Annotated in this window: 42 protein-coding genes, 1 tRNA gene, 1 rRNA gene and 1 riboswitch (1 of these 45 running past the window's edge); of the genes, 19 read left to right on the forward strand and 25 right to left on the reverse strand. The window is 56.2% G+C overall.

Translation table 11 applies throughout. From position 1 onward, the window contains the following. Positions 1-83 precede the first annotated feature (83 nt). From AC1RKG_RS11040 to aceK, 6 genes are all read left to right on the forward strand, one after another. Positions 84-159 (forward strand) — tRNA-Thr (locus tag AC1RKG_RS11040). 52 nt (positions 160-211) lie between these two features. Then, positions 212-327 (forward strand): 5S ribosomal RNA (gene rrf, locus AC1RKG_RS11045). Positions 328-702: 375 nt separating this feature from the next. Then, a complete protein-coding gene (gene metA / locus AC1RKG_RS11050; protein ID WP_041415044.1) occupies positions 703-1,632 on the forward strand; it encodes a homoserine O-acetyltransferase MetA in 930 nt (309 codons plus the stop codon). 387 nt (positions 1,633-2,019) lie between these two features. Continuing rightward, entirely contained in the window at positions 2,020-3,618 is a 1,599-nt protein-coding gene (aceB, locus tag AC1RKG_RS11055) for a malate synthase A (protein ID WP_129941604.1), read from the forward strand. A gap of 47 nt (positions 3,619-3,665) precedes the next feature. After that, on the forward strand, positions 3,666-4,973 hold the full coding sequence (aceA, locus tag AC1RKG_RS11060; RefSeq protein ID WP_020837214.1) for an isocitrate lyase: 1,308 nt from the start codon (positions 3,666-3,668) through the stop codon (positions 4,971-4,973). 70 nt (positions 4,974-5,043) lie between these two features. Then, positions 5,044-6,798: a bifunctional isocitrate dehydrogenase kinase/phosphatase gene (gene aceK, locus AC1RKG_RS11065; RefSeq protein WP_020837213.1), complete on the forward strand. Its 1,755-nt coding sequence runs from the start codon at positions 5,044-5,046 to the stop codon at positions 6,796-6,798. Between the two features lie 27 nt (positions 6,799-6,825). On the opposite strand, the gene AC1RKG_RS11070 is transcribed toward aceK, so the two are convergent. The 14 genes from AC1RKG_RS11070 to iclR all read right to left on the reverse strand — a co-directional run bounded on the left by AC1RKG_RS11070 (position 6,826) and on the right by iclR (position 20,959). Further along, positions 6,826-7,467 carry a bifunctional 4-hydroxy-2-oxoglutarate aldolase/2-dehydro-3-deoxy-phosphogluconate aldolase gene (locus AC1RKG_RS11070; RefSeq protein WP_046372506.1) on the reverse strand — a complete coding sequence of 214 codons (642 nt, stop codon included), beginning with the start codon at positions 7,465-7,467 and terminating at the stop codon, positions 6,826-6,828. A gap of 56 nt (positions 7,468-7,523) precedes the next feature. Then, positions 7,524-9,338, reverse strand: a complete 1,815-nt coding sequence (gene edd, locus AC1RKG_RS11075) for a phosphogluconate dehydratase (RefSeq protein ID WP_493183029.1) — start codon at positions 9,336-9,338, stop codon at positions 7,524-7,526. 111 nt (positions 9,339-9,449) lie between these two features. After that, a complete protein-coding gene (gene gntU / locus AC1RKG_RS11080; RefSeq protein WP_020837210.1) occupies positions 9,450-10,787 on the reverse strand; it encodes a gluconate transporter in 1,338 nt (445 codons plus the stop codon). Then, positions 10,784-11,323, reverse strand: a complete 540-nt coding sequence (gene gntK / locus AC1RKG_RS11085) for a gluconokinase (protein WP_020837209.1) — start codon at positions 11,321-11,323, stop codon at positions 10,784-10,786. Before gntK ends, gntU begins: the two co-directional genes overlap by 4 nt. Positions 11,324-11,638: 315 nt before the next feature. Continuing rightward, complete coding sequence (locus AC1RKG_RS11090; RefSeq protein WP_020837208.1) at positions 11,639-12,511, reverse strand: acid phosphatase; 873 nt, start codon at positions 12,509-12,511, stop codon at positions 11,639-11,641. A gap of 59 nt (positions 12,512-12,570) precedes the next feature. After that, complete coding sequence (locus AC1RKG_RS11095; protein WP_493183031.1) at positions 12,571-13,872, reverse strand: YhfT family protein; 1,302 nt, start codon at positions 13,870-13,872, stop codon at positions 12,571-12,573. 10 nt (positions 13,873-13,882) lie between these two features. Then, on the reverse strand, positions 13,883-14,236 hold the full coding sequence (locus AC1RKG_RS11100; RefSeq protein WP_020837206.1) for a DUF2620 domain-containing protein: 354 nt from the start codon (positions 14,234-14,236) through the stop codon (positions 13,883-13,885). Continuing rightward, positions 14,236-15,135, reverse strand: coding sequence for a phosphotriesterase-related protein (locus AC1RKG_RS11105; protein ID WP_130015880.1), 900 nt, complete (start codon positions 15,133-15,135; stop codon positions 14,236-14,238). Before AC1RKG_RS11105 ends, AC1RKG_RS11100 begins: the two co-directional genes overlap by 1 nt. After that, on the reverse strand, positions 15,132-16,361 hold the full coding sequence (locus AC1RKG_RS11110) for a phosphopentomutase (RefSeq protein WP_493183033.1): 1,230 nt from the start codon (positions 16,359-16,361) through the stop codon (positions 15,132-15,134). Before AC1RKG_RS11110 ends, AC1RKG_RS11105 begins: the two co-directional genes overlap by 4 nt. Continuing rightward, entirely contained in the window at positions 16,358-17,533 is a 1,176-nt protein-coding gene (locus AC1RKG_RS11115; RefSeq protein WP_020837203.1) for a YhfX family PLP-dependent enzyme, read from the reverse strand. Before AC1RKG_RS11115 ends, AC1RKG_RS11110 begins: the two co-directional genes overlap by 4 nt. 80 nt (positions 17,534-17,613) lie before the next feature. Further along, a complete protein-coding gene (locus AC1RKG_RS11120; protein WP_493183036.1) occupies positions 17,614-17,964 on the reverse strand; it encodes a hypothetical protein in 351 nt (116 codons plus the stop codon). 144 nt (positions 17,965-18,108) lie between these two features. Further along, the gene (locus AC1RKG_RS11125) at positions 18,109-18,993 is read right to left on the reverse strand and encodes a hypothetical protein (protein ID WP_020837201.1); all 885 of its coding nucleotides are present in this window, start codon (positions 18,991-18,993) and stop codon (positions 18,109-18,111) included. 160 nt (positions 18,994-19,153) lie between these two features. Beyond that, positions 19,154-20,053, reverse strand: a complete 900-nt coding sequence (yhfZ, locus tag AC1RKG_RS11130) for a GntR family transcriptional regulator YhfZ (protein WP_142816277.1) — start codon at positions 20,051-20,053, stop codon at positions 19,154-19,156. Positions 20,054-20,128: 75 nt separating this feature from the next. After that, complete coding sequence (iclR, locus tag AC1RKG_RS11135) at positions 20,129-20,959, reverse strand: glyoxylate bypass operon transcriptional repressor IclR (RefSeq protein WP_020837199.1); 831 nt, start codon at positions 20,957-20,959, stop codon at positions 20,129-20,131. A gap of 363 nt (positions 20,960-21,322) precedes the next feature. Here iclR and metH point away from each other — a divergent pair, with 363 nt between their 5' ends. Continuing rightward, positions 21,323-25,003, forward strand: a complete 3,681-nt coding sequence (gene metH / locus AC1RKG_RS11140) for a methionine synthase (RefSeq protein WP_493183039.1) — start codon at positions 21,323-21,325, stop codon at positions 25,001-25,003. Positions 25,004-25,040: 37 nt separating this feature from the next. On the opposite strand, the gene AC1RKG_RS11145 is transcribed toward metH, so the two are convergent. Beyond that, a complete protein-coding gene (locus AC1RKG_RS11145; protein ID WP_046372510.1) occupies positions 25,041-25,751 on the reverse strand; it encodes a UTRA domain-containing protein in 711 nt (236 codons plus the stop codon). A gap of 193 nt (positions 25,752-25,944) precedes the next feature. Between AC1RKG_RS11145 and AC1RKG_RS11150 the strand changes: the two genes are divergently transcribed. From AC1RKG_RS11150 to AC1RKG_RS11175, 6 genes are all read left to right on the forward strand, one after another. Then, on the forward strand, positions 25,945-27,006 hold the full coding sequence (locus AC1RKG_RS11150; RefSeq protein WP_020837196.1) for an ABC transporter substrate-binding protein: 1,062 nt from the start codon (positions 25,945-25,947) through the stop codon (positions 27,004-27,006). A gap of 11 nt (positions 27,007-27,017) precedes the next feature. After that, positions 27,018-27,815 (forward strand): alkaline phosphatase family protein, encoded by a 798-nt coding sequence (locus tag AC1RKG_RS11155; protein ID WP_020837195.1) that lies wholly within the window; start codon positions 27,018-27,020, stop codon positions 27,813-27,815. 9 nt (positions 27,816-27,824) lie between these two features. Continuing rightward, on the forward strand, positions 27,825-28,664 hold the full coding sequence (locus tag AC1RKG_RS11160) for an ABC transporter permease (protein ID WP_020837194.1): 840 nt from the start codon (positions 27,825-27,827) through the stop codon (positions 28,662-28,664). A gap of 17 nt (positions 28,665-28,681) precedes the next feature. Then, positions 28,682-29,467: an ABC transporter permease gene (locus tag AC1RKG_RS11165; RefSeq protein WP_020837193.1), complete on the forward strand. Its 786-nt coding sequence runs from the start codon at positions 28,682-28,684 to the stop codon at positions 29,465-29,467. 4 nt (positions 29,468-29,471) lie between these two features. Then, on the forward strand, positions 29,472-30,464 hold the full coding sequence (locus AC1RKG_RS11170) for an ABC transporter ATP-binding protein (RefSeq protein ID WP_046372511.1): 993 nt from the start codon (positions 29,472-29,474) through the stop codon (positions 30,462-30,464). A 161-nt stretch (positions 30,465-30,625) separates the two neighbouring features. After that, the gene (locus tag AC1RKG_RS11175) at positions 30,626-32,275 is read left to right on the forward strand and encodes a Na/Pi cotransporter family protein (protein ID WP_041415041.1); all 1,650 of its coding nucleotides are present in this window, start codon (positions 30,626-30,628) and stop codon (positions 32,273-32,275) included. Positions 32,276-32,311: 36 nt separating this feature from the next. Here AC1RKG_RS11175 and AC1RKG_RS11180 read toward each other — a convergent pair whose 3' ends face one another. The 5 genes from AC1RKG_RS11180 to AC1RKG_RS11200 form a co-directional block, all read right to left on the reverse strand. Next, a complete protein-coding gene (locus AC1RKG_RS11180; RefSeq protein WP_493183042.1) occupies positions 32,312-37,159 on the reverse strand; it encodes a hemagglutinin repeat-containing protein in 4,848 nt (1,615 codons plus the stop codon). 45 nt (positions 37,160-37,204) lie between these two features. Further along, positions 37,205-38,881 (reverse strand): ShlB/FhaC/HecB family hemolysin secretion/activation protein, encoded by a 1,677-nt coding sequence (locus tag AC1RKG_RS11185; protein ID WP_493183044.1) that lies wholly within the window; start codon positions 38,879-38,881, stop codon positions 37,205-37,207. 416 nt (positions 38,882-39,297) lie between these two features. After that, positions 39,298-40,215, reverse strand: a complete 918-nt coding sequence (gene panS, locus AC1RKG_RS11190; protein ID WP_020837188.1) for a ketopantoate/pantoate/pantothenate transporter PanS — start codon at positions 40,213-40,215, stop codon at positions 39,298-39,300. A gap of 143 nt (positions 40,216-40,358) precedes the next feature. Further along, a complete protein-coding gene (gene lysC / locus AC1RKG_RS11195) occupies positions 40,359-41,726 on the reverse strand; it encodes a lysine-sensitive aspartokinase 3 (RefSeq protein WP_020837187.1) in 1,368 nt (455 codons plus the stop codon). Positions 41,727-41,834: 108 nt separating this feature from the next. Then, positions 41,835-42,027: riboswitch (Lysine riboswitch) on the reverse strand. A 52-nt stretch (positions 42,028-42,079) separates the two neighbouring features. Next, positions 42,080-43,888 (reverse strand): cation:proton antiporter, encoded by a 1,809-nt coding sequence (locus AC1RKG_RS11200; protein ID WP_046372515.1) that lies wholly within the window; start codon positions 43,886-43,888, stop codon positions 42,080-42,082. Between the two features lie 273 nt (positions 43,889-44,161). Between AC1RKG_RS11200 and pgi the strand changes: the two genes are divergently transcribed. Continuing rightward, positions 44,162-45,808 carry a glucose-6-phosphate isomerase gene (gene pgi, locus AC1RKG_RS11205; RefSeq protein ID WP_122080346.1) on the forward strand — a complete coding sequence of 549 codons (1,647 nt, stop codon included), beginning with the start codon at positions 44,162-44,164 and terminating at the stop codon, positions 45,806-45,808. A gap of 63 nt (positions 45,809-45,871) precedes the next feature. Here the strand turns inward: pgi and AC1RKG_RS11210 are convergent, their stop codons facing one another. Next, entirely contained in the window at positions 45,872-47,305 is a 1,434-nt protein-coding gene (locus tag AC1RKG_RS11210; protein WP_182824851.1) for a capsule assembly Wzi family protein, read from the reverse strand. A gap of 221 nt (positions 47,306-47,526) precedes the next feature. Here AC1RKG_RS11210 and psiE point away from each other — a divergent pair, with 221 nt between their 5' ends. After that, positions 47,527-47,934, forward strand: a complete 408-nt coding sequence (gene psiE, locus AC1RKG_RS11215) for a phosphate-starvation-inducible protein PsiE (RefSeq protein WP_020837183.1) — start codon at positions 47,527-47,529, stop codon at positions 47,932-47,934. A 114-nt stretch (positions 47,935-48,048) separates the two neighbouring features. On the opposite strand, the gene malG is transcribed toward psiE, so the two are convergent. From malG to malE, 3 genes are all read right to left on the reverse strand, one after another. Continuing rightward, positions 48,049-48,939 (reverse strand): maltose ABC transporter permease MalG, encoded by an 891-nt coding sequence (gene malG / locus AC1RKG_RS11220; protein ID WP_020837182.1) that lies wholly within the window; start codon positions 48,937-48,939, stop codon positions 48,049-48,051. 11 nt (positions 48,940-48,950) lie between these two features. Then, entirely contained in the window at positions 48,951-50,528 is a 1,578-nt protein-coding gene (gene malF / locus AC1RKG_RS11225; RefSeq protein ID WP_493183047.1) for a maltose ABC transporter permease MalF, read from the reverse strand. A gap of 186 nt (positions 50,529-50,714) precedes the next feature. Continuing rightward, a complete protein-coding gene (gene malE / locus AC1RKG_RS11230; protein ID WP_020837180.1) occupies positions 50,715-51,908 on the reverse strand; it encodes a maltose/maltodextrin ABC transporter substrate-binding protein MalE in 1,194 nt (397 codons plus the stop codon). A gap of 358 nt (positions 51,909-52,266) precedes the next feature. Between malE and AC1RKG_RS11235 the strand changes: the two genes are divergently transcribed. From AC1RKG_RS11235 to malM, 4 genes are all read left to right on the forward strand, one after another. After that, complete coding sequence (locus AC1RKG_RS11235; RefSeq protein ID WP_020837179.1) at positions 52,267-53,238, forward strand: alpha-amylase family glycosyl hydrolase; 972 nt, start codon at positions 52,267-52,269, stop codon at positions 53,236-53,238. Continuing rightward, entirely contained in the window at positions 53,231-54,340 is a 1,110-nt protein-coding gene (gene malK / locus AC1RKG_RS11240) for a maltose/maltodextrin ABC transporter ATP-binding protein MalK (RefSeq protein WP_493183049.1), read from the forward strand. The genes AC1RKG_RS11235 and malK overlap by 8 nt, the downstream gene beginning before the upstream one ends. Positions 54,341-54,372: 32 nt before the next feature. Further along, positions 54,373-55,665 carry a maltoporin gene (locus tag AC1RKG_RS11245; RefSeq protein ID WP_046372520.1) on the forward strand — a complete coding sequence of 431 codons (1,293 nt, stop codon included), beginning with the start codon at positions 54,373-54,375 and terminating at the stop codon, positions 55,663-55,665. Positions 55,666-55,760: 95 nt separating this feature from the next. Continuing rightward, entirely contained in the window at positions 55,761-56,663 is a 903-nt protein-coding gene (malM, locus tag AC1RKG_RS11250) for a maltose operon protein MalM (protein WP_493183051.1), read from the forward strand. A gap of 55 nt (positions 56,664-56,718) precedes the next feature. Here malM and AC1RKG_RS11255 read toward each other — a convergent pair whose 3' ends face one another. Further along, positions 56,719-57,671: the 3' portion of a nucleoside hydrolase gene (locus AC1RKG_RS11255; RefSeq protein ID WP_116691094.1), read on the reverse strand. Its footprint extends 31 nt past the window's final position; the window shows 953 of its 984 coding nt (coding positions 32-984); its start codon lies beyond the right edge, outside the window — the gene reads right to left on this strand; it ends in the stop codon at positions 56,719-56,721.

Raw genomic sequence — 57,671 nt, forward strand, 5'->3', positions numbered from 1 at the left:
CAGAAGTGAAACGCCGTAGCGCCGATGGTAGTGTGGGGTCTCCCCATGCGAGAGTAGGACACTGCCAGGCATCAAATTAGTGTGCTGATATGGCTCAGTTGGTAGAGCGCACCCTTGGTAAGGGTGAGGTCCCCAGTTCGACTCTGGGTATCAGCACCACTTTATTTAAAGTGGGTTTAGAAGTTCGGCAAAAAAGAATTAAAAGAATTTGCCTGGCGGCAATAGCGCGGTGGTCCCACCTGACCCCATGCCGAACTCAGAAGTGAAACGCCGTAGCGCCGATGGTAGTGTGGGGTCTCCCCATGCGAGAGTAGGACACTGCCAGGCATCAAATAAAGCAACAAGCCCTACGTGAAAGCGTAGGGCTTTTTGTTTTATCTGCTGTGGGTCGTTCTGCTCGAGCATGGGCATGCGAAAAGCCCGTCGGGAACGGGCTTTAACGCCGCTTGCGGCGGCCCCGAAGGGGTGAGTCTCAGGATGAGACGAATCGTGTAGGACACTGCCAGGCATCAATTAAGCCAGAGGCCATCCGCAAGGATGGCCTTTTTGCTTTTTAGCGTCCAAAAATACGTTCAACCTCCCGTCATCGCCGCGATGAAACATTTTCACCTTTCCGTTGAACACTCGACATTACGGTAAAAAACCGCTATCTTCGGGCATCTAGAAGTCTAAACGTTTAAACGGATGTGTGGGGATTAAGCAATGCCGATTCGTGTTCCTGATGAGTTACCTGCAGTAAGTTTCTTGCGCAATGAGAATGTCTTTGTGATGACATCCTCACGGGCAAAAACACAGGAAATCAGGCCGTTGAAAGTGCTGATCCTTAACCTGATGCCAAAGAAGATCGAGACGGAAAATCAGTTTTTACGTCTGCTTTCTAACTCGTCTTTGCAAATCGATATCCAGTTGCTGCGTATCGACAGCCGCGAGTCAAAGAACACGCCGGCGGAGCATCTGAACAACTTTTACTGTGATTTTGAAGACATCCAGGATCAGAACTTTGATGGTCTGATCGTGACGGGGGCCCCGCTAGGGTTGGTTGATTTCTGCGACGTTGCTTACTGGCCGCAGATTGAACGCGTAATAGATTGGGCCAAGAATCACGTGACCTCCACGCTATTTGTCTGTTGGGCCGTGCAGGCCGCTTTGAATATTCTGTATGGCATCCCGAAGATGACGCGTGAAGTGAAACTCTCTGGCGTTTACCAGCATCAAACCTTGCAGCAGCATGCCTTGCTGACGCGTGGTTTTGATGAGACTTTCCTGGCCCCCCATTCGCGCTATGCGGATTTCCCTACCGAGATTATTCGGCAGTACACGGATCTGGATATCCTGGCCGAGTCGGAGCAAACCGGGGCCTATTTGTTCGCCAGCAAGGATAAACGGCTGGCGTTCGTGACTGGGCACCCAGAGTATGATGCGCTGACGCTCGCCGGTGAGTACTGTCGCGATAACGAAGCAGGTCTCAACCCGGTAGTGCCGCTCAATTACTTCCCCGACGATAACCCCGAACTTACCCCCAAAGCGACGTGGCGCAGCCATGGCCACCTGTTGTTCGCCAACTGGCTTAACTACTACGTTTACCAGATCACACCTTACGATCTGCGTCATATGAACCCGACCCTGGAATAACATTTTTTGCTTTAACCGGCGGCTGAATCGAGGCCGCCGGCACTCCTCTCCCAGCGCTTTTCCCCTTATTTATCTGCCATTCTTACTAAAACTCATTATCTAACAAACACTTGATACAACCATCGACAGGAAATGGAACCGCTTTCCTTACCCTCTGGTATTGTTATTTTTAATAACCAATTGATAATAAAAGGTTAATAAAATATTTAATAATAAAATGGAAATCGTTTTTGATTTTTATTTTTAGTTGAGTATTCTTAGATCCAGCGAGATGAGATCTGACCAGTTGAGGATCATTTTATTCATCCTGATCCGCACTGATTTCTGATGAAGATGTGCCCGCCTGACTTGCAGCTGCGGTGCACAATGATGCGAAGGAGCAAGACAATGACGCAACAGATAGCAGGCACGGAGTTAACGTTTACGCAGGGTTTTACCGCTGCTGAACGGCAGGTGTTGACGGATGACGCGGTCGAATTCCTGGCGGATCTGGTGAGTAACTTTACTCCGCAGCGCAATAAGCTTTTGGCTGCGCGTGCCTGTTGGCAGCAGAAGATCGATCAGGGCGAACTCCCAGACTTTATTTCGGAAACTGATTCCATTCGAAATGGAGAGTGGAAGATCCGCGGCATACCCGAGGATCTGCGCGACCGTCGGGTCGAAATCACCGGGCCGGTTGAACGCAAAATGGTGATCAATGCCTTGAATGCCAATGTGAAGGTGTTTATGGCGGATTTCGAAGATTCACTGGCGCCGAGCTGGGACAAAGTGATCGATGGGCAAATCAACCTGCATGATGCAGTGAATGGCACCATTTCTTACACCAATGAAGCCGGCAAGATTTATCAGTTGAAGCCTAATCCAGCGGTATTGATAGCGCGCGTACGTGGCCTGCATTTGCCGGAGAAACACGTGCAGTGGCAGGGCGAAGCGATCCCTGGCGGTCTGTTCGATTTCGCACTGTATTTCTTCCACAACTACCGTCAATTGCTGGCAAAAGGCAGCGGCCCTTATTTCTACCTGCCGAAAACCCAATCCTGGCAGGAAGCCGCCTGGTGGAGTGAGGTATTCAGCTTTGCCGAGGATCGTTTCTCCCTGCCGCGCGGCACCATCAAGGCCACGGTATTGATCGAAACGCTGCCGGCGGTATTCCAGATGGACGAGATCCTTTACCACCTGCGCGATCATATCGTCGGGTTGAACTGCGGCCGTTGGGATTACATCTTCAGCTATATCAAAACGCTGAAAAACCACGCTGACCGGGTCCTGCCGGATCGCCAGTCGGTCACGATGGACAAGTCGTTCCTCAGTGCTTACTCCCGCTTGCTGATCAAGACCTGCCACAAGCGAGGTGCTTTTGCCATGGGGGGCATGGCCGCGTTTATCCCTAGCAAAGACGCCGAGAAAAATGCCTGGGTATTGAACAAGGTACGGGCGGATAAAGAGCTGGAGGCCAATAACGGCCATGACGGCACCTGGGTGGCGCATCCGGGGTTGGCAGATACCGTCATGGAAGTGTTCAGCAAAGTGCTCGGCGAACGCCGTAATCAGTTGGAAGTCCTGCGTGAAAACGATGCGCCGATCAGCGCCGCGCAACTGCTGGAACCCTGTGATGGCGAACGGACCGAAGCCGGCATGCGCGCCAATATTCGCGTGGCGGTGCAATACATCGAGGCCTGGATCTCCGGCAATGGCTGCGTACCGATTTACGGCCTGATGGAAGATGCGGCGACGGCGGAAATATCCCGTACCTCAATCTGGCAGTGGATCCATCACCAAAAGAGCCTGAGCGATGGCCAGTTGGTCACCAAGGCGCTGTTCCGCCAGATGCTGAAAGAAGAGATGTTGGTGGTACGTGAAGAATTGGGTGAGGCGCGCTTTAACGCTGGCCGTTTCGAAGAAGCTGCGCGCCTGATGGAACGTATCACTACGCAAGACGAATTAATCGATTTTCTGACCTTACCCGGCTATGAGCTTCTGGCCTGAACCTGTTCCTGACCATTAACCCTACATTATTGAAAAGGATAAAAATTATGTCTACCTCTCGTGCTCAACAGATTCAACAACTGGAACAGGAATGGAAATCGGCTCGCTGGGAAGGCATCACGCGCCCATACAGCGCTGAAGACGTGATTAATTTGCGCGGCTCGGTCAATCCGGTCTGCACGCTGGCACAAAACGGTGCCGCCAAGCTGTGGGAACTGCTGCACGGTAAATCACGCAAAGGCTATGTCAACAGCCTGGGTGCGCTGACTGGCGGGCAGGCATTGCAGCAGGCCAAAGCAGGTATTGAGGCGATTTATCTGTCTGGCTGGCAGGTCGCTGCGGATGCCAACACCGCGTCTGCCATGTATCCGGACCAGTCGCTGTACCCGGTTGATTCCGTGCCGGCGGTGGTTAAACGTATCAACAATACTTTCCGCCGTGCCGATCAGATCCAGTGGGCCAATAAAATTGAACCGGGCAGTAAGGGTTACACCGACTACTTCCTGCCGATTGTCGCCGATGCCGAAGCCGGTTTTGGCGGCGTGCTGAATGCCTTTGAGCTGATGAAAGCCATGATTGAGGCCGGCGCTGCCGGGGTGCATTTCGAAGACCAATTGGCGGCGGTGAAAAAGTGCGGCCATATGGGCGGAAAAGTGCTGGTGCCAACTCAGGAAGCGATTCAGAAGCTGGTAGCAGCCCGTTTGGCTGCAGACGTGCTCGGTGTGCCAACGCTGGTCATCGCACGTACCGACGCCGATGCGGCCGATTTGCTGACGTCAGACTGCGATCCATACGACAGCGAGTTTGTCTCCGGCGAACGTACAGCGGAAGGTTTCTTCCGTACCCATGCCGGCATTGAGCAAGCGATCAGCCGTGGCCTGGCGTATTGCCCTTACGCCGACCTGGTGTGGTGCGAAACCTCCACGCCGGATCTGCAGGCAGCCAAGCGTTTCGCTGATGCCATTCACGCCAAATTCCCAGGCAAACTGCTGGCATACAACTGTTCACCGTCGTTCAACTGGAAAAAGAACCTGGACGATCAGACGATTGCCCGCTTCCAGGAGGAACTGTCGGCGATGGGATACAAGTACCAGTTCATCACGCTGGCGGGCATCCACAGCATGTGGTTCAACATGTTTGACCTGGCGCACGCTTATGCACAGGGCGAGGGCATGAAGCACTACGTCGAGAAGGTACAGAAACCGGAATTCGATGCCGTTTCACGCGGTTACACCTTCGCATCGCACCAGCAGGAAGTGGGTACCGGCTATTTCGACAAGGTTACTACCATCATTCAGGGCGGTGCTTCTTCGGTAACGGCGCTGACCGGTTCGACGGAAGAACAGCAGTTCTGAGGCGGCAACGCTGAAAAAACCTAACCCAGAGCCTGCATATGCGGGCTCTATTTTCTGGCGGGAGGTAAGGATGGCGGCGAAACTGGAGCTGTTGATCGCACAGACGATACTGCAGGGTTTTGATGCGCAATATGGCCGCTTCCTTGAGGTGACTGCCGGTGCGCAGCAGCGTTTTGAGCGAGCAGACTGGCCGGCGGTGCAACAGGCGATGAAAAAGCGTATTCACCTGTATGACCATCACGTCGGTTTGGTGGTGGAGCAACTGAAGTGCATCACGGGGCAAAAGTCCTTTGATGCGGATTTCCCCAGCCGGGTGAAGGCGGTGTACACCGACCTGTTGCCGGAGTACCCACGCTTTGAGATCGCCGAAAGCTTCTTCAATTCGGTTTACTGCCGCCTGTTCAAACACCGGGATTTAACGCCGGAAAAGCTGTTTGTTTTCAGCTCCCAGCCCGAGGGACGCTTTCGCGATATCCCGCGTCCGCTGTCGCGCAATTTCACTGCTGGCGGTGATGTATCGGCGATGCTGTACAACCTGTTGACCGATTTACCTCTGCGGCTACCTTGGGAAAACTTGTCGCGTGATATTGATTACATCACGCTGGCGTTGCAACAGAGCTTTAGCGCGCAGCAGCTGGCTGGAGCGACGTTCCAGATTGCCAATGAGCTCTTTTACCGTAACAAGGCTGCCTGGCTGGTCGGTAAGTTGCGGGTGGCGGATACGGTCTATCCTTTCCTGCTGCCGATCCATCACAGCGATTCCGGTGCCTTGTTTATCGATACCTGCCTGACCAGTAAGGCCGAGGCCAGTATCGTCTTCGGTTTCGCACGTTCTTACTTTATGGTTTACGCACCGCTTCCGGCAGCGATGGTCGAGTGGCTGCGAGAAATACTGCCGGGCAAAACCACCGCCGAACTGTATATGGCGATTGGCTGCCAGAAGCACGGTAAAACGGAATGTTACCGTGAATACCTGACGTTTATGGCTGGCTCGCAGGAGCAGTTCATCATCGCGCCGGGGGTGAAAGGCATGGTGATGCTGGTGTTTACCCTGCCGTCGTTCGATCGGGTGTTCAAGGTGATCAAAGACGAGTTCGCACCGCAAAAAGAGGTGACGCAGGCGCAGGTGATGGCCTGTTACCAGTTGGTGAAAGAACACGACCGCGTGGGGCGCATGGCGGATACCCAAGAGTACGAGAATTTTGTCGTCGACAAGGCGCGCCTCAGCCCGGAGCTTTTGGCTGAATTGCAGCGTGAAGTGCCGGACAAGCTGGAGGATCTGGGCGATCGCATCGTGATCAAGCACCTGTATATGGAACGGCGCATGACGCCGCTGAACCTGTATCTGGAGCAGGCCAATGAGCAGCAGATGCGCGACGCTATCGAAGAGTATGGCAATGCGATCAAACAACTGGCCGCCGCCAATATTTTCCCCGGCGACATGCTATTCAAGAACTTCGGCGTGACCCGGCACGGGCGGGTGGTGTTCTACGATTACGATGAAATTTGCTATATGACCGAGGTGAACTTCCGCGATATTCCGCCGCCGCGTTACCCGGAAGATGAACTGGCCAGCGAGCCGTGGTACAGCGTGTCGGCGAACGATGTATTCCCGGAGGAGTTCAGGCATTTTCTGTGTGGCGATCGGCGCATTCGGCAGGTGTTTGAAGAGTTGCACAGTGACCTGTTCGAAGCCGATTACTGGCGCGGGCTGCAGCAGCGCATTCGCGACGGGCATGTGGAGGATGTCTTCGCTTACCGCAAGAAACGGCGTTTTAGCCAGCGCAGCGGGGTGGCACTGCCTGCTACCTCGGCAGCGACGTAAGGGCGCGGCACGCCGCGCCCGATAGCATTAAGCTTTTGCACCCGCAACGGCGGCACGCGCCAATTCGGTGATGCGTGCGTAGTCGCCGCTTTCCAGCGCATCCGCCGGCACCAGCCAGGAGCCGCCGATGCACAGCACGCTTTTCAGCGCCAGATAGTCACGGTAGTTGCTCGGTGAAATACCGCCGGTCGGGCAGAAACGTACCTGCGGGAACGGGCCGCCGATCGCCTGCAGTGCTTTCACGCCGCCGTTGGCTTCCGCCGGGAAGAATTTAAACTCACGCAGCCCATGATCCATGCCCAACATCAGTTCAGACACGGTGCTGATACCCGGAATTAACGGGATTGAACCGGCCGTGGCCGCTTGCAGCAGATCGGCAGTCAGGCCCGGGCTGATGGCGAATTGCGCCCCGGCATCGGTCACTTCCTGCAGCTGCTGCGGGTTGATGACGGTACCGGCGCCGATGATGGCATCAGGCACTTCTTTGGCAATAGCACGGATCGCGTCCATTGCGCAGGCGGTGCGCAGGGTGACTTCCAATACCCGGACGCCACCGGCCACCAGGGCTTTCGCCAGCGGGATCGCGTGTTCCAATTTGTTGATGACGATCACCGGGACTACCGGGCCGGCCATCAGGATCTGCTCTGCGCTGGTTTTCCAATTGTTCATTAAGGGTTCTCTCCAGTTATAGCCGTCGCCTTCGGGCTGCCCGGCCATGCTATCGGTTAAAATTTAATGCAGCAGGCGCCCTGTTCGGCACCGGAAAGCTGGCTGCGTAATGCGCCGAACAGTTCACGGCCGCAGCCGATATGTTCGGCGCTCAGGTCCGGTTGGTAAGGCGCTCGCTGGGCCAGAATGTCGGCATCGACCAGTAATGCCAATTCACCGGTGCGGCCGTTTACGCGGATCACATCGCCGTCCTGCACCTTGGCCAGCATGCCGCCGGTATAGGCTTCCGGGGTCACGTGGATAGCGGAAGGGACCTTGCCGGAGGCGCCTGACAGGCGGCCATCGGTGACCAGCGCGACTTTAAATCCGCGGTCCATCAGCACGCCCAGCGGTGGCATCAGCTTGTGCAGTTCGGGCATGCCATTGGCCTGCGGCCCCTGGAAGCGAACCACCACCACGCAATCGCGATCCAGCTTGCCGGCTTCAAATGCCGGCACGATGTCATGCTGGCTGTCAAATATCACCGCCGGCGCTTCGATAATCTGATTGTCGGCCGGCACCGCCGAGGTTTTCATCACCGCGCGACCGAGGTTGCCTGCCAAAACCTTGGTGCCGCCGTGATGTTCGAAAGGCTCCGCCACGCTGGCGATAACCTGGGTATCGAGCGAGCTTTCCGCGCCCTCGCGCCAGGCCAACTGACCGTTATCCAGCCACGGCTCCTGGGTATAACGCGTCAGGCCAAAACCGGCCACGGTGTGCACGTCTTCGTGCAGCAGGCCGTGCTTTAGCAGTTCGCGCACCACCAGGGCGACGCCGCCAGATGCCTGGAACTGATTGATGTCCGCCGGGCCGTTCGGGTAGATACGGCACAGCAGCGGTACGGCGTCCGACAGTTCGGAGAAGTCGTCCCAGTTGATGATGATGCCGGCGGCGCGCGCCATCGCCACCATATGCATGGTCAGATTGGTGGAGCCGCCGGTGGCCAGCAGCGCAACGATGCCGTTAACCACCACCTTTTCATCCACCAGTTTGCCGATTGGCAGATAGTTGCCGGCGGTTTCGGTCAGGCGAGTGACCTGGCGTGCGGCAGCGTCGGTCAACGCATCGCGCAAAGGGGTGTCCGGGTGAACGAAGGAGGATCCCGGCAGGTGCAACCCCATCACTTCCATTACCATCTGGTTGGTGTTGGCGGTGCCGTAGAAGGTGCAGGTGCCGATGCCGTGATACGAAGCGGCTTCGGCCTCCAACAGCGCCAGTCGATCGGCCTTGCCTTCGGCGTACAGCTGACGCACGCGCACTTTCTCTTTGTTCGGTAAGCCGCTGCTCATCGGGCCGGCAGGAACAAACAGCGACGGCAGATGGCCAAAGGACAGGGCGGACATCACCAGACCCGGCACGATTTTGTCGCAGATGCCGAGGAACAGCGCGCCGTCGAACATATTGTGTGACAGACCGATAGCTGAGGACATGGCGATCACGTCGCGGCTCATCAGCGATAGCTCCATACCATCCTGCCCCTGGGTCACGCCGTCACACATCGCCGGTACGCCACCGGCTACCTGACCGACCGCGCCCACGGCATGCAACGCCTGTTTCAGCCGTTGGGGATAGTTTTCGTAGGGCTGGTGGGCAGACAACATATCGTTATAAGCGGTGATGATGGCGATATCACTGCGCACCATGTTTTTCAGTGCGGTTTTGTCGTCCGGCTGACAGGCGGCAAAACCGTGCGCCAGGTTGCCGCAGGCCAGCTGTGCGCGGTGCACGGTTTGGGAACGCGCCGCTTCAATGCGTGCCAGATAGGCGGCGCGGCTCTGTTTGGAACGGTCGATGATGTGTTGCGTGACACGGGATAGGGTGGGATTAAGCATACCTTCCTCACATGGCTATTGTTATAGACGCCGCCTGTGGCGGTGCCCCCGGTGGAATATTGCAGCCCTGATGTGCAAAGGCCGGGGGCGGTGTTATGTCGTTATCGTGATTTAAAACAGGGTGAAAGCGATCATGCCGATGATGCCACCCACGCTGCCAAGGATGGTTTCCATCACCGTCCAGGTTTTTAGCGTTTGCAGCTCATTGGCGCCGGTAAACTTGCCGAACAGCCAGAAACCGGCATCGTTGACGTGGCTGAGCACGATAGACCCCCCGGCAATACAGATAGCCAGCGCGGCCAGCTGCCCACCGCCGAGCCCCAACTGGCTGGTCACCGGCAGCACCAGGCCAACGGTGGTCAGGCAGGCAACGGTGGCGGAGCCTTGGATCACGCGTACCATAGCGGATAATGCAAAGGCGGCTACGGCGATCGGCAAGCCGGTGCCAATCATGGCGTCACCCAGTGCCGGACCTACGCCGGAATCCACCAGGATTTGTTTGAACACGCCGCCGGCACCGGTCATCAGCAGGATGATCCCGGCGGGCTGCACTGCAGCCGAACAGATGGCCAGCGTTTGTTCGTTGGTCATGCCGCGCGGTTTTGCCAGCCCATAAATCACGATTAGACAGGCGATTAAAATGGCGGTGAACGGATGGCCAATAAACTCCAGCCACTGCTGCAACTGAGAACCTGGCGTGACCAGACGTGCACCAATGGTTTTCATGCCGACCAGCACCAGTGGGCAGAGTACCAGCGCCAGGCTAAAGCCAAATGACGGCAGGTTGCCTTTGTTGAGTGTCGGTTCGTTTTCGTCTGCCGGCATTGGCCAGTTAACGAAGCGGCTAATAAAGCTGCCGTACAATGGGCCTGCAATCAGCATGCCGAGGACGGCGGCGACCAGGCCGATGGCGATCATCCAGCCGAAGTCGGCTTTCATTTGCGCCGCAAGCAGCATTGGGACCGGCCCCGGCAGCAGGAAGGAAGCCGCAGCGGCGACGCCGGCGAACAAGGGAATGGCCAGCTTGACGATATTGCCGTCGGTGCGACGTGCGACGGCAAACACGATGCCGATCAGCAGTACCACCGCCACGTCAAAGAACAGCGGCAGGGCGCAGATCAACCCGGCGATACCGAGCGCGTAATGGGCTTTACTTTGGCCGAAACGTTTCAGCAAATGTGCCGCAATTTGATCGAGTGCGCCGACCTCATGCAGTATCTTGCCGAACATGGCGCCCAGCGCCACGACGATCGCCAGGAAACCCAGCGTATCGCCCATGCCTTTTTGCATGGTATCGGCGATGCGGTCCAACGGCATGCCGGAAAAAATACCGGCAGCGATAGACACCAACATTAACGCGACGAAGGCATGCATGCGTGCCTTCATCACCAGAAACAGCAGTAATAGAACCGAGCCGACTGCGGTACCGACCAGCGTTACAGTATTCACGCGCACACGTCCTGTGGCAGGAAACTCTGGATATGTCGTACGGTATCGGCGATGACGGCTTCCAGCGGCTGGTTGATATCTACGGACATAACGTCGCTTTCGTCCGCGCCCGGTTGCTCCAGCGCCGCGAACTGCGTTACCAACATCTGTGGCTTGAAGAAGTGGCCGTTACGCGCAGCCAGGCGGGCTTCGATCACCGGAAAATCGCCGTGCAGGTAGATGAACGACAGGTTGCCGTTACCGGCGCGCAGGCGATCGCGGTAGTGCTTTTTCAGCGCCGAACAGACAATGACCGAAACAGTATTGGTGCGTTGCATCGCAAAGGCAGCATCGTTGAGGGCGGCCAGCCATGGGGCGCGATCGTCATCGTTCAGCGGTTCACCGGCGGCCATTTTCAGGATATTGCTGCGCGGGTGCAGAAAGTCACCGTCAAGGAACCCGGCAGACAGTTGGCGGGCCGCTGCGGCGGCCACGGCAGACTTGCCGCTGCCGGAAACGCCCATAATGACGTAAATACGGTTTTGATTATTGGTCATGGCTTAGCTCCAAAACGACAAGTGGCGTTACCTTGCATTATTTGTTACCGGTAACATGTTATCGGTAACATTGTCGAAGGAAGTTTCGCCGGTTGCAATCGGCTTCCGTTGGCAAAGTCATTATTTGTGATCGGCTTCAACTATTTCAGGCTGTCATCCAGACATGAAACCTCGTTGAAGTTGAGCAGTGAGCATGCGTCACGATGGGGATAATCGTCATGGAGAAAGGCTTGCGCAGCGACACTCTCTGCGCAAACCTGGGCATTTTTACGATGATGATTTTCGTCTGATGCGCCGGGTAATCAGCGCTGACGTTTATTTACTGCCTTGTTTTTGCGCTAACAGACGATCGACTTCCAGCTTGGCTTCGCGGAATTGTTTTTGATATTCGGGGCTGGCCTGGAGGCGAGCGAAAGCGCCGGCAGCAAGGAAACGACCCGCGTTGACATCACTTTCCCAATGTACGCCGCAGATCAGGCGACTACGACCAAACTCATAGCCTTTTTTCATTAACGGGGTTGCCAGTTGTGGCTCCATGGCGGTTAACGTCATGGCCCACATCATCCCGGTGACGGCATGACCGGAGGGATAAGAGCCGCCGTCGTTACTTAACGCGCTATGTTCTTTGGGCGTGCAACTGTCGATACGTAATGCCGAGTAGGGCCGAATCCGGCTAAACGCTTTTTTGGTGTCATTGGAGGCGTAACCTGCATCGGTAAAAACACGGCTGAGGAGCAGGTGCAAATGAGGCGTATTTTTACGTGAAATAGTGATGCCCAGCGCCGGTGAAAATGCGCTGCCAATATGGTTGAAGGAGAGTTTGGCATCTTCGATCGCCAACTGGCCGCGTGGCGTATCGCGCAGCTGTCGTAATTCATGGAACGTTTCAATATCGCTTTTTGCTGCTGCGGAATGCTCTTTTGGCGGCGGCGGCAGAATTTTTGCGCCGTCAGGATAATCTGCCGGTGTCAGATAACCATTAATCCAACCTTTGATATAAGGGGAAAAACCCACGTTCGGGTAACCGATATCGCTATAATCGGTGCGCCAGGTTTCAGCAGGATCGTTATTGGGTGCGGTATCGTTGTTTGCGTGGGCCGCCGATAAAAATGCCGTAGAACCCAACAGTAATGCTAATACTGCAAAGCACTTTGAGCGGGTTGTGTTTTGATTATTCTCTATTTTCATTATTATTTCCCTGTGTTTTTATTGCGACTTTAGTCAGACATTCCGTTTAAAACATTCGGTTAATTAACGACGAACAACCCTAAAAAATACAAAATGTTCAGTAAAATACCGCATATTATGGTCGCCACTACCGGGGCGGCAATTTTCAATATAGGACGCCCCAGCGCTTCATTAAGGAAGTACAGGGCAGCGGTGATGCTAAAGCCGGTATAGCCCGCCATCTTGATAGAGGCGAAAATAGCGCCGATCAGCAAAGCAAATTCCATCAGCATGTTCATCGCATTGCGGATACTGTCTGAGGCATTACGAACCGAGGGATAGTTGCTTAACCAACGGCCGATAGTCCGCAACAACAGCACTTCCAACGTGATGGTCAGGGCACCTAAAATGGCCGCTAACCAGGGCGAGGGGGCCAGATAACCGACGGTAAAGACGAAGGTAAAACCGGCGACGGCGTACACCCCAGTGGCTAGCGCGGTGGTGGCGATGAGCGGAATAAAGCCCAAACCACGCATAAACTCAGCCAGCGCAGCTTGATTGACCAACGCAGCGGATTCTTCCGGAGATACGCCGGGGGCCCAGGCTTTTGCCAGCGTATAGATCGAAACCTCAGACCCTCCAAACAGCTTAAGGCTGGCAACCGTCGAGATTAGCGCACCGGTAATGGCGAGCAGCGGCAGATTCTTGATAATGCGAGAGGTTCTCTCCTCGAAAACAGAGGTGCCATGGTTTACTTCATGATGCTTGCGCTGTGAGATATCACGAAATATCGCAATCCCCAGCAGCATCACCATACCGACGAATATCTCAATCGACTCTGGAAAGAGTGAAGGATAAAAGCGCACGACAATGACGCGCGACATCAGTACGGCGACGGCGGCCAGCAGGCTATGGCGCCAGCCGAATTGATAGAAAATAGCCACCAGTGGGAACAGCGCGAAGGCCGAAATCACCGGGCTGGAAAGCTCGCCCAGTGAACCGAGGATATCCACGGGAAGCGCGGTCAGCAGGGTATTGATCGGCACCAAACTGGTTAGCACCAATGCTCCCCAGGCCATGCCCAAAGCGAAAGCCAGGTAGCTGTTAAAGGCCAGTACGCCGATGATGTCGGTGGGTAAAAACAGCAACCAACTGTTCAACAGCCCGGTTGAGAGGGTAAAGGAGATCCCGACGGATGCGACGAAGCCGATGCTCAAACCAAATGCAATGCTGCCGGCTTCACGGCGATTCATATTCCCTTCGACCAATTGCGGCAGAATCGGACGAATACCGTCGTGAAATACGGCAACGGAACGATGAGAAAGCAGCGAGGTCATTCCCGTTAGCAAAGCGACAATAACAATATGCAAATACTGCTCCATGGATACCCCCTTAATTCAAATGACCCATCAGCATCGGGATGGCATGTTCAACATGTTCCACCGAAAGGCCAAAGGCCACTTTGCCTTCGTTGACCCATTTTATTATTTGTTCTTCTTTTGCCTGTATTCCCGGTTTGGCAATGGTGCAGCAGCGGTTATAACCGATAATCGCAATAGCGATGGATAACGCTGCACCGGCGCCGGTATTACAGGCGCCAATAAAGTAATCCAGTTCGCCACTTTTGACTTTACTGGCCGCTTCCATGTCATTTTGAATAAAGCACTCAAATTTACCGGGGGCGGCTGATTCGATAGCTTGTTTAATTTGCTCGCGTTGTAAACCTGCAATACCGATCTTTTTCATTATTCTTGTCCTCTGAAGAAAGTGTTTGGATTGGTGCACAGCATATGGTCAATATCTTGTTGTGGTATCCCAGCTTGCAGCAGCATGGGGACGAATCTATCAATGAGATAACTGAATCCCAGACCGCCATTTGCGGCCAGGTGGGAACGTCGGGTGATATCCATGGAAAGCATTACCTGGCTCAATAGTCCGCGTTGAGAAAGTGCCAGCAATGTCGCCACGCGCTTTTCGTCCGGGTAGTAATCGTTTTTGCCGATAGTGTCGAATTGAATAAAAGCGCCGGTTTCAGTAATCCTCAGCAAGGTGTCCAACTGATCGCGTAAATCGCAGTGGCCAATAACAATACGTTCGGCGGATACACCATGGCGCATTAATAGCTGCAACTGCTCCAATCCCATGGTGCTGAAACTGGTATGCGTAGAGATGGGTTTTCCGGTGGCTAAATGTGCCAGGGCAGCAGCATGGAATACTTTCTCTTCCGTTGGGGTAATGGTGCCTTCGCTGCTGCCAATTTCTGCAATTACGCTGGCGCGCAGCGTTGTGCCGTCAATGCCGTGCTCAATCTCGTCGATCATTTCTTGCGCCAACTGCTGCGCGCTGCGCTGAGCAACATGTGGCGGATAGAAATCCTGTTGGTAGTAACCGGTTGATGCCAGGATGTTTATGCCGGTTTCTTGCATCAAATCCAGCATAAATTGAGGATTACGCCCCATATAGCGGTTCGTGACCTCAACCAGGTTCAATACGCCTTTATTGACCAGCGTTTTCATTTCATCCACGAGGAGTGCGTAACAATCCAATCGGCAATCAATATTCTGTTTGAACGGCGACAGATCAATATGCAGATGTTCGTGTGCATAGGTATAGCCACGTCGATCAAATTGCGATGAAGGATTCATGGTTGTCCCTTATTCATTTGCGGGAAGAACGAATGGCCGTTTTGAGGTGCCGGAGCGCCAAATGCGTCGCAGACCGTAGCCCCGACATCAGCCAGGGTTGAGCGTTCGCCCAAATAGACGCCTTGAACGCCGGGGCGCCAGAAGAGTAATGGCACTTTTTCTCGGGTATGGCGCGAGTGACCAATCGTCGGGTCATTTCCATGGTCGGCCATCACCACCAGGGCGTCGTCTTGACCGAGTCGAGCCAGTAATTGCGCCAGGTAACCGTCAACGACTTGTAATCGCTCAGCGTAGCGATCGCTGTTTTCGGCATGGCCGGCCAGATCTGTTTCCTGGATATTGGTGCAGATAAAGGCCTGTCCCGGCAGTTCGACCGCCTGCAAGGTCAATTGCATGATCTCTTCCGAATCTGAAATGCCCTGATAATTTGTTCCGTGAGGATTGATGACGATATCTGCGACTTTGCCGATTAACACCGTGGGCACGCCTGATGAGTGCAAACTGGCGGCGGTTTGCTGGCTTGCATCGACGCCATAACCGAGATGGACAACGGTAAAGCCATGGTCATAGACGCCTGACTTGGGGGCATTGATCCCGACATAGCGCTTTGCGCGGGTTTCGGCGGCATTGTGCAAAGCGGCATTACTGCCAATGTTGCCGCCAAAGACAATCACCCGGCCGACGTGAACCTGGCTGCGAACGATGTCACCAATGGTGCGAACGGTGGCGAAATCAATGGCATCCAAATTGGCAGTCACATTATAAACCTGGCCGGGATCGGTCTCGAGGTTATCGCCGATGGCGACGCATCCGTTAATTCGCAGGTAGCATAAACCATCCTCGACCGCGACACGTTCAACCTGGTACCCGGCCTTATTGAGCGCCGAAGCCACCTGTTCCCTGACCTGAGAAAAGGGCATCAATAACGGGATGTCAGGGCGAGTGCCCATGATTTCCTGATGCCCCATAAAGGAGTCGGCCCCCTGATGCTGCAAATTTGCGTTGCCGTAGTTTGCCGCCGGATTGGGGTGCATGACATTGTCTGGCTGATATCCCAAAGCGTTAATCAGGCCCAGCTTCTCTAATGTCGGCAGCCGTAGCAGGCCGTATTTTTGCAAGATGTGGCCGCAGGTATTGGCCCCAATATCAAGAGGGCGCTGGTGGGCGACATCGTCCATGGCGCCGATACCGAAGCCATCTAAAACAATAACCACAAATTTTTTCACCGGGCATCTCCTGAATGGCTGAGTCTGTTACCTTGGCTGTCGAATACCCCGGCAAGCTGCGGGGCACCCCGCGAAATACCGCACACCATGGCGACGTCGCTGCGGGTAACGAAAATTTGTGTGCGAAAACACATGATGACTACGCTACCAATAGGGAAGGTCCCGCGTAGCCCCAGGTAATAATCAATACTGTGGTCCTCCGGCGGCACCACTTCGGTTTGGCTCATCTGACCATCAGGGGTGAACACCAGCGCGTGTTGGACGTGGCTGCGGCGATAGTGCCCGCCGCCATAACAAAAACTGAGCTCTTTATAATGATGAGATATTTCAGTCAGATATAGCATTGCCAGGCGTTCTGGCTCAGTACCAAAAACGTTCGCCGGGAAGGTTCCTGTGAATGCGTGCCCCGGCTCAATGTGGGTCACGCCAAGCTGTGCGAGCATCGGCAACGACGAGCAGCTATTGGCGGAGGGGGCATTGATTTGGCATATCTGGAAGCCGGCCTGACGCAGGCGAGCCACAGCTTCAATCAGGGTGGCAAAGTTGGGGGTTGTCTGTGGGATATCGCCGGCCTTGTGGCTAAGCAGGCAAGGGAAATGGGTGACGCCGACCACCTGTACATGCCCCAGCTGTGCTATTTGTCTGGCGGCGGCCACGACATCATCAAGCAGAAAGCCGCCCTCTTGCCCAGGGTAGAGGAGGTCGCCTTCCTGATAGACTTTCAGCAATAAAGATTGCGTGATGCCTATTTTTTTTGCCTGTTCAGCGACGCTGCGGGCTTTTTCAACCGAAAAGACGGTGATCGCTTCTGGCCGCTGCTTCAGAATGGCGGCGATCTCACCGTCAGGGATCTGGACAAGATGCCCTGCGTGGCACAAGGGAACGCGATGCTGCATTAGCTGCTGCGCTTCTTTGAAATCGACAGCGGCGGCGCCCGGAAAACCCTGATTGATAATGCGTTGGCATAACCAAGGGTTACGGCCAAATTGTTTGCTCATGACATAAGGCGTCAGGTGATGCTGCTGAGCGATTTGCAATATGTGTCGGGCGTTTTCCTCTACGGTATCAACATCGATCACGTAGCTATCCGGGCGAAGGATTCTCTGTTGCCACAGTGATACGGCAGTGCCGATCAGCGCAGGATTCTGACGTTGTAATGCAGTAATAAACATCGTTCCCTTTACTCCTGGTTTGTCATCCTTGTGGAAAATATTCATTTATTTGAATATTTAAGAGAAATTATTCATGGCGATTATGCTTTGCTCAAGCTGTACCAATTGACCAGCAGGTAGCCTTCTTCATCGGGGTGGAGTTCGAGGGTAAAGTTTTTCATCAGGGCATTATTGAGCTCGCGCAACACTTCCAATTTCCCTGCTTCCGCTATTTCCGCCAATATTTCGTTGTCCAACGGTGAGACGGTTTGCTGCTGCCGGCAACGCATTAGTGCATTGGCCATGTGTGCGATCGCCAACCAGCCTTGCTCTGCGGGTAAGGGGCATTGGCAATGCTGTTGCAGTTGTTCGACGACGGCCAGCATTCCCTGATAAATGTCTTCATCAATCACTTTGGCTTGTCGCAGCGTGTTCAGGCCCTGGCGTATCATTTTATATCCTCATTTTTTTGAATATATAAATGAAATGGTAAGTGAGCGCATAACGGACGACAACGGGGAAGCGATTATTACTTGAACAAGATCACAAATTATAATGAGGCGCCATACCCGACGCCTGCCAATCTCATACCGGATTTACTGGTCATAAGGCGTACTGTAGCCGCCAAAATCATAGACATACTGCAATATGGCCGTTTTGTTCTCATCAGCATGATTTTCATGCTTGACCAACAGGGCGACAACGCCTTCCGCCCCACGTAAATGAGCGCCGGCCAGTAAGCCGGATAAAGTGAGGGTTACCTCATCAGGACGGCCACCGGGTGGGGCTAATTTGGGCTGGCATTCACTCCAGCGTAGCGTACTCCCCAGATAATCATTCAGGGTTTTGCCATGGTCGGCTAACTGCAAAACAATATTTTGGTATTTATTGTCGAAATGGTCGAGGGCAATAAATTCTTGCTTATCCGGATCGATAACATCGGCGAAAGAATTGATGCCATGTTTGCCGGTAAATGTCCCCTTCCAGGTATTCACGTCGGTAACATGGATTTTCCCGTCCGGAAGATCCATTATTTTTTCTCGCACTCCATTGGACCAATTGCTGACGTCGACATCTGAATAGTACATGGGGAGCTGTTCATTATCATAATGGGAGTAATAACCAAGATCCCAAAGGTCATGCTCACTGAATTGATAACCGACAAAACCCAGATAATTCATCACAGCATACTGCATCTGGCGAAACATCTCAGGATCGCTGGAGCCACGCGTATAGAGTTTATCAATGCCAAGCTTAATGAAATAGCCTTTTATTGACGTGGTGCTGTGCAGGGGAACGCCATTTTTATCGCGAATTACGCGACCTGGATACTCAACTTGTTGATAGGTTACTGCTTTGTCATCTTCGTAATGCTTGTCATAATAGTCGGCATCTTTAGGATCAATAGAGCATTCAAAGGTTCTTATTGCCGTTAGAAAATCAGTGTAGTCACCGTGATTATATTTATCTTCGCGTTTCATTTTCACATTCCTTATCTCTATTCCTGACACATTGGATATGATTCCGGAACAAACTAACGCGGTTATTTTATACCTCTTTAAAGGCATTAATATGGCATGAAGGGTTTTATTATCGGAAAACTGTAAATAACGGCTGGCATTAATTATATACAAAGCCTAATCAGTAAAAAGGTTCTTCCTTTCCCGAAACGACATTTTTCTGGTGTTGCAGCAGTTGCTTCTTGTCAACCTGACGTGCCACAAGACGCTGAATGAGAGCGTCATCGCTGCGAATAAGCAGCACGGCTTCAGAGGCTTGAATATAGGAAGGGTGACCTTGCAAGGGGATCGCGCCCAGGGTGTCACTGGCAAAGTTCTGCACCAGGTTCCAGATAGCTGAATCAATATTGCCTTTTTCTATTTGGTTTAAACAGTCGTGATAAGGCGTATCGACATATTCGATCTCTTGCCCCTGGAAATAGAGTTCGGACAATTGACGTTGATCTGGCGAGCGAGGATCCAGGCCCACACGACGGATGCTGTTTTCTTCGCCACGGCGGTAAACCATCTGGTGGCCTGAAACATAGGATCCCGCGCCTAACTCCAGCGCAATACGGGCTTTGCCCTCCTGTAAGACCTGTCTGGCGGCCAGATGGGATACGACGGCCATATCGTAGATACCATCCAGCAGGCATTCGATACGTACGCTGGCTCCGCGCATATGCGCGTAGTAAAGCGGTATTTGCCCAAACTGTATTTTCAGACCGCTGGCTAAGCCCTCATAAAGTTTGGTGTAGGGCAGTGGCATCGCACAAACAATATTGCCAATATCGGCCTGGGTAAGGAGCGCCTGATAGTTTAACTGTTTTAATTGCGTCCCGTTGCGGCCGCGCCGTTCCAACTGAATGCAGCCACTGCTTTCCAGCGATTTAAGTGCGTTTTGCACAATGCCGACGGAAAGGCCAAAACTTTCAGAGAGTTCATCGATAGTGCGTAACCGGTTCATCGGCTTCTCATCCAGCAAATATCTGGCGAGTTGGATAAGCGCAATACCTTCTTTCTTAATGAATTTATCTCTCATTGGCGGCTCGTTGGGGGCGATAAAACGTCTAATATTCGATTATTTGAAGGTTTAATGCAACGGCATTGCTCCACTTTAACGTACGCCACCGTATTCCAGGCTGATCTCTTTTGCGGCATGGATCACCAAGGCGCCCAGCTCAATCACGCGGTTGTCGGTGATGCGCGATACGGGGCCGGAAATCGAAATGGCAGCGAAGGCTTCGCGGTGCTCGTCAAAAATGCAGGCCGCCACGCAGCGCAGACCCAGCGCATGCTCTTCATCGTCAAACGAGAAACCCTGCTTGCGGATCTGCGCCAGCCCTTCCTTCAGGTTGTGCGGCGTTAGCGTATGCTGGGTATAGGTTTGCATGCCCTTTTTATGCAGCAATTTGGTGACCTGATCGTCCGGCAGGGTGGACAGAAAGGCTTTACCGGCACCGGAGGCGTGCATCGGCAGTTTGCCGCCGATGGGCGCAGACATGCGCATCAGCGCGGTGCATTGCACCTGGTCGATAATAATCGCCTGGTACTCGCTGGTATCCAGCACCGCCAGGTTAACCGTTTCGCCAGACTCTTCCATCAGGCGACGCAGCGTGGGGTGCACCATCGCCAACAGATTACGGCTTTGCAGAAAACTGCTGCCCACCACAAAGGCGTGTGAACCTATAGTCCACAGACCCAGATCGCCGACCTGACGCACGAACCCTTGCTGTTGCATGGTGGAAAGCAGACGGTGAGTGGTGGAGTTCGGTAACCCCGCCTGTTGGGCCAGGTCGGTCAGCGCCACGTTGCCCTGGGCTTCGGCAATGTATTCCAATAATTTCAGGCCACGGGTCAGCGACTGTACCTGACCGGTTGCCGCACTGGCGCTTGGAGATGCAGCGCGGGGCTTCTTGCCACGTTTGGCGGGAACGGGGGTGACCATGATTCACATTCCTTTTTCCGTATGATGGAATTCATTTTCGTTTTTTACGTGTGAAATGCAAGCCGTCAATCAGCTCATCGGATGTGTTGCCAGACAACCTGAAAAACTCTCAATAACCGCTCGCCCCTTTAGCGGCACAACCTGTGCTAGGATGACCGATACCCGTCGTCTTTCAAGCCGCAGCGTTGTTGCCTGCACGTGTTCACCCCAGTCACTTACTTTAGTAAGCTCCTGAGGATGAACAGGCTGGGCGCCTAGCCGCAACTTGAAATCCCTAGGGTATGGGTGATGGTGACATAGTGACCCGATAATTTTACATAGGGGTCAATATAGCAGTGGCTTGAAAGATAAAGGGGATAAGGGGTGGTGAATCGAGTAGAACAACTGCGCCGTCAGTTAGCGCAGCGAATTTTAGTGTTGGACGGCGGCATGGGCACCATGATCCAAAGCTACCGTCTGGAAGAGAGCGACTTTCGCGGTGAGCGTTTTGCCGACTGGCAAAGCGATCTGAAAGGCAATAACGACCTGCTGGTGCTGACCAAGCCCGAGGTCATTACCGCCATTCACTACGGCTATCTGGAAGCGGGAGCCGACATCCTCGAAACCAATACCTTCAACTCCACCTCCATCGCCATGGCCGACTACCATATGGAGTCGCTGTCCGCCGAGATTAACTATCAGGCCGCCTGCCTGGCACGTGCCTGCGCAGACGAATGGACTGCGCGTACCCCAGAGCAGCCGCGCTACGTGGCCGGGGTGCTGGGGCCGACCAACCGCACCGCCTCTATTTCGCCGAACGTCAACGATCCGGCTTTTCGTAACGTTTCTTTCGACGAACTGGTGGAAGCCTACCGCGAGTCGACGCGTGCGCTGGTGGAGGGCGGTGTCGATCTGATCATGATCGAAACCATCTTCGATACCCTGAACGCCAAGGCCGCCGCCTTCGCGGTGGAAACCGAATTCGAAGCCTTGGGCGTTTCGCTGCCGATCATGATTTCCGGCACCATCACCGATGCTTCCGGCCGAACCCTGTCCGGTCAAACCACCGAAGCCTTCTATAACTCGATGCGCCACGTCAAACCGCTGAGCTTTGGCCTGAACTGTGCGCTGGGGCCGGATGAACTGCGTCAATACGTTGCCGAACTGTCGCGTATATCGGAAAGCTACGTCACTGCACACCCCAATGCCGGTTTACCTAATGCGTTCGGTGAATACGATCTGGATGCGCAAGAGATGGCGAGGCAGGTTGGGGAGTGGGCGCAAGCCGGCTTCCTGAATATCATCGGTGGCTGCTGCGGTACCACGCCGGAGCACATTGCCGCCATGGCCAAGGCCGTGGCGGGCGTGCCACCGCGCCAATTGCCGGCGATCCCGGTGGCCTGCCGTCTGGCGGGGCTGGAGCCGCTAAACATCGATGCCAAAACGTTGTTCGTCAACGTGGGTGAGCGTACCAACGTGACCGGCTCGGCACGCTTTAAGCGGCTGATCAAAGAAGAGAAATACAGCGAAGCGTTGGCGGTTGCTCGCCAGCAGGTGGAAAGCGGCGCCCAGATTATCGACATCAACATGGATGAGGGGATGCTCGACGCGGAAGCGGCGATGGTGCGTTTTCTCAACCTGATCGCCGGTGAGCCGGATATCGCCCGGGTGCCGATCATGATCGACTCCTCCAAATGGTCGGTGATCGAAAAAGGCCTGAAGTGCATTCAGGGCAAAGGCATCGTTAACTCCATCTCGATGAAAGAAGGCGAAGAGGCCTTTATTCATCATGCCAAGCTGGTGCGTCGTTACGGTGCCGCGGTGGTGGTGATGGCGTTTGACGAAGTGGGCCAGGCCGACACGCGCGAGCGCAAATTCGAGATTTGCCGCCGTGCCTATAAAATTCTGACCGAGCGCGTCGGCTTCCCGCCGGAAGACATTATTTTCGACCCGAATATTTTCGCCGTTGCTACCGGTATTGAAGAGCATAACAACTACGCCGTCGACTTTATCGAAGCCTGTGCCGACATCAAAACTCACCTGCCGCACGCGATGATTTCCGGCGGCGTGTCCAACGTGTCGTTTTCATTCCGCGGCAACGATCCTGTACGCGAAGCGATCCACGCGGTGTTCCTGTATCACGCGATCCGCAACGGCATGGACATGGGGATCGTTAACGCCGGGCAGTTGGCGATCTACGACGATCTGACGGCTGAGCTGCGCGATGCGGTGGAAGACGTGATCCTCAACCGTCGTGACGACGGGACCGAACGGCTGCTGGAACTGGCGGAGAAATACCGCGGCAGCAAAGACAATGAAGTAGCAGTGCAGCAGGCGGAATGGCGCGGCTGGCCGGTCGAAAAACGGCTGGAATACTCGCTGGTAAAAGGCATCACCGAGTTTATCGAGCTCGATACCGAAGAGGCCCGACAGAGGGCGGATCGCCCGATCGAAGTGATCGAAGGGCCACTGATGGCGGGCATGAACGTCGTCGGCGATCTGTTCGGCGAAGGCAAGATGTTCCTGCCGCAGGTGGTGAAATCCGCCCGCGTGATGAAACAGGCGGTGGCCTATCTGGAGCCGTACATTGAGGCCAGCAAGCAAAAGGGCTCAACGGCAGGCAAAATCCTGCTGGCGACGGTGAAGGGCGACGTGCACGACATTGGCAAGAATATCGTTGGCGTGGTACTGCAGTGCAACAACTATGAAATTGTCGATCTGGGCGTGATGGTGCCGACAGAGAAAATCCTGAAAACCGCGCGCGAGCAAAATGTGGATATTATCGGCCTGTCCGGACTGATCACCCCGTCGTTGGACGAGATGGTCAACGTGGCGAAAGAGATGGAGCGTCAGGGCTTTACCCTGCCGCTGCTGATCGGCGGCGCTACCACCTCCAAGGCCCATACTGCGGTGAAGATTGAGCAGAATTACAGCGGCTCAACCACCTACGTACAAAATGCCTCGCGTACCGTGGGCGTGGTGTCGGCATTGCTTTCCAGCGCTCAGCGCGACGATTTTGTGGCGCGAACCCGTAAAGAATACGAAACCGTCCGCATTCAGCACGCACGTAAGAAACCGCGAACTCCGCCGGTTGACCTGCAGAAAGCGCGCGCGAATGCCATGGTGCTGGATTGGGAAAATTATCAGCCACCGGTACCGAAGCAACTGGGCGTTTACCCGGTCGAAGCCAGTATCGAGACGCTGCGGCATTACATCGACTGGACGCCGTTCTTTATGACCTGGTCGCTGGCGGGCAAATACCCGCGCATTCTGGAAGATGAAGTGGTGGGGGAAGAAGCCAAGCGGCTGTTTGCTGACGCCAACCAGATGCTGGATATGCTGGCCGCTAACGGCAGCCTCAACCCGCGCGGCGTTTATGGCCTGTTCCCGGCTAACCGGGTCGGTGACGATGTCGAAGTTTATCGCGACGAAAATCGCGATGAGGTGCTGGTGGTCAGTCGCCATCTGCGCCAGCAGACCGAAAAAACCGACTTCCCGAACTACTGCCTGGCCGACTTCGTCGCGCCGAAAAGCAGCGGCAAGGCCGACTACTTCGGGGCTTTCGCAGTGACCGGTGGGTTGGAAGAGGATGAACTGGCGGCGGCCTATGACGCGCAGCACGATGATTACAATAAAATCATGGTGAAGGCGCTGTCCGACCGTTTGGCGGAGGCTTTCGCCGAGTACCTGCATGAACAGGTGCGCAAGGTGCACTGGGGCTTTGCCAGCGACGAGAACCTGAGTAACGAAGAGCTGAGCCGCGAAAATTACCAGGGCATTCGTCCGGCGCCGGGGTATCCGGCCTGTCCGGAGCACACCGAGAAAGCGGAGATCTGGCGACTGCTGGACGTTAATCATCATACCGGCATGGAATTGACTGAGTCCTTCGCCATGTGGCCGGGGGCGGCGGTATCCGGTTGGTACTTCAGCCACCCGCAAAGCAAATATTTCGCGGTGGCGCAGATCCAGCGCGATCAGGTTGAAGATTATGCGGCGCGCAAAGGCATGAGCGTCGGCGAGGTTGAACGCTGGTTAGCGCCTAACCTTGGTTACGACGCCGACTGATCCTCTCCTAGATGGGCGCAGCAATGCGCCCATGTCATTACAACGCTTCGACGTCAATGTGCAGCGCGTCGTATCGCCAGTATTCCAAATCGCAGTCAATCACCCGATCGTGCTGATCGCGGTTAACCCGGGTAATAAATAACGCCGGGCTGCCGTAGGTGACCTTCAGCATGGCTGCCGCTTCCTGCGACAGCAGGGTTGGCAGCATATCGAAACGTACCCGCCCGTAGCGAATGCCGTAGCGTTCGGCATACAACCCGGTCAGCGACTGGGTTAAATCTTCCTCCAGAATGCCGGCAAAGTAGGCCGGGTTGAGGTAGTGCTCGCAATACAGCACCGCGCGGCCATCGATGTAGCGCAACCGACGAATGCGATAGACCTCGCTACCGGACGGTAAAGCCAGTTTTTGGCTCAGATCTTCGCGCAGCGGCACGGTGGCGCTGTCGATCACTTCGGTATGGGCATCACGCCCTTGCTGTTGCGCCATGGCGTGGAAGTGGCTGCGCTGCAGAGGGTTGTAGATCAGCCGCGGCGGCGAGATAAACCAGCCGCGCCTCACCTGACGGTAGATCACACCCTGCGCCTCCAACTGACCGAGCGCTTCCTGCAGCGTAATACGGGTGGTGGAAAACTGTTCGCTCAGAGCACGTTCCGAAGGCAATTTGCCGTCGGCGCTGAACTCCCCCACGGCGATCCGGGCGTTCAGCGTCTGGCAGATGGTCGCCACGGTTGTCGATACTTCACTCATGCAACAGATGCCCCATTTTAGTGCGTTTATCCCCGCTAAAGGTAGACCAGCGAAGGGCTGACGAACACGCCAAATGCGATAAAACCGCTGCTTTTTTAGACTGACATATAATTATCACATTCGTCCGTTAGATTGGCTTGGTTCTTGCTGGACTAGTCCAGCCACTCCCACACTACCACCCGGAGCATCAGTTATGAAACGTTTGTGCGCTTCTGTGTTAACCAGTGCCATTGTCCTGACCAGTCAAATGAGCTGGGCAGCCGATTCCGATCTGGCGGCGCTGGAACAGGCTGCCAAGAAGGAAGGGGAAGTCAACAGCGTCGGCATGCCGGACAGCTGGGCTAACTGGAAAGATACCTGGCAGGATCTGCTGAGCAAGTACGGCCTGAAGCATGTCGATACCGACATGAGCTCGGCGCAGGAAATTGCCAAGTTTGATGCGGAAAAGAGCAATGCTACGGCGGATATTGGTGACGTGGGCGCGGCATTCGGCCCTATCGCGGTACAAAAAGGGGTGACCCAGCCGTATAAACCTTCCACCTGGGAACAGGTACCTGACTGGGCCAAAGACAAGGACGGCCACTGGGCACTGGCCTATACCGGCACCATCGCCTTCATTATCAATAAAAAACAGGTGAAAGAGATCCCCCACAGCTGGGCAGATCTGTTGAAGGGCACTTATCAGGTCACTATTGGTGACGTCGGCACCGCTTCACAGGCGGCCAGCGGCGTGCTGGCGGCAACCTACGCGATGGGCGGGAACGAAAAGAACCTGAAGCCGGGCCTGGAATTCTTCGGCAAGCTGGCCAAGGCCGGGCGCCTGAGCCTGAGCAACCCGGTGATCGCCTCGCTGGAAAAGGGCGAAGTGCAGGTGGGGGTGGTTTGGGACTTTAACGGTTTGAACTACCGCGATCAGATCGACAAAACCCGCTTTGAAGTGCTGATCCCCTCTGACGGATCTATCACTTCCGGTTACACCACCATTATCAACAAATACGCCAAACACCCGAATGCCGCCAAGCTGGCACGCGAATACATTTTCTCAGACGCAGGCCAAATCAACCTGGCGCGCGGCTATGCGCGTCCAATCCGAGCGGAACACCTGACGTTGCCAGACGATGTCAAAGCCAAGCTGCTGCCGGCCGAACAGTATAAGAATGCTCACCCGATCGCCGACCCGGCGGCCTGGGAGCAAAGTGCCAAAACGCTGCCGCGCCAGTGGCAGGAAAACGTCATTATGTTTATGCAGCAGTGAGTTAAACCATCATGAAAACTATCCTCGTGCTGCTGGACGGTCTGAACTATCAGGTGGCACACGACGCCATGGGCTATCTGCAGGCCGAATGTGCGGCAGGGCGCGGACGGTTGTATCAGTTGGAGAGCGAGTTGCCCTCGCTCTCCAGACCGCTGTACGAATGCATCCTCACCGGTGTGCCGCCGGTGGAGAGTGGCGTGGTGCATAACCAGGTGTCACGCCTCTCGCATCAGCAAAGCGTGTTTCACTACGCTCGTGCCGCGGGCTTGACTACCGCGGCAGCGGCCTATCATTGGTTCAGTGAGCTGTACAATCGTACCCCGTTCGACCCCGCGCGCGATCGCCATACCGACGATGCCGAACTGCCGATCCAGCACGGCCATTTTTATTACGACGACCGTTACCCGGATTCTCACCTGTTTGACGATGCGGAAAGCTTGCGCCGCCGTCATCAACCCGATTTCTTACTGATCCACCCGATGAACATTGACGACACCGGGCACCGCTTTGGCCTGTCATCGCCACAGTACCGCAATGCGGCGCGCAACGCCGACGGCGTACTGTCGCGCTATTTGGCCGACTGGCTGAATGCGGGTTATCAGGTGATGGTCACCGCCGATCACGGCATGAATGACGATCGCAGCCACGGCGGCGTGTTGCCGGAAGAGCGACAGGTGCCGCTGTTTGTCTTCGGTGACGCCTTCAGCCAGAGCGACGCTAATCCGCAGCAAACCGACCTGTGTGGCACCCTGTGCGAAGTGCTGCAGATACCGCACGACAAGCCGCGTTGCCGTGCGCTGTTGGCCTAAGGGTGAGCCATGAAAGCTAAGTGGATTGCCGCGCTGTGCCTACTGCCGTTTATCCTGCTGTTCGGCGCGTTTCAAATTGCGCCGCTGGTGTGGATTGCCGTCAGCAGCTTTTTCAGCCAGACCAGCGGCTGGGGGCTGGGCAACTATGTTGACGTACTGACCTCGCCGTTCTATTTGCAGGCGTTTCAGTTCTCGCTGGAGATCTCTCTTTGGTCGAGCGTTTATGGGCTGCTGATTGCGTTAGTAGGCAGTTACTCACTGCGCCGGCTCGGTCAGACGCGGTTTCATGATTTTGTGATGTCGTTTACCAACATGACCAGCAATTTCGCCGGGGTCCCCTTGGCGTTTGCCTTTGTCATTCTGCTGGGATTGAACGGCTGCCTGACGCTGCTGCTGCGCAAATATGGCCTGATGGAAAGCTTCAACCTGTATTCCAAAACCGGACTGATCGTACTTTATACCTACTTCCAGATCCCGCTGGGCGTGCTGCTGCTGTACCCGGCGTTTGACGCGCTGCGCGAGGACTGGCGCGAATCGGCATCGCTGCTTGGCGCCAGTCCGTGGCGCTACTGGCGGCATATTGGCTTGCCGGTGCTGGCGCCGGCGTTGATGGGCACCTTTGTCATCCTGCTGGCCAACGCACTGGGGGCTTATGCCACGGTGTATGCGTTGACCACTGGCAATTTCAACGTGATACCGATCCGCATATCGGCGCTGGTCGCGGGGGATATCTCCCTCGACCCTAACCTGGCCAGCGCGCTGGCCATGCTGCTGGTGGTGATGATGGCGTTTATTACTCTGATCCATCAATGGCTGTTGCGCAGGAGCTACCTCAATGCGCGCTCATAATGTTGCGGAGGGCGGCCATGTCGCGCTTTGAAACCGGCTATCACCGCGTAGTAAGCGGTCTGCTGTTGCTGATCCTGCTGTTGCCGCTGGCGGCGACGCTGATTTATGCGCTGGCCACCCAGTGGGGCGCGACTATTCTGCCGGACGGCTTTACCCTGAAATGGTTGGTGGCCTTATGGAGCGATCCCCGCTTCCTGCTGGCGCTGTGGCACTCGCTGCTGATCTGCTTTGGCACCCTGGTGCTGGCGGTGGTGGTGATTTTGCCAACGATGTTTGTGATTGCTTACTATTTTCCCAAACTGGATGCGGTAATGAACGTGCTGATCCTGCTGCCATTTGCCGTGCCGCCGGTAGTGTCGGCGGTCGGGTTGATGCAGCTGTTCGCCGCCGATCCGCTGCCGCTGCTGGGCACGCCGTGGATCCTGATCGGCTGCTATTTTTCCATTACGCTGCCGTTTATTTACCGTGCCATCAGCAACAACATGCAGGCGATCAACTTGCGCGACCTGATGGACGCCGCACATCTGCTGGGCGCCAGCACCTGGCAGGCGGCGCTGCTGGTGGTGCTGCCGAACCTGCGTAAGGGCGGGATGATTGCGGTACTGCTGTCGTTCTCTTTCCTGATTGGCGAATTCGTCTTCGCCAACCTGCTGGTGGGCAGCCAATACGAAACGCTGCAGGTTTACCTCTACAACATGCGTAACGGCAGCGGCCATTTCACCAGCGCACTGGTCATTTCTTATTTCGCCGTGGTGCTGATTGTCACCTGGTTGGCGAATTTGCTGAATAAAAATAAGGGCTAACCGCATGGCTTACCTCAATGTCACCCGCCTCAATAAACACTATGGCCAGACCCAGGTGTTTCAGGATATCGACTTCACCGCCGAGGAGGGCGAGTTTGTCACGCTGCTCGGGCCGAGCGGCTGCGGTAAATCGACGTTGCTGCGCTGTCTGGCGGGGCTTACCCCGGTCGACAGCGGACAGATCCTGCTGCAGGGCCAGGATCTGGTGCCGCTCCCCCCGCAAAAGCGCGGTATCGGCATGGTGTTCCAGAGCTATGCGTTATTCCCGAACATGACCGTTGAGGGCAACGTCGCGTTCGGGCTGAAAATGCAAAAGCTGGCGGCCGGTCAGATCCAGCAGCGGGTGCAAGAGGTGCTGGCGTTGGTGGAGCTGACTGAGCTGGCGAAACGCTATCCGCATCAGCTGTCCGGTGGACAGTGCCAACGGGTGGCGCTGGCACGTTCGCTGGTGACCCGTCCGCGGCTGCTGTTGCTCGACGAGCCCCTTTCGGCACTGGACGCGCGTATTCGTAAGCACCTGCGCGAACAGATCCGTCGGATCCAGCGCGAACTGAACCTGACGGCCATCTTCGTTACCCACGATCAGGAAGAGGCGCTGACGCTGTCGGATCGCATTGTCTTGATGAACAAAGGACAAATCGTACAAAGCGGTGACGCGGAAACTCTGTATACCCAGCCGGCCGACGTCTTCGCCGCCGGGTTCATCGGCAACTACAACCTGTTGAGTGCGGAACAGGCGACGACTTTGACCGGCAGCCCTTACCACGGTAAGGTAGCTGTTCGACCAGAGTCCATTACCCTGGTGCCTGCCGGGCAGGGGATTGCCGCGGTGATCCTTAACCACAGCCTGTTGGGCAACGTGGTGCGCTATCGGGTACGGGCCCGCGGTGTGGAGCTGCTGGTCGACGTGCTCAACCGTTCGGTCGAAGATTTGCGGCCCGACGGCAGTGAAATTGGACTACACTTAGAAACTGTTACATTACGGGAAGTTGCATGACATCGCTGCGGCATTCAATGATAACTCCAGGGTAATTCCTGCCGTTGCGTTAACCCTCCAATAGCGGTCTGCAGCCTGTTGCCGCTGTCCTGCCTTTATGCACGCCTGGCAGGCAGGATAGCCTGCTGTGTCTTGCCGGGCGTGAAGGGAGCGTTCCTTCCGTGTTGACCCTTCTTCACCTGCTTTCTTCCGTTGCCCTTTTGGTGTGGGGTACCCACATCGTGCGCACCGGAATTATGCGGGTTTACGGCGCTAATTTGCGCCGGGTATTGAGCGACAGCGTAGAGAAAAAACCGCTGGCGTTCGTCTCCGGTATCGGCGTGACCGCGCTGGTGCAAAGCAGTAACGCCACGGCGTTGCTGGTGACCTCTTTCGTCGCGCAAGGGCTGGTGGGACTGACGCCCGCACTGGTGATCATGCTCGGCGCCGATGTCGGTACCGCGCTGATGGCGCGAATACTGACCTTTGACCTCTCCTGGCTGTCACCGCTGCTGATCCTGGTCGGCGTCTTTCTGTTTCTCAGCCGCAAGCAAACCCGTGTAGGGCAAATGGGGCGCGTGTGTATCGGCCTCGGGCTGATCGTACTAGCGCTGGAGCTGATTGTTGCCGCCGCGACGCCAATCACCCAGGCGGCGGGTGTGAAAGTGTTGTTCTCGTCACTGACCGGTGATGTGATGCTGGATGCCCTGACCGGTGCGCTGTTCGCCATTGTCAGCTATTCCAGCCTGGCGGCCGTACTGTTGACTGCCACTCTGACGGCCTCCGGGGTGATCTCGCTGAAGGTGGCGCTGTGCCTGGTGATCGGTGCCAATCTTGGCAGCGGTCTGTTGGCGATGATCAACACCAGCGGCCAGAATGCCGCCGGTCGTCGGGTGGCGCTCGGCAGCCTGTTGTTCAAGCTGATGGGTTGTGTGCTGGTGCTGCCGTTTGTCTCTTATCTGGCGGACGTGATGACTCGGTTGCCTGGCGGCAACGAAGAGTTGGTTATCTACTTCCACGTGTTCTACAACCTGATCCGTTGCCTGGTGCTGATCCCGTTGGCCGGGCCGATGGCGCGCCTGTGTGAAACGCTGATTGCCGACGTGGCGGCGGACGATCCCCGATTGCGACCGCGGCACCTTGATGCCAGTGCACTGGATACCCCGACGCTGGCATTGGCCAACGCGGCACGTGAAACCCTGCGTATGGGCGACGTGGTGGAGCACATGATGATTCTGCAGCGCGAAGTGCTGCACGGTAAGCAGGGGCAGGATAAAGAGGTTCGCCGGCTGGATGATGACGTCGACGTGCTTTATACCGCCATCAAGCTGTATCTGGCGCAGATCCAGAAAGAGGATTTAGGCGAGGAAGACTCTCGGCGCTGGGCGGAAATCATCGAGATGGCGCTGAATCTGGAACAGGCGGGTGACATTATCGAGCGCATGGCCGGGGACGTGGGGGCGAAATCACACGCGGCGCGGCGAGCATTCTCCACCGAAGGGCTGGCCGAACTGGATGCGTTGCATGAGCGGCTGATAGGCAATCTGCGTCTGGGACTGTCGGTGTTCTTGTCCGGTGACCTTACCAGCGCCAAACGGCTGCGGCGCTCCAAGCATCGGTTCCGGATTTTGGATCGTCGTTACGCCCATGCGCACGTTGATCGCTTGCATCAGCAGAACGTTCAAAGTATTGAAACCAGCTCGCTGCACCTGGGGCTGTTGGGGGATATGAAACGCCTGAACTCACTGTTCTGTGCGGTGGCATATAACGTGCTGGATCAAGATGAAAAGGATGATGAGCGCGAGTGGGAGGATACGCCCAGCACGCTGTAAGTCATGCCCCCGGCGTGGCCGGGGGCAGTACCTCAATTATTTACCCGAAAAGACCCCCGCTTTGGCATCGGCGGCCTGGTTATTGATATAACCGCCGACCGGTGTCTCCAGGTTCACCACGCTTTTACCGGCGATGCCCAGCAGTGCGCCTGCCGAGGCAGCGGCATCGAGATGACCGCCACCCTGATAGCGGTTGCCGGCCACGTCCTGCTGTTCCAGTTTACCGTTACCCAGCGTCACTTCACCTTGCTGGCTGCGGATCTCGCCGCCAGTGAGACGAGTGGTGCCCTGAACGTTGAGCGCAACGTCATTTTTCCCATTGATGGCCGACTGCACGCCTACCGCATCGTTATTGACTACGTCGGCCTTGACCTTGAACTGGCCTTGCAGCCCGGCAGGACCGGTCAGGCTCTCTTTGGATTTGTTGCCCAGGAAGCGAGCGCCGCGATCCCACAGTGGCCCCTTTTCTTTTTCGCCGACCAGCGTTTCCGGCAGGGTGACCTTACCCTCGGCCTTGCTGAAGCTGACCGCGCCGGTGGTGTCCTGCTTCGGATCGAGGCGACGAGCTACGCTGTTGTACTTGTCGGTGGTGGCGTCAGCGACCTTGTTGATGCCGCCCTCCAGCTTCTCCTTCACCTTACCCGCGTAGTGCGGGGTACCCACTTTCGACAGTTTGCTGGTTATGCTGCTGGCCGGGTCGTTGGTGTGGCTCAGACCGACATCCACATCGACCTTCACGCTGCTTTCGCTGTCTTTGCGACTTTCGACGCGCAGATCGCCACCGATGTTGCCTTGCACGCTGTCGGCATCGATTCGGGCGCCGGCCAACTGGGTGTCTTTACCACTGTTGATCGTGACTTCTCCTGCGCTAATCAGGCTGTTGCCCTGAGTGGTTTTTTGCAGGTTATCGACACCGACTTTCACACCGGCGCCCAGGGTATGGGTGTCGCTGCCGCTGGTGGTATCCACCTTGCCGTTGGCGTCCTTATTGAAGGATTGGCCGCCTTTGGCGTTAGCCTTCAGCCCCAGGTTCCAGTTGTTTTTCTGCTCCTGGTTTTGCACCGACTCCAGCACCACGCCGCCGTTCTCGGCGTTCAGGCCAACGCTGCTGCCCTTGACCTCGGTTCCCTGCAGATGCAGGGCATGCGCGTCGTTGCCTTTGGCGGTAATGGTCACTGCGCCGCCGCTGGTGATTTTGCCACCTTGCTGGGTCGTCGAGGTCTCATCTACCTTGGCAATGTCAAACGCGCCGCCGAGAGAAAGGCCGCCCGCGCTCTTTTTGTCGTTATCGGTGCTGTTGCCGCCGATATCGATATTGCCGGAGAGCGTATCGTCCTTGCGGGTCTGCTGCGATTGGGCTGCCTGTAGCGCGACCTTGTCTCCCGCTTTCAGCGAAACGTCGCCCTGGCTGGTGACATTACTGCCTTGCAGCGTCAGCCCACGGCCGGCATCCAGTTCTACGCCCTGTTTGCCGCCGATGTTGCTGACTTGCGCGCTGCTGCCGTCACTCTTCCCGTTGCTGTAGCCGCCACCCAGCCCAAGGCCGAAGCTTTTGGTTTCCGGTGTGGTGCCGCCTTTGGCCGACACTTTGACATTGAAGCCGTTGTGGCTTTCATGGCTGGTATCGGTGGCCTGGTCGAAACGGATGTTGCCGTCTTCCGCTTTTACCTTCGCCTTGCCGTCGCCGGCCTCCAACGAAGTACCCTGATACACCGCGTCTTGTTTGACCTTGATGTCGATGCCATTGGCGGCGGTGATGCTACCTGTCACGGCCTGGCTGCCGGTGCTTTCGCTGTGCTTATTGCCGCCTTCGCCTTTGGCATCGACGGTCAGATCGCTGCCGGTGGTGGTATAAACGCGCACGCTGGCGCCGCCGCGGGTTTCGCTGCTGCTTTCCTGCTGGCTGTTTTTCGCCGCTTCACTGTGGTGGCTATCGGCTGTCAGCGCTACGCTCCCTTGAGTCGCCTGATACTGAGTACCTGTATCCTGCAATTTTCCGCTGGCTTTTACGTCGATGGATCCGGCGGTAATCTTGCTGACTACGGCTTGGGAGCTGCTATTGCTCTTTTCGCTGCTGCCGCCATTGGCGCCAATATCCAGCCCGATATTCGGTGCGCCGATGCCGCCGATCTCGTTAATCACGCCGTTGGCGTCCAGCTTGGCGACTTTCCCTACCGCACGTTCTACCGGGCGGGTGACGGCGCTGTAATCGACGTTGGCACCGATGTCTACGCCGACGTCGGTTTTAGTGGTGTTGCTGCTTTCGCTGTTGACGGCGGCCAGGTGATCAACGCTGTTGGCATTCTCCTGATATTTGCCGCCAACCTGGTGCTGCGCACCTTGCTGGGTCAGTTTGTCTTTGGCATTAATCGTCAGGTTGCCCGCGATATCGCTGCCGGAAGTCACCGCCTTGCTGCTTTGTGAGTGCGTCTTGCTGTTCTCGTAACCGCCTTCGATGCCGGAGCCAACTTTATCTATGCCGCCGGTGTAGTAGACTCCGCCGCCGATTTTAGTTTTTTCGGTATCGCTGGTGGTCTTGTTGTCGGCTGCCAGGAAGGCCACGTTGTCGCCGCTGATGCTGGCGTCACCCTGGGTGGTCACCAGTTTGGATCCGCTGAAGGTCACGTCCTTGTCTGCTTTCAGCGCGACGCTGCCGCCGCTCAGCGTTGATGACTGTTGTTCGCTGCGGGTGGTTTTCTCGCTGTCGCTGGTATGCTCAATACGTAAACCGGCACGGTATTGCTTGTCGCTTTTCTCGTTGGCATAGGCGTTGATGGCAAGGGCAGTTTTTTGCTCATCAATGTGCTGCTGCTGTTCTCCGCTGCTGACATTGATATTACCGCCGGCATTGACTTCCAGCTTACCGGTGCTGGTCACCTTGCTGCCCACCACGTCGGTATCCTTTTTGCTGACCAACTGCAGGTTGGTATCGGAAACCAATTCGCTGGCGGTGGACTGTTGGTGGCTGTTATTGGACTTTTGCGAGCTGCTGGTGATATTGAAGACGGTGCCGGTACGGGCATCCACCTTGTCAACCGTAGTGCTGAGGGCGTTATCTATGCGCAGACCGCCGTCGGTGGCGGCGACAAAACCGCCTTTGGCGCCCTTCACGGTGCTGCCGGTAATGGTCACGCCCTGTTTGCCGTTCAGCCACAGGGTGCCGTCGGCCGTCACCTGAGAAGCGTTGCTGATTTCGCGACGGTTGCTGTTGTCCTGGTTGTTGCCGCCGCCGATACCGCCCCATGAGGTTTTATTGTCGCGAACGGTTTTCTCATTGGCGGTTTTTTGTACGCCGATATTGATTTGGTCGTTGGCATCCACCTTGAGGTCGCCTGACGCGTACACTTTGGTTCCCTGGCCTACGACGCGATTACCGGCTTTTATCGCCAAATCACCGCCGGAGAAGACGCTGCTGGACTTCAGGCTTTCGGTTTCATTGCTGTTGCTCCAGCTGCCGGTACGCAGGCTGGAGGTATGGTTGCGCTGATTACCGCGCTCGCTGGTTTTTTCTCGCTCGATCAATCCGCTGAGCTGCACGTCGCGCTTGGCGTCGATGTTCAATGCATTGCCCGCCGAAACCTTGGCGCCACGCAGCGTCACATCCTGCTCGGTGGCGATCAGCGTGGCATTTTTCGTGGCCTCAATGTTGCTGGTGGCCTGTTGAAGCTGCTCATTCTCACGGGTGACGTTGTATTTCCAACTGTAGAACCACTGCTCATCGGTGTGGCCCTGAGTCTGCTTCAGTTGCCGACCGTCGAGCGTCAGGCTGGCGCCTTGCAGCGTGATCTCTTCGCCACGAACGTCGGTGGCGGTCAGGTGGTTGCTGTTATCGGCCACCAGGCTGATATTTTTGCCTTTCAGCTCGGTGCGGGCCAGTTGCTGACCGGTGCTGCGGTCGTTGATGTAGATCCCGCCGCGGTAGTTTTGGTAATTCTCGCCGCTATTGCGGTTGCTGCTGCTGTCGTTGACCTGGCTGTCGGTGCGGATGTTGTAAGCTTTCACCCGGATTTCATCACTGCCATCCAGCTTGCCCGCCAGCTTTACGCCGCTGCCGGTGACGGTATGGATGATATTAATGCGCCCTGCCTGCATGCTGCCAAGATAGTAGCTGTCCGTGGTGCCTAATAACTGGTCCCAGACTGTGAGCTCAGGTTGTTCGCTGCTGAGCACCTGTGCATCGCGCGATACGCGGTTGTTGCCGCTGATGGCGTTGATCGCCGAGATCATTTTATCGCTTTTTTTATCGTACAGCGGTGCGACGATGACCTCGCCGCGGCTGTTGATTCTCGGCGCGATCAAATCCAGCACGCCGCTGGCGTTCAGCCGGCCATCAAGGCTCAGGGTGTTGCGATTGCCCAACGTGCTGTAGCCCTGCAGCATGCCGTTTTCCACCAGGGGGTTACCCACCACCAGCGACGAGCGGCTGGTATTGATAAAGCCGCAGCCGTCGCAACTGATGCCGTTCGGGTTAGCCAGCACGTAGTCGGCCGCCATGCCGAAGATTTCTTGCTGTCCGTGCAACAGCGACGGGTTGCGGCTGATCACTTCATTGAGGATCACGCTGGCCGCCTGGTTGTTCAGGTTCGGGTTGGCAGCCAGTTGGCCGGCCAACTGAGACCGCCCGGCATCGAGCGAGTTATTCAGCACCGCGCCGGGTTGGTTGACGTTGAAATCCTGATACTGGTTATGTGACAGCCCGTGGTCGTTAGGCGTCACGATATTGACCACCTGCGCGCCGTTACCGGCAGTTGAAACACCGGGCCCGTTAGCGCCGTTGGCCGCTACGATCTCGCCGGCGTACGCGTTGCCGAGGGAGGCGAGAATGATCGCCAGTGAAGCGGCTAACTTGCCCGCTCCCGAGAGCCTGAAGTTATTATTTTTCATCCATGTATCTCCATATATCGCTGTGGTAGTGCAAAAAAACGCAAACTAAAAGGTGTACGAAAAGCGTGCCAGTACCTGTATCGGATCGTCGGGCATTGAGTGGCTGGACAGTAGCCAACCGCGGCTGGCTTCAACGTCGAACATAGCGCGTTGGTAACGCAGGGTGACACCGGCGCTCAACCCCGCGCTGCTTTGCCAACCGGAAGGTCGGTTATCGCGAGGCAGCACCCGGCCGACGTCGCCGCCGATACGTGGAGTGAGGCTGCTCTGGCCCAGGGTGAAGCTGCGGGAAAGGGTGTTTTGCAGATACCAGCCGTTATCACCGGACAGCGTGCTGCGGCTGAAACCCCGGATCGCGCTGCGGTCCGTCAAGCTGAGCCATTCCACGCCAGGCAGGCGATCGCGGCTGTATTGCCCGTACAGCAAGTTGCTCAACTGGTAAGTGGCACCGGCAAGCTGGAGGCGTTGGTTGAGGTTGACGAACAGCTTGCCCTTGGTGAATTGGGGATCGGGCAGCCCGGCCCCCTTTTGACGGTCGGCGCCAAACCAGGGCAACCCTTGCTCCACGCTGAGGTTGGCGCTGATCAGCCCGGTAGGCAGGATCTGCAGATGGTTAACGCCCAGCTCAAACAAGCTGAGCGTTGGGCTGCCGAGGCCAATACGTACGGTTTCGAAATAGTTAGTGATGCGCTTATGGGTCAGTTGCCCGTTCAGGGTATTGATCTGGTCGCGATCGCGATAAAACACATAGTCGCCGCGCAGACCGTACTGTTGGGTCTGGCCGTGCAGTTTGTAGCTGTTGAACACCAACTGCTGGTGGTTCAGGTATTGCGAGTAGCTGGCAAAGCCGCTGAAGGTGAAAGCGCCATAGGGCAGGGAATAGAGCAGGGTATAGGCGCGATTATAGCGTTGCGCCGGGTTGTCCAGCGTGCCGGCAACGTTCAGGCTGGCGAAGTCCGACAGGCCGAAAGGGCTGTCCAGCGTTGCCGTGCTGCGTGCCAGCCACTGGCCGGTATTCTTCTGGCCGTAATTATCCACAGTGGCGGACAGCAACCAGGGTTTAGTATGTTGATTATGCAGCCGAATAATGGAGGCGCCCACTTTGCTGCCCGGCAATATATCCAATCGGGTTTTATTCGATTGCAAACGATTGGCCTGATCTAATCCCTGATCGAGCTGGGTTAATTTTAATGGCTGACCTTCCAATCCAGGGAATAATAATTGGCTGTTAACCCAACGATCGCCCCCCTCTATTTTTTCGATAAATCCTTCTGTGACACGCAGGCCTAATTCACCCTCGGCATTGGGGCGAATAAATTGCACGCGTGTGGTGATATAACCTTTATCCAGGTATAAGCGGGTCAATTCACGCGTCAGGCGATTGATGTCGTTGCTGCTGATGCAGTGCTCTGGCAGTGCACTCAGCGTTGCCAAATCTTTCGCCGACAGCAGCGTTATCCCCTGCAGATACACGCCGCCGATCGGCAGGCATTGAGCCGAAAGTGGCAGTGCCGGTGCAGCGGGTTCGGGGTCTTCCAGCAACTGTTGCTGTTTAAGCTGCTGGTAGCGCCGCTGCTCTATTTGTTGATTCACTTCACGCGTACCGTCTTGCAAAGCGCGACGCGATTCGCTCATCGGTGAGAACCCCCCCATTTCCGGCAGGGTGGCGGCGGGGAGTGCGGTGCTAAACAGCAGCGCCAGGGCGGCGGTTTTTCTGATCATTGTAATCCATTATGAGAAGCCGCTGGGGCGGCCTGCTCAATCCATGAGGTCAATAAACGGACGGCCAACGGCCGGCCCGGAATCGCGAGCGACAATCACATTGCGGGGTTCTTATTCGCCAGTGGAAAATAAGAAGGTGGGTTTTATTTTTCTAAATAATAATTAGGCTGCTTGTTTATATTTTTAATAATTACCCTTCAATTACTCATAATGAGGTAATTAAAAAAGTAAATTAATTGGACTTTTCCGCTCTCGTCGTTATAGGCGGTTATCGGCAGCTCTGGGAAAAATCTGAATTTTTATTTTGTGCGGGGATAATAGAGGATGGGGATAATTCTGACAATCCGACCAGTGGGAAATACGAAATTTCGTAGGAGAGTCCGGGGCGCAAATGTGAACTGCACCCCGAGGTGAAATTATTTTTTAGTGATTGGTCGGCCGGACCAGTAACCCGCCAACAGGGATCCGGACAGGTTATGCCACACTGAGAACAGGGCACCCGGCAACGCGGCCAGCGGTGAGAAGTAGATTTTACCCAGCGTCGCGGCCAGCCCGGAGTTCTGCATGCCGACTTCAATTGCCAGCGTACGGCAGGTCGATTCGTCGAAGCCGAACAGCTTGCCGCCCCAGTAACCACTCAGCAACCCGATGCCGTTGTGCAGGATCACCGCCACGATCACCACCAGCCCGACCGAGGCGATATGGCTCTGGCTGCCGGCAACCACGGCGCTGATGATCGCCAAAATGCAGATCATCGACAACGCCGGCAGGATCGGCTCAATGCGTTTGACGGTTTTGGTAAAGGTGTGATGGACGATCAAACCCAGACCAATAGGGATCACCACGATCTGCAGAATGCTCAGCAACATCCCCATGACGTCGACGCTGATCTCGGTATCGACGTACAGGCGGGTCAGCAGCGGCGTCGCGAAGACGCCCACCAGCGTGGAGACTGCTGAAATGGTCACTGACAGCGCCACATCCCCTTTGGCCAGATAGATCATGACGTTGGACGCGGTACCGCTGGCAACGCTGCCAACCAGCACCATGCCGGCGGAAAGATCCGGGGGCATATGGAACAGCATTGCCAGCAGCCAGGCCGCCAGCGGCATGATCAGGTAATGCAAAAAGATCCCCGCGGCAACCGGGCCCGGGCGGGACAGTACGCGTTTAAAGTCATCGAGCCGCAGCGTGACGCCCATGGCGAACATGATCAGCATCAGCAGCGGGCTGACGTAGGGGCCGATCCCGGTAAAGGTGGTGGGCGTGCTGTAGGCGGCGACGGCGAGCAGTACCGCCCACAGAGGGAATAATCGGGTAAATTTTGCCAGCATGAGTGAGGTTTTCCTTAGCCAAATAACAACGATGGGGTGGTGTTGTGTTTTTTGCGGGTTCGGTGAACTGAACCCCTACGGTTATGGACTGCTTTTTTAGAGGTAGAGGCGCGGCGTGCCGCGCCTGCAAAGGTGACGGTAGCTTATTCGAACAGGTTGTGGTGCAGGGTGCGAACGACTTGTTCGGCGTCATCGCCCGGTACCAGGAAGCACAGGTTGTAGCTGCTGGCGCCGTAACAGATCATGCGGATATTGAACGGGTCGAGCACGCCGAACACTTCTTTGCCCACGCCGCAGGCCTGGGAAAGCTTGTTGCCGATCAAGGCGACCAACGCCAGGTTTTCTTCCACTTCTACCCGGCACAGTGACGACAGTTCGGTCAGCAATGAAGTGGTCAGCAGGCTGCCGCCGGTGGAGGTTGAACCCGTGGTATCCATGGTCAGCGCTACGCTAACTTCGGAGGTCGTGATCAAGTCCACCGAGATATTGTGGCGCGCCAAAATGCTGAACACCTCGGCCAGGAAACCGCGTGCGTGCAGCATGTTGAGGCTGTGCAGCGTCAGCAGGGTTTGTTTGCGGCGCAGCGCCAGCGCACGGAATAGCGGTGGGTTCTCGGTGGTGTTGCACACCAGAGTACCACCGGCGGACGGATCTTTGCTGGAGCCGACGAACACCGGGATATCGCTGCGAACGGCCGGTAACAGGGTGGCCGGGTGCAAGACTTTTGCGCCAAAGGTGGCCATTTCAGCGGCTTCTTCGAAGGCGATTTTATCGATGCGTTTTGCCGCCGGAACCACGCGTGGGTCGGTGGTGTAGATGCCCGGCACGTCGGTCCAGATATCGACCCGGCTGACGCTCAGTGCTTCACCCAGCAGGGCGGCGGTGTAATCGCTGCCGCCGCGACCCAGCGTGGTGGTGCGGCCTTTCGGCTCGCTGCCGATAAAGCCCTGGGTAACCACCAGGGCTTCCTGCAGGCGTGGCTTGAGCAGCGACTGGGCCAGTTGGTTCAGCGCTACGCTGTCCGGCGTTGCGCGACCGAAATGATCGTCGGTGTGCATCACTTTACGTACGTCAAACCACTCCGCCTGCACATCACGACTGCGCAGGATCTCAACGAACAGCAGGGTAGACATCAGTTCGCCGTGGCTGACCAGTTCGTCGGTCAGCGCCGTGGAGGTGGCCAAGGAGGCTGCTTCGGACAGCATGGCAATATTTTCCAGCATGCGGTCGATTTCGTCGCGCACTACCGCCGGATTATCGAGGCGATCGAGAATGGCGTATTGAATGCGGCGGATTTCGTCGAGCTGATAGTGACGCTTGTCGGCGTCGCTGCCTTCGGCCAGAGCCACCAGCAGGTTGGTGACGCCCGCAGAAGCGGACAATACCACCAGACGTACGTTCGGATTGGCGAGAACGACGTCGGCGCTGCGGTTCATGGCTTCATAGTCGGCAACGCTGGTGCCGCCGAATTTGGCGACAACGGTGGCATTCTGGGGTGCTGCTTGGTTCATGTAAAAACCTCGTGTCAGGGTGGCCCTCTTCAGAGAGCACTTTTTTCATAGCCTTGGCACAAGGGGGGAGCGATAAACGGGAGCAGACGTAGAAGTGAAAGCTACGATACACCCAGAAGCGCCCCACCTTGTTGATTGCCCTTACGGACAATTCTGGTGACAACCCAGGGGATTCAGCCCCTGTAGTCGATACGATGAATGCCGCGCATCACCTTACCTCGGCGTCGCTCCCCCTCAAGCGTCGTCATTGGAAAACGGCTCCTCTGACACTCTACCTGGGCGACGCGCCTCTTCTGGCTTGCACACCGGGTGCGCAAGTAGGCTGTTAGGAATAGCCCGATATCGTGCCGCTGTCAACGTCCGGAAGTTGAGGGATTTTCATCTTGTACCAGTGCAATCAGCGTACAGGGCATTGCCGGGACAAAACCGGCGCCGATCGGCTGCAGCGTGCCGTCTTCCCGCTGGCTGAAAAGCGGAATAACACCATGATTTTTCTCTATATATTCCAACCAGCCAAAGTTCTCGTTCAGCTTGGTGGCTTTGATGGTGGCACCCTGGGCAATCAGGCTGCTTAGCCGACCGTAGGTGGCCTCTTGATTGAACAGGATCTCATGCCGGCGGAAGCGCGAACTTTCCGCACTGTTGCCGCGGCCTTTCAGCGGGGCGCCGGAGCGGATGGCGAACACCTGTCCTTCGCCAAAAATATGGCCGAAGTGATAGACCGCCAACGCATTTTGGTGGCGGTTGGGAGAGAGCGCCAGTACTTGTGCGGTGTCGCTGAGATCGAGATAGTTTTCGGCATGCTCAGAGTAAGCATGGCCATAATAGGCGGGGATGCCGTCCATACGCGCCTGGCGATAATATTCCCAACTGCTGTCGGTGACGAGCACCGGAATATTCAACTTCATCAGCGCCTGTGCCAGCATACGTGCGACGCTATTGGCGCCGACAATCAGCACCCCACGCGGTTTTTGCTGCTGTACCCGCAGCCAACGCGCCATCATGCCGCTGGTCAGGCTTTGCAGTACCACGGTGCCGATGATCACGGCGAACACCACGGTCACCAGCCGATCGGCTCCCGGATAACCGCTGCGCTGCAGCGTCAGGGCAAACAGCGAACTGACCGCCGCGGCGACGATGCCACGCGGAGCGATCCAGCATAGCAGCAGGCGATCGCGCCAGTGCAGGGAAGAGCGCCAGGTTGATACCGCAATACACAGCGGGCGGGCGACGAACTGCACCACCAGCAACAGGCCCAATAATGGCCAGCCCATGTTCCACAAGGCCTGAACGTCGAGCCGCGCCGCCAAAATGATAAACAGTGCTGAAATCAGGATCGCCGACAGCTCTTCCTTGAACGCCAGAATGTCGCTGGTATCCACATCGCGCATATTGGCCAGCCAAATGCCCATTACGGTAACGGTCAGCAGGCCGGATTCATCGGCAATGGCGTTGGACACGCCAAAGGCGGTGAGCATGATCGCCAGTACCGCCAGGTTTTGCAGGTAGCGCGGCAGCCAGACGCGGCGCAGCGCCAGGCCGAGCAAATAGCCGAACAGCGCGCCAGCCACCAGGCCGACGGCGGCGGTAATGCCCAGCGTCCAGAACAGATGGGTGTAAGATTCTGAATGCTGTTTCAGTACGATAAATTCGAACACCAGCAGGGTAAAAATGGCGCCGACCGGATCGATGACGATGCCTTCCCAGCGCAGTACCTGGTTGATATTGGCATTCGGTCGCACCACGCGCATCAACGGGGCGATCACCGTTGGGCCGGTGACCACCGTGACCGCGCCGATCAGTGCCGCCAACTCCGGTGGAAAGTCCAGCAACCACCAGCAGGCCACGCCGATCACCAGGAAGGTCATCAGCATGCCAATGGTTACCAGGTTACGTACCACGCCGCCGAGGCCGCGTATTTCCTCGACCCGTAGCGTTAGCGCCCCTTCAAACAGAATAATGGCGACCGACAGCGACACCAGCGGGAACAGCAAATCGCCGAACAACGCGTCCGGCTGAACCCAATGCACCACAGGCCCCAGCACGATGCCAAATACCAGCAACGGCAGAATGGCCGGCAGGCGTAACACCCAGGCTAGCCACTGCGCCAGCAATGAGCTCAAGCCAATAACCACCAACATCAATGGGGCAGATAATTCCATAGTCATGTCCTTCGTCGTTCACACCGCAGCCTGGCTGGCCACGCATCCTTAGCCTAATTACGTCATTGACGTGGTGATAACCTGACACAGTTTAGTGACAGTTAAGCAACCCTGATAACAGGCTGTTATCCAAAAGTATAGGGGAAGTGCTGAAACGATGCGGCGGCAATTGACAGTTAGCGCCTATCGCAAGAAAAGAGATCATAATCACGGTCGAACAGGCTACAATCGGTCAACCACGTCACATTTATTCTCAAGCCTAAGAGTGTTGCTATGAAAAATATCAATCCTAGTCAAACCGCTGCTTGGCAAGCCCTGCAGCAACATTTTGAACAGATGAAAGACGTACAGATCAGCGATCTGTTTGCTCAGGACAAAGAGCGTTTCTCCAAGTTTTCCGCCACCTTCAACGATCAGATGCTGGTGGACTACTCTAAAAACCGCATCACCGCGGAAACCCTGGAGAAGCTGCAGGCACTGGCGAAAGAAACCGATCTGCAAAGCGCGATCAAATCCATGTTCGCCGGCGAGAAAATCAACCGTACTGAAGACCGTGCGGTGCTGCATATTGCCCTGCGTAACCGCAGCAACAGCCCAATCATCGTTGATGGCAAAGATGTGATGCCGGAAGTGAATGCGGTGCTGGCCAAAATGAAACAGTTCTGTGACCGCGTGATTGGCGGTGACTGGAAAGGCTATACCGGCAAAGCAATTACTGACGTGGTAAATATCGGTATTGGCGGTTCAGATCTCGGCCCTTATATGGCTACCGAGGCACTGCGCCCGTACAAAAATCACCTGAACATGCACTTCGTCTCCAACGTTGACGGCACCCATATCGCCGAAACGCTCAAACCGCTGAACCCGGAAACCACTCTGTTCCTGGTGGCGTCCAAAACCTTCACCACCCAGGAAACCATGACCAACGCCCACAGCGCGCGCGACTGGTTCCTGAGCACTGCCGGTGATCAAAAACACGTGGCGAAACACTTCGCGGCGCTGTCCACCAACGGCAAGGCCGTCGGCGAGTTCGGCATCGACACCGCTAACATGTTCGAGTTTTGGGACTGGGTTGGCGGCCGTTATTCCCTGTGGTCGGCGATTGGCCTGTCTATCGCCCTGTCAGTGGGTTACGAGAATTTTGAACAGTTGCTGAGCGGCGCGCACGCGATGGACAAACACTTCGCGCAAACGCCGGCAGAGCAAAACCTGCCGGTGCTGCTGGCGTTGATCGGTATCTGGTACAACAACTTCTTCGGGGCAGAAACCGAAGCTATCCTGCCGTACGACCAGTACATGCACCGTTTTGCCGCTTACTTCCAGCAGGGCAACATGGAATCCAACGGTAAATATGTCGATCGCAACGGCAATCCGGTGGACTACCAGACCGGCCCAATCATCTGGGGCGAGCCGGGCACCAACGGGCAGCACGCGTTTTACCAACTGATCCACCAGGGGACCAAACTGGTGCCTTGTGACTTTATCGCGCCGGCCATCAGCCATAATCCGCTGAGCGACCACCATGCAAAACTGCTGTCTAACTTCTTCGCACAGACCGAAGCGCTGGCGTTCGGTAAATCACTGGAAGTGGTAGAAGAAGAATTCGCCGCCCAGGGCAAAACGCCGGACGAGGTTAAGCACGTAGCGCCGTTCAAGGTATTTGAAGGCAACCGCCCAACCAACTCCATCCTGCTGCGTGAGATTACGCCGTTCAGCCTGGGCAGCCTGATTGCTCTGTATGAACACAAGATCTTTACCCAGGGCGCGATCCTCAACATCTTCACCTTCGACCAGTGGGGCGTGGAGCTGGGCAAACAGCTGGCTAACCGTATCCTGCCGGAACTGGCGGGTGATGAAGCGGTCAGCAGCCACGACAGCTCAACCAATGCGCTGATCAACCGCTTCAAGGCATGGCGTTAATTAGCGTCTGAATTGACACCAATAAAAAACCCGCCTTGGCGGGTTTTTTTACGTCTGAAGGAATTACAGATTGATAGGCACTTCGAAACTGATGCCTGCGCCTACGTCATCGGCGGTGCTGGCGTTGTTGTCGGTGTACCACAGGCTGGTATCAAACTTGACCTGAGAGTCGAAGTTGTAACCCCAGCCTAACTGAATGCCTTTCAGCGTGTCGGATTTCGGGAACGCCTTGTTCACGGTTTGGCTGTTCGGATTCACTTTGGCGTACACCAGGCGGGTGCTCCAACGTTGGCCATCGTCCAACACCATCTCTACGCGGCCGGACAGCATTTGCCCGTCGCCGCCCATAGCGTGGCCCAGTGGATAACCTTGCTGGTAGTAGCCATCTTTATAAACGTAGTGTCGATACATGACATTATCAGACTTGCCATTAGAGCGGGTATCAGCCCCTTCAATATGCCAGTTAATGGTGGTTGGGCCCCATTCAGGGTGACCTTCCAGACCTAACAGATAGCCATTGTGAGATGGCAGCATGCCGGCTTCATCCTCACCGGTGATCTGGCCGTAGAAGCTGACTGGCAGGCCAATCAACGGTTGCAGTTTTAACTTGAAGTCAAAGCCGCCCAGTTGGTTGCCCGGATCGTTTTTCGGATCGCCAGTGTTATCGTTGCCGGTTACGCCATCCCAGAATGAACTCCAGGATTGTGGGCGACCGCTACCGCCCCACATCATGATTCGTGAGGCACCCAGTTCAAGGAAGTTGGTCGGCATCATGGTAAAGCGGCCGCCAATCAGTTTGGTATCAGGCACGGCGGTGTACTGCGACAGCTGACCCGCCGTCAGTTGGTACTGCCAACGGCCAATCCAGGATAGCCAAGGGGTTTCAAACGGCGATTGGTCGGCGCGCTGCAGCATAAAGCCGGCAACCGGGCGTGCGGCGTCGGAACGGATCAGGCTGCCGTCGTAACCAGGGCCCCACCACTGGGATACCTCACCGAATGACAGCCACTGGTTCCAGATTTTCACTGCACCGTAGGAGCCGTTGAGGTTGAATTTGGAACCGTCGCTGACGCGTTGATCGCCTTCGACTGAACCCTGGAGACGCACGTCCCAGAATTCGCCGTTGGCGCCGGCGCCAACGGTCAGGCTTTGGTCAGCATATTGGCTTTGACCGAATCCCTGAGGAGTACCCGGCTTGTCGGTGGCGGCGTAACCGCTGACGCGGATATTGGCTTTCAGTTCGCCGACGCGGCGTTGAACGCGGTCGATGACATTTTTCTCGGTATTGGTTACCGGTTTGGCCTGAGAAATGACCGAGCTGATCTCTTCCTGGCTCAGTGGCCAGGTGGACAGGCTGACGTTGATGACGCCGCGATCCGACAACCAGGCAAGGTCGTTGCGCAGGTCATTATCAGGGGTTACCAATCCGCTGGCATGGCCGGTTAATGCACAGGTAAACAGGCCTGCGGCGACCAGTCCGTTAAGCTTAGCGCGCATAAATATTCCCTTGTTAATTCGAGTTGTTTGTTTTATGTAAAGATCTATGACCCATCATAGTTGACATTTCAATTTGCTACAAATATATCCACATGAAACATTTAAATATAACTAATTGAATAATATTTGTTTTTTCTCTGTTTCGTGCAGATGTTAATTTTTAAGATAATGCCTATGTTAGGATGCGCGGATAATTTCAATAAGTTTTATGGGGAATAACTATGGCAAAAACCTCCCGCTCCGTGATGGTGGCCAAAGGGCTGCAACGGGTGCTGAACGTTGGGCTGTTGCTGCTGGCAGCGATCCTGATCGTTTTTTTGGTGAAAGAAACCATTCATTTGGCGAAAGTTTTATTTGTCAACAACGAGGAATCCACGTCTTATCTCTTGATTGAAGGGATTGTGATTTACTTTCTCTACTTTGAGTTTATCGCGTTGATTGTTAAGTATTTTGAATCTGGCTATCACTTTCCGCTGCGCTACTTTATTTATATCGGCATCACCGCAATTATCCGTTTGATCATTGTGGATCATGAAAACCCAATCGATACGCTAATTTATTCCGCCGCGATATTGTTACTGGTGGTGACGCTCTACCTGGCCAATACCGACCGTTTAAAACGCGAATAGCAGAAATAAAAATGGCGGCCCGATAGGGCCGCCGAAGACACAGGTATCGATCGGAAAGAACTGAAGTACATCAAGCGCAGTAGGGCTCCACCCTTGAGTGAAGCCCGAGAAAATCTAACCTTTCACCCCACCTGCCGTCAGGCCTCCTACCAGCCAGCGCTGCGCCAGCAAGAATACGGCGGTAATCGGGATCGCCGACAGCACCGCCGCAGCGGCAAAGTCGCCCCACAGATAGTTTTGTGGGTTCAGGTATTGCTGCATGCCCACTGCCAACGTGTAGCTGTTAACGTCACGCAGCAACAGCGAGGCGACCGGCACTTCGGTGATGGCCGCGATAAACGACAGAATAAACACTACCGCCAGGATCGGTACCGACAGCGGCAACAGCACCAGGCGGAACGCCTGCCAAGGGCTGGCACCGTCCAACGCCGCCGCCTCCTCCAGCGAGTTATCGATGGTTTCGAAATAGCCTTTGATCGTCCAGACGTGCAGTGCGATCCCGCCCATGTAAGCGAAGATCACGCCGCCGTGGGTGTTCAGGCCGATAAACGGAATGTATTGGCCCAGACGATCGAACAAGGCGTACAACGCCACCAGCGACAGCACCGCCGGGAACATCTGGAAAATCAGCATGCTTTTCAGCAGCGTGCTCTTGCCGCGAAAACGCATGCGGGCAAAGGCGTAGGCGCAGGTGGTGGACAGCGTGACGATGCCGATCGCCGTGATCACCGCGATCTTGATTGAGTTCCACAGCCACAGCAGCACCGGGAACGGCGGCGGGGTAACGCTGCCGTCGGCGTGGGTCACGCTCATGCCGAGCGCCAACCGCCAGTGATCCCAGGAAATCTGTTCCGGTATCAGGCTGCCGGTGGCAAAGTTGCCGGAACGCAGCGAGATGGTCACCACCATCAGCAGCGGGAACATGATCAGGGCGATAAAGCACAGCATCAGAATATGGGTCATCCACAGGCGCAGGCGCTGGGACTTGGGTTGGACCATGGCCATTATTTTTCTCCCTAGTCGAAGTTCATCTTGCTGGCTTTCAGATTCAGGATCGCCAGAGCGCCTACCAGCAGGAAGATCAGCGTGGCAATGGCGGCTGCCAGTCCGAAGTCCTGCCCGCCGCCGCCCTCGAAGGCGATGCGGTAGGTATAGCTGACCAGCAGGTCGGTATAACCGGCCGGCGTGGTGGTGCCAATCATGTCCGGCCCGCCGTTGGTCAGCAGCTGAATCAGGACAAAGTTATTAAAGTTGAAGGCGAAGCTGGCGATCATCAGCGGCGTCAGCGGTTTGATCAGCAGCGGCAGCGTGATGCGGAAGAAGTTCTGCATCGGGGTGGCGCCGTCCATTGCCGAGGCCTCGTACAAATCGTCGGGTATTGCCTTCAGCAGCCCCATGCACAGGATCATCATGTAGGGATAACCCAACCAGGTGTTGACGATCAAAATCATGCTTTTGGCGGTGATAGGGTCGCTGAACCAGGCCGGTTTGATGCCAAACAGATGGCTGAGCATCATGTTGATTTCACCGAAGCTTTGGTTGAACAACCCTTTGAAAATCAGTATCGAAATAAACGACGGTACCGCGTAGGGCAGTATCAGCATCACGCGATAAACCGCTTTGCCTTTCAGCGCTTCCCACTGCACCACGCAGGCCAGCACCATACCCACCGCCACGGTGAGGATCACGGTCATGACCGAGAACACGATGGTCCAGATAAAGATCGACACGAACGGCTTCTTGATGCCTTCGTCCTGCAGCACGCGCAGGAAGTTTTTCCATCCGATGGTGACGGTATAGCCTGGGCTCAGGGTCTCTTTGGCCCAGTTGCCCTCGGCATTCACCGCCTGGTAGAAGCCTATGTCCGGGTTTGGTCGGTATTGAGTATGGGTTTGTTGGTCGGTCAGCGTATTGCTTTCCTTGTCCAGCGCGTAGAGCGGGGTGGTGCCGGAAAATTGGCGCAGGGAACTCATGCGCAGCTCGCCGCCGCTCGGAAGTAATGCCACCAGTTGGCTCAGCGCCTGACGATTTTGCGTGATCACTCGCAGCGTGGCGCGTTCGCCGGCCGGTTCTGCGCTTTCCTCCGTCAGTTTCAGCGTTTGCGGCGCACTGGCGTCAAAGCTGAACGGTTCGGAAATCAGTTTTTGGTCACTGTCAGGGTGGGCTAACTGCAGGCGCCAACGTTGATTTTCTGCCGGATACAGCCCGAAGGTGAAGGTTTTGCCGGTTTGGAACTGGCGCTGCATCAGCACCGACTGAGCGCGTTCAAAGGTGAGCTGGTTGGTGCTGCTGTAGTTGGTAAAGGCGATGGCGATGGTGCAAATCAGCGGAAACAGGACAAACAGCCCCATGCCGGCGATGCCCGGATAAACGTAGCGCCAGGCGTAAGCCCGGCGATTGGCGAAGACGTAAAGCCCGGCGCTGACCAGTATCAGTGTCAGAATGGCAAACAGGTATTCACCCTGTGCATACATCAACACAATCAGATAGCAGGTAACCAGGCTGAACAGGCCGATGACCAGCCATTTCAGTACGTCACTCTGCCACCACTTCGACTTTTTGCGCGCAGGCGACCCGGCGTGAGCTAATTGCATAGGGCGTTCCTTTCTGTGAAGCCACAGCGGGGCGCTTCTCCCCTTCATACTTGAAGCGACACCTTTGTTGGCTGCGTCCGCTCACCCCGGTCACATAGCTGTCTATGCTCCCAGGGATGTGCGTACTTACCGTCGCGGTGTAACTCCAATTATTTTGGGGATGCTAATCCCGCACAACGTTGTGTGTTACTTGGTGATACGGGTCTGTACATCATCCAACGCGGCTTTCACCGTCTGGCGGCCGCTGACGGCGTTGATTACCGCGCTGCGTTCGGCGTACCAGAAGGCGCTCATCTGCGGGATATTAGGCATGATTTCGCCGTTTTGTGAGTTTTCCATGGTGGCGGCGATTTTCGGATCCTTCGCCAGTTGCTCCTGGTAGGACTTCAGGGCCACCGCACCGAGCGGTTTGTCCTTGTTGACGTCGGCCAGGCCTTCGTTGGTCAACAGATAGTTTTCCAGGAATTCTGTAGCCAGCTCTTTGTTCGGGCTGGCGGCGTTGATCCCGGCGGTCAGTACGCCAACGAAAGGTTTGGACGGCTTGCCTTTAAAGGTCGGCAGCAGGGTTACGCCGTAGTTGATTTTGCTTTGCTCGATGTTTGACCAGGCCCATGGACCGTTGATGGTCATGGCGGTTTGGCCCTTATTGAAGGCGGCTTCGGCAATGGAGTAATCAGTATCGGCGTTGATCTGCTTGTTTTTCACCAGATCGACGATGAACTGCAGACCGGCCTGCGAACCGGCGTTGGCGACGCCAACGTCCTTGATGTTGTATTTGCCATTTTCATACTTGAAGGCATAACCGCCATCGGCGGCGATAATCGGCCAGGTGAAGTAGGGTTCTTGCAGGTTCCACATGATGGCGCTTTTGCCTTTGGCGCGCAGTTCTTTGTCCAGCGCCGGGATCTCTTCCCAGGTTTTTGGCGCCTGTTTGATCAGGTCTTTGTTGTAAATCAGCGACAGCGCTTCCACGGCGATCGGGTAGCCGATCAGCTTGCCGTCGTAGCGCACTGCGTCCCAGGTGAACGGGAACAGCTTGTCCTGGAAGGCTTTGGAAGGATGGATTTCCGCCAGCAGGCCGGACTGCGCGTAGCCGCCAAAGCGGTCATGGGCCCAGAAGATGATGTCCGGGCCGTCGCCGGTGGCGGCAACCTGCGGGTATTTCTCTTCCAGCTTGTCCGGATGTTCGATGGTCACTTTGATGCCGGTGTCTTTCTCAAACTTTTTGCCGACCTCGGCCAGGCCGTTATAGCCTTTATCGCCGTTGATCCAGATAACCAGTTTCCCTTCCTCGATCTTGGCGAAGGCGGAAGAGGAAAGCACCAGGGTGGTCAGAGCCGAAAGCACCAGTGTGCGGGCGGTGGTAAAGCTGCGAGTCATAATCCAATCCTTCTTTTTTGTGGGCACGTAAGTCAAGGAGAGAGGTTTCGCGGTAATAGTGGGTCACAAAGCGACACATTCTCATCCTCCCCCCCTCTACGCCCCACGCCTGCGTAGTGTGATCCAGTTAACATTGCTCCCTATTCTGTGGTGTCAGACACAAAATAGGGGGACGATTTTTGCCAGGCAGATCACAGATTTGTCTTAAGCGTGGAACTTCTCGTCCCTGCGGTCGTTCTCTCATCCTCCCATCTCCTCCCCCATGAAAAATCCTGTTACGGATGATTACCCTTTGTGGGGTTTACCGCACTATCGGCCACATTGATTTTATCGCCACGTGCAGCAGGGAACCGGATTTATGTCGCCAATGCCTACCGTCACTCAGCCAACCCTGTACCGGATCCACCCGGTCAGTTTCCGTGATGGAAACGGGGATGGCGTGGGTGATGCTCACGGCATGATTGCGGCGCTGCCCTACCTGAACCAGCTGTCGATAGACGGCCTGGTCCTGCCGCAGCCATTGGCGGAGCAAGAGGGGGCGGCGGTCGCCGCGCAGGGTCTGGCGCTGTGGTATTGCGACGGGCCGCATCACATTCGTCGCGCCGCCGCGTCGCAGCAGTACCTTCGTAGCCCATTGGCGCTGGAGGTCGTGCCCTTCAGCGTAGAGAAATTGATTGAGGTGTTGAATGCTCGCCGCGCCACTCTGGCAGACAGCCTGTGGAGCACCGGTGATGCGGATCAGCCGCGAGTCGTTAGCCATTGGGGCCAGGGTAATCTGCGTTCGGCTGATGCCTTTTTGACGCTGCTGGCGATGTTGCCTGCGCCCATCTGCCTGTATCAGGGCGAAGAATTGGGTCTGCCACACGCCGCCGGCCTGCAGGATCCGCTGGGTGCGCAAACGCCGATGCCCTGGCATGAAGCGCCGGAACAGGTGACCAACGGTGAGATCCACTGGTACCAACAGGTGGCCATCGAACATCGCGCGCTGGCCATCAGCCGCCAGCAGCAGGACAACCAATCCACTTTGCGTTACTGCCAATCTCTGTTGGCGCTGCGCCGCTTGCCGGTGATCCAGCAGGGCGAACTGAGCGTGGTCAGCCAGCATAACGGCGTGGTTCGTTTACTTATTACCCATCAGGATCAATGCCTTGAAGCGCTGATTAACCTGCAGCCTTATACTCAGGCGGCCGCGCCGTCTGAGGCGACCTTGCCATTGGCATGGCAGCACGGTGCGCAGCAAGAGGGTCATCAATGGGTTTTGGCGGGTTTTGCGTCCGCCATTTTTACACGAAATGTTAACTGCGAAAGCAGGGGAGTAACGCATGGCTAGCGTCACATTGCGCAGCGTTTATAAGGCCTTCGGCGAAGCTGTGATTTCCAAAGACGTCAATCTGACGATAGATGACGGTGAGTTTGTGGTGTTTGTCGGGCCGTCGGGCTGCGGCAAATCGACACTGCTGCGCATGATTGCCGGGCTGGAGGACATCACCTCTGGCGACCTGATGATCGGCGAAAAACGCATGAATGAGGTGCCGCCTTCCGAGCGCGGCATTGGCATGGTGTTTCAGTCCTATGCGCTGTATCCGCACCTGTCGGTGGCCGACAACATGTCGTTCGGCCTGAAGCTGGCCGGTGCCAAGAAAGCGGAAATCAGCCAGCGGGTCAATCAGGTGTCGGAAGTGCTGCAACTGGCTCACCTGCTCGACAGGCGGCCAAAAGCGCTGTCCGGCGGGCAGCGTCAGCGGGTGGCGATCGGCCGTACGCTGGTGGCGGAACCGGACGTGTTCTTGCTCGACGAGCCGTTGTCGAACCTCGACGCCGCGCTGCGGGTGCAGATGCGCATTGAGATTTCGCGTCTGCACAAGCGCCTGCAGCGCACCATGATTTACGTGACGCACGATCAGGTGGAAGCGATGACGCTGGCCGACAAGATCGTGGTGTTGGACGCCGGGCGTGTTGCCCAGGTCGGCAAGCCGCTGGAGCTGTATCACTATCCGGCCAACCGCTTTGTCGCCGGCTTTATCGGCTCGCCGAAAATGAACTTCCTGCCGGTCAAAGTGACCGCCGCAGAGCCGCAACAGGTCCAGGTCGAGCTGCCTAACCGCCAGTTGGTGTGGTTGCCGGTGGAAGGCACCGACGTTCAGCCCGGTACCAACATGTCTCTGGGCATTCGCCCGGAGCATCTGCTGCCCAGTGATGCCTCTGAAGTACTGCTTACGGGTGACGTACAGGTGGTGGAGCAACTCGGTAACGAGACGCAAATCCACATCCAAATCCCGGCAATTCGTCAAAACCTGGTTTACCGCCAGAACGACGTGGTGCTGGTAGAAGAAGGTGCAACATTCGCCATAGGCTTGCCGCCTCACCGTTGCCATCTGTTCCGTGAGGACGGTACGGCATGTAAACGGCTGCACCAGGAGCCGGGCGTTTAAAGCATCACAGTCTGTATAACAGGAGAATAATGATGACTACTCTGCGCAAACTTCCTCTGGCACTGGCAATCGCCGCTGGTGTGCTTACCACTCAGGCGATGGCCGTTGATTTTAAAGGCTACGCCCGTTCCGGCATCGGCTGGACCGGCAGTGGTGGCGAGCAACAGTGCTTCCAGGCTACCGGTGCCGGCAGCAAGTACCGTCTCGGCAACGAATGCGAGACCTACGCCGAGCTGAAACTGGGACAGGAAGTGTGGAAAGAAGGCGATAAAAGCTTCTACTTCGATACCAACCTGGCTTACTCCGTTTCACAACGTTCCGACTGGGAAGACGTGACGCCAGGCTTCCGTGAAGTGAATGTGCAGGGTAAAAACCTGATTGAATGGTTGCCGGGTGCCAACATGTGGGCCGGTAAGCGTTTCTATCAGCGTCATGATGTTCACATGATTGACTTCTACTACTGGGATATCTCCGGTCCGGGCGCCGGTCTGGAAAATATTGATTTGGGCTTCGGCAAACTGTCTGCTGCCGTAACCCGTAACTCAGAATCCGGCGGCTCTTACGGTTACCTGGATAACGAGTGGGATCAACGTCCTACCGTCAACGACACCTTCGACGTGCGTTTGGCCGGCCTCGAGTTGAACCCCGGCGGCACCCTGGAGCTGGGCGTGGACTACGGTCGCGCCAATACTCAGGACGGATACCATTTAGCTGACGGCGCCAGCAAAGACGGCTGGATGTTCACCGCGGAACATACCCAGAGCATCCTGACCGGCTACAACAAGTTTGTGGTGCAGTACGCCACCGACTCCATGACTTCGCAGAACAACGGCCGCAACCAGGGCTCAACCATCGACAACAACGGCAAGATGATCCGCGTGCTGGACCACGGTGCCATCGACTTCAACGATCAATGGGCGCTGATGTACGTCGGTATGTTCCAGGATGTCGATCGTGACAACAATAACGGCACCACCTGGTACACCGTGGGCGTACGTCCAATGTACAAATGGACGCCAATCATGAGCACCCTGCTGGAAGCTGGTTACGACAACGTGAAATCCCAGCGCACCGGCGATCGCAACGGTCAGTACAAAGTGACCCTGGCGCAACAGTGGCAGGCGGGCAACAGCATCTGGTCACGTCCGGCTATCCGCGTATTCGCGACCTACGCCAAGTGGGATGAGAAGTGGGGCTACGCCAATAACGACTCCGGCGCCGGTTACACCTCGGGCACTGCGTACAACGACACCAGCTTACATACCTTCAGCCGCGGCAATGACGACGAAGTCACCTTCGGCGCCCAGATGGAAATCTGGTGGTAATGAGATAACGGGGAGGGCCAGGTGCTCTCCCCAGCCTGTATTCGCCGGCGTCGTCTCTCTTGCCTGAACCGCGCCGGATATCATGGGGTATAACAATGAAAAAGAATCTGCTGTCACTTTGCCTGTCACTGGCTCTGACCCTTGGCACACCGCTGGTGGTCAATGCCGATACGCCGGCCAATGTTTCCATCGCGCCGGCCATTAGCGCCAGCACGCTGCAAAGCCTGCCGTGGCAACCGCTGATGCCGCCGGTCAGCCAGGACATCAAACTGGATAATGTCAGCCCACAAATCAATCAGGGTGACATTCAGGGCGCTATTGCCGCTTATACGCTGCCGGCCGATCGCGGTTCGCTGGAAGTCACGCTGAGCAGCATCAGCAAGAACAACTCACTTTACGCGCCGAGCGTGTTGGTGCTGGATGAGCACCTGCGCCCTGCGGCCTATTACCCGAGCAGCTACTTCCCGTATCAACCACCGGGTGCGATGTCATCCGATCGGCTGGAGGGCACGCTGAAACTGACCCCGGCACTCGGTCAGAAACAAATTTATCTGCTGGTGTACACCACCCGTCAGGATCTGGCGAAAACCACGCAACTGACCAACCCGGCCAAGGCTTATGCGCAGGGCGTGGGCAACGCGGTGCCGGATATTCCGGATCCGATCGCCCGGCATAGCACCAGCGGCACTATCAAACTGAAGGTCACGGCAGAGCAGGGCAGCGGCAATATCATGATCGGCATGCTGCAGCCGGCACCGTCGGCGACGCCAGTGGTGGTGGGATCAACGGCGGCCGCCGCAGCAGCACCGGCTCCGGCGCCGACTCAACCGGCGGAACCCATGTTGAATGACACCGAAGCTTACTTTAACAACGGCATCAAACAGGCGGTGAAGGCGGGCGATATCGATAAAGCGCTGAAACTGATGAATGAGGCTGAAAAACTGGGTTCCACCACAGCACGTGAAACCTTTATTGGTAGCGTGAAAGGCAAGGGGTAGTACCCGACGCTGTCGATGCTGGCTCGATGATTGGTGCGCCCCGGCGCACCTTTTTTCATCCGCGGGCCAGGGTGGTGCCGATCAACGCCAGCAGGCGGGCATTATCCACCTGCTGCATCACCCGCAACGGCTTGCCTTCGGGCTCCGGCATGCCGACCGTCAGACGCAGGCCTCCGGGACGCCAGCGTCGAGAACTGCCGCGCGTCATAGCGCCTTCCAGTGCGACATCCACATAATATTCCTCCGTGGTCACCAACTGTGGCTCAAGCAACCAGGCAATCACCAGAGCATCGTGGATCCAGCAACCCGGCAGATGGCGGGTATGGCGGGAATAGTCGATCCAGGGTTGAGTGGTGGTTCGCAGATAGCGACACAGCGGCGTGTCCGGTTGGGTCATCTGCGCCAGGCTTTCCTGAGTCAACATGGTTTGCGTAGTAACGTCCAGTGGGGCGAGCGTAATATTGGCACCGCTGGTCAGCACCTGCCGTGCGGCTTCCGGATCCAGACCAAAATTGGTGTCCTTGATGTAGCCTTCCAGGTTGAAGACTCCGCCCATGATCACAATTTCCTTCACCGCCTGTGCCATCTGCGGGTACAGCTGCAGAGCATGGGCGACGTTGGTCAGGGGGCCGATTGCCGCCAGGGTGATCTCGCCGGGGTTATTGCAGATCAACTCGCCGATCGCCACGGCGGCGTTCGGCGTTGGCGTGGTCGCGGCCTGTGGGTAAGGCGTATTGCGCCACAGTGCCGCCAGATCAGGATCGGCAATCGCGCGGTCGAGGTGGGCGCGCCAGGGTTCTGGCGGTTCGCTCAGCGCGCGCGCCGCGCCGACGGCAATCGGCACCTGATAGCCGGTTTGTTGCAGCAAATGTTGTGCCACGGCAAAGCCAACGTCACGTGGCGTATTGCCCGCAACAATGCTGATCAACTCCAGTGAGAGTCGCGGGCGGGCTGCCAGTGCCAATGCCAGCGCCAGCCCGTCATCGACGTTGGCGCCGGGAATGCCGT

This window comes from Serratia sp. GW822-FHT06D09 (assembly GCF_058799515.1).

What these genes read in the sequence shown, in the direction of transcription:
- aceK (WP_020837213.1), top strand. Translation starts at nt 5,044, where the DNA reads ATGGCGGCGAAACTGGAGCTGTTGATCGCACAGACGATACTGCAGGGT.
- AC1RKG_RS11125 (WP_020837201.1), bottom strand. Translation starts at nt 18,993, where the DNA reads ATGAAACGCGAAGATAAATATAATCACGGTGACTACACTGATTTTCTA.
- malM (WP_493183051.1), top strand. Translation starts at nt 55,761, where the DNA reads ATGAAAAAGAATCTGCTGTCACTTTGCCTGTCACTGGCTCTGACCCTT.
- metA (WP_041415044.1), top strand. Translation starts at nt 703, where the DNA reads ATGCCGATTCGTGTTCCTGATGAGTTACCTGCAGTAAGTTTCTTGCGC.
- iclR (WP_020837199.1), bottom strand. Translation starts at nt 20,959, where the DNA reads ATGGTCACCCCCGTTCCCGCCAAACGTGGCAAGAAGCCCCGCGCTGCA.
- AC1RKG_RS11165 (WP_020837193.1), top strand. Translation starts at nt 28,682, where the DNA reads ATGTCGCGCTTTGAAACCGGCTATCACCGCGTAGTAAGCGGTCTGCTG.
- AC1RKG_RS11200 (WP_046372515.1), bottom strand. Translation starts at nt 43,888, where the DNA reads ATGGAATTATCTGCCCCATTGATGTTGGTGGTTATTGGCTTGAGCTCA.
- AC1RKG_RS11070 (WP_046372506.1), bottom strand. Translation starts at nt 7,467, where the DNA reads ATGAACAATTGGAAAACCAGCGCAGAGCAGATCCTGATGGCCGGCCCG.
- yhfZ (WP_142816277.1), bottom strand. Translation starts at nt 20,053, where the DNA reads ATGAGAGATAAATTCATTAAGAAAGAAGGTATTGCGCTTATCCAACTC.
- aceB (WP_129941604.1), top strand. Translation starts at nt 2,020, where the DNA reads ATGACGCAACAGATAGCAGGCACGGAGTTAACGTTTACGCAGGGTTTT.
- AC1RKG_RS11210 (WP_182824851.1), bottom strand. Translation starts at nt 47,305, where the DNA reads ATGCGCGCTAAGCTTAACGGACTGGTCGCCGCAGGCCTGTTTACCTGT.
- malG (WP_020837182.1), bottom strand. Translation starts at nt 48,939, where the DNA reads ATGGCCATGGTCCAACCCAAGTCCCAGCGCCTGCGCCTGTGGATGACC.
- malK (WP_493183049.1), top strand. Translation starts at nt 53,231, where the DNA reads ATGGCTAGCGTCACATTGCGCAGCGTTTATAAGGCCTTCGGCGAAGCT.
- psiE (WP_020837183.1), top strand. Translation starts at nt 47,527, where the DNA reads ATGGCAAAAACCTCCCGCTCCGTGATGGTGGCCAAAGGGCTGCAACGG.
- gntK (WP_020837209.1), bottom strand. Translation starts at nt 11,323, where the DNA reads ATGACCAATAATCAAAACCGTATTTACGTCATTATGGGCGTTTCCGGC.
- aceA (WP_020837214.1), top strand. Translation starts at nt 3,666, where the DNA reads ATGTCTACCTCTCGTGCTCAACAGATTCAACAACTGGAACAGGAATGG.
- AC1RKG_RS11245 (WP_046372520.1), top strand. Translation starts at nt 54,373, where the DNA reads ATGACTACTCTGCGCAAACTTCCTCTGGCACTGGCAATCGCCGCTGGT.
- AC1RKG_RS11105 (WP_130015880.1), bottom strand. Translation starts at nt 15,135, where the DNA reads ATGAATCCTTCATCGCAATTTGATCGACGTGGCTATACCTATGCACAC.
- AC1RKG_RS11145 (WP_046372510.1), bottom strand. Translation starts at nt 25,751, where the DNA reads ATGAGTGAAGTATCGACAACCGTGGCGACCATCTGCCAGACGCTGAAC.
- AC1RKG_RS11155 (WP_020837195.1), top strand. Translation starts at nt 27,018, where the DNA reads ATGAAAACTATCCTCGTGCTGCTGGACGGTCTGAACTATCAGGTGGCA.
- edd (WP_493183029.1), bottom strand. Translation starts at nt 9,338, where the DNA reads ATGCTTAATCCCACCCTATCCCGTGTCACGCAACACATCATCGACCGT.
- malF (WP_493183047.1), bottom strand. Translation starts at nt 50,528, where the DNA reads ATGCAATTAGCTCACGCCGGGTCGCCTGCGCGCAAAAAGTCGAAGTGG.
- AC1RKG_RS11185 (WP_493183044.1), bottom strand. Translation starts at nt 38,881, where the DNA reads ATGATCAGAAAAACCGCCGCCCTGGCGCTGCTGTTTAGCACCGCACTC.
- AC1RKG_RS11095 (WP_493183031.1), bottom strand. Translation starts at nt 13,872, where the DNA reads ATGGAGCAGTATTTGCATATTGTTATTGTCGCTTTGCTAACGGGAATG.
- AC1RKG_RS11160 (WP_020837194.1), top strand. Translation starts at nt 27,825, where the DNA reads ATGAAAGCTAAGTGGATTGCCGCGCTGTGCCTACTGCCGTTTATCCTG.
- AC1RKG_RS11170 (WP_046372511.1), top strand. Translation starts at nt 29,472, where the DNA reads ATGGCTTACCTCAATGTCACCCGCCTCAATAAACACTATGGCCAGACC.
- AC1RKG_RS11100 (WP_020837206.1), bottom strand. Translation starts at nt 14,236, where the DNA reads ATGAAAAAGATCGGTATTGCAGGTTTACAACGCGAGCAAATTAAACAA.
- AC1RKG_RS11090 (WP_020837208.1), bottom strand. Translation starts at nt 12,511, where the DNA reads ATGAAAATAGAGAATAATCAAAACACAACCCGCTCAAAGTGCTTTGCA.
- AC1RKG_RS11180 (WP_493183042.1), bottom strand. Translation starts at nt 37,159, where the DNA reads ATGAAAAATAATAACTTCAGGCTCTCGGGAGCGGGCAAGTTAGCCGCT.
- pgi (WP_122080346.1), top strand. Translation starts at nt 44,162, where the DNA reads ATGAAAAATATCAATCCTAGTCAAACCGCTGCTTGGCAAGCCCTGCAG.
- panS (WP_020837188.1), bottom strand. Translation starts at nt 40,215, where the DNA reads ATGCTGGCAAAATTTACCCGATTATTCCCTCTGTGGGCGGTACTGCTC.
- AC1RKG_RS11235 (WP_020837179.1), top strand. Translation starts at nt 52,267, where the DNA reads ATGTCGCCAATGCCTACCGTCACTCAGCCAACCCTGTACCGGATCCAC.
- AC1RKG_RS11150 (WP_020837196.1), top strand. Translation starts at nt 25,945, where the DNA reads ATGAAACGTTTGTGCGCTTCTGTGTTAACCAGTGCCATTGTCCTGACC.
- lysC (WP_020837187.1), bottom strand. Translation starts at nt 41,726, where the DNA reads ATGAACCAAGCAGCACCCCAGAATGCCACCGTTGTCGCCAAATTCGGC.
- AC1RKG_RS11120 (WP_493183036.1), bottom strand. Translation starts at nt 17,964, where the DNA reads ATGATACGCCAGGGCCTGAACACGCTGCGACAAGCCAAAGTGATTGAT.
- malE (WP_020837180.1), bottom strand. Translation starts at nt 51,908, where the DNA reads ATGACTCGCAGCTTTACCACCGCCCGCACACTGGTGCTTTCGGCTCTG.
- AC1RKG_RS11115 (WP_020837203.1), bottom strand. Translation starts at nt 17,533, where the DNA reads ATGTTTATTACTGCATTACAACGTCAGAATCCTGCGCTGATCGGCACT.